Origin of the sequence: Novosphingobium rhizovicinum (genome assembly GCF_040813635.1) — a bacterium.
Lineage (GTDB): Bacteria > Pseudomonadota > Alphaproteobacteria > Sphingomonadales > Sphingomonadaceae > Novosphingobium > Novosphingobium rhizovicinum.
This window is the reverse complement of sequence record NZ_JBFNXR010000033.1, coordinates 55229-111686: the sequence shown is the minus strand read 5'-3', so window position 1 is coordinate 111686 and position 56458 is coordinate 55229. Positions and strand designations below refer to the sequence as shown.

53 protein-coding genes (2 of these 53 cut by a window edge) are annotated in these 56458 nt (G+C 62.1%); 13 read left to right on the top strand and 40 right to left on the bottom strand.

The features are described 5' to 3' along the window. The 3 genes from ABUH87_RS10280 to ABUH87_RS10270 form a co-directional block, all read right to left on the bottom strand. Window positions 1-1210: the 5' portion of a pyruvate dehydrogenase complex E1 component subunit beta gene (locus ABUH87_RS10280; RefSeq protein ID WP_367773235.1), read on the bottom strand. The gene continues 251 nt to the left of window position 1, outside the view; only the first 1210 of its 1461 coding nucleotides appear in the window; it begins with the start codon at window positions 1208-1210; its stop codon lies beyond the left edge, outside the window. Next, entirely contained in the window at window positions 1210-2277 is a 1068-nt protein-coding gene (pdhA, locus tag ABUH87_RS10275) for a pyruvate dehydrogenase (acetyl-transferring) E1 component subunit alpha (RefSeq protein WP_367773233.1), read from the bottom strand. The genes ABUH87_RS10280 and pdhA overlap by 1 nt, the downstream gene beginning before the upstream one ends. Before the next feature lie 104 nt (window positions 2278-2381). Beyond that, complete coding sequence (locus ABUH87_RS10270) at window positions 2382-2702, bottom strand: FtsB family cell division protein (protein WP_367773231.1); 321 nt, start codon at window positions 2700-2702, stop codon at window positions 2382-2384. Window positions 2703-2916: 214 nt separating this feature from the next. Here ABUH87_RS10270 and ABUH87_RS10265 point away from each other — a divergent pair, with 214 nt between their 5' ends. Together ABUH87_RS10265 and ABUH87_RS10260 are read left to right on the top strand one after the other, a co-directional pair. Further along, window positions 2917-4140 (top strand): toxic anion resistance protein, encoded by a 1224-nt coding sequence (locus ABUH87_RS10265; protein WP_367773229.1) that lies wholly within the window; start codon window positions 2917-2919, stop codon window positions 4138-4140. A gap of 6 nt (window positions 4141-4146) precedes the next feature. Beyond that, complete coding sequence (locus ABUH87_RS10260) at window positions 4147-4857, top strand: hypothetical protein (RefSeq protein WP_367773227.1); 711 nt, start codon at window positions 4147-4149, stop codon at window positions 4855-4857. A 63-nt stretch (window positions 4858-4920) separates the two neighbouring features. Here ABUH87_RS10260 and ABUH87_RS10255 read toward each other — a convergent pair whose 3' ends face one another. From ABUH87_RS10255 to ABUH87_RS10210, 10 genes are all read right to left on the bottom strand, one after another. Continuing rightward, the gene (locus ABUH87_RS10255; protein ID WP_367773225.1) at window positions 4921-5769 is read right to left on the bottom strand and encodes a TorF family putative porin; all 849 of its coding nucleotides are present in this window, start codon (window positions 5767-5769) and stop codon (window positions 4921-4923) included. Between the two features lie 230 nt (window positions 5770-5999). Then, complete coding sequence (locus ABUH87_RS10250; RefSeq protein WP_367773223.1) at window positions 6000-7541, bottom strand: SulP family inorganic anion transporter; 1542 nt, start codon at window positions 7539-7541, stop codon at window positions 6000-6002. Continuing rightward, a complete protein-coding gene (locus ABUH87_RS10245) occupies window positions 7538-8227 on the bottom strand; it encodes a carbonic anhydrase (RefSeq protein WP_367773221.1) in 690 nt (229 codons plus the stop codon). Before ABUH87_RS10245 ends, ABUH87_RS10250 begins: the two co-directional genes overlap by 4 nt. A gap of 168 nt (window positions 8228-8395) precedes the next feature. Then, a complete protein-coding gene (locus ABUH87_RS10240) occupies window positions 8396-9721 on the bottom strand; it encodes an ATP-binding protein (protein ID WP_367773218.1) in 1326 nt (441 codons plus the stop codon). Further along, window positions 9721-10449: a response regulator transcription factor gene (locus ABUH87_RS10235; protein ID WP_367773216.1), complete on the bottom strand. Its 729-nt coding sequence runs from the start codon at window positions 10447-10449 to the stop codon at window positions 9721-9723. The genes ABUH87_RS10240 and ABUH87_RS10235 overlap by 1 nt, the downstream gene beginning before the upstream one ends. 139 nt (window positions 10450-10588) lie before the next feature. Next, the gene (locus ABUH87_RS10230) at window positions 10589-11314 is read right to left on the bottom strand and encodes an extensin-like domain-containing protein (RefSeq protein WP_367773214.1); all 726 of its coding nucleotides are present in this window, start codon (window positions 11312-11314) and stop codon (window positions 10589-10591) included. 71 nt (window positions 11315-11385) lie between these two features. After that, complete coding sequence (locus tag ABUH87_RS10225) at window positions 11386-14964, bottom strand: error-prone DNA polymerase (RefSeq protein ID WP_367773212.1); 3579 nt, start codon at window positions 14962-14964, stop codon at window positions 11386-11388. Between the two features lie 86 nt (window positions 14965-15050). Further along, entirely contained in the window at window positions 15051-16280 is a 1230-nt protein-coding gene (locus tag ABUH87_RS10220; RefSeq protein ID WP_367773209.1) for a glycosyltransferase family 87 protein, read from the bottom strand. 170 nt (window positions 16281-16450) lie between these two features. Continuing rightward, entirely contained in the window at window positions 16451-18016 is a 1566-nt protein-coding gene (locus ABUH87_RS10215; protein ID WP_367773207.1) for a Y-family DNA polymerase, read from the bottom strand. A 124-nt stretch (window positions 18017-18140) separates the two neighbouring features. Continuing rightward, a complete protein-coding gene (locus tag ABUH87_RS10210) occupies window positions 18141-18803 on the bottom strand; it encodes a hypothetical protein (RefSeq protein ID WP_367773205.1) in 663 nt (220 codons plus the stop codon). Window positions 18804-19099: 296 nt separating this feature from the next. Between ABUH87_RS10210 and ABUH87_RS10205 the strand changes: the two genes are divergently transcribed. Then, complete coding sequence (locus ABUH87_RS10205; protein ID WP_367773203.1) at window positions 19100-19426, top strand: PilZ domain-containing protein; 327 nt, start codon at window positions 19100-19102, stop codon at window positions 19424-19426. Window positions 19427-19450: 24 nt separating this feature from the next. On the opposite strand, the gene lpdA is transcribed toward ABUH87_RS10205, so the two are convergent. From lpdA to ABUH87_RS10185, 4 genes are read right to left on the bottom strand one after another with little or no spacing between them, the layout of a single operon-like run. Next, window positions 19451-20866 carry a dihydrolipoyl dehydrogenase gene (gene lpdA / locus ABUH87_RS10200; protein ID WP_367773201.1) on the bottom strand — a complete coding sequence of 472 codons (1416 nt, stop codon included), beginning with the start codon at window positions 20864-20866 and terminating at the stop codon, window positions 19451-19453. Between the two features lie 7 nt (window positions 20867-20873). Next, window positions 20874-21251, bottom strand: a complete 378-nt coding sequence (locus ABUH87_RS10195) for an acyl-CoA thioesterase (RefSeq protein WP_367773198.1) — start codon at window positions 21249-21251, stop codon at window positions 20874-20876. A 1-nt stretch (window position 21252) separates the two neighbouring features. Further along, on the bottom strand, window positions 21253-21639 hold the full coding sequence (locus tag ABUH87_RS10190) for an acyl-CoA thioesterase (protein ID WP_367773196.1): 387 nt from the start codon (window positions 21637-21639) through the stop codon (window positions 21253-21255). 3 nt (window positions 21640-21642) lie between these two features. Further along, a complete protein-coding gene (locus tag ABUH87_RS10185) occupies window positions 21643-23031 on the bottom strand; it encodes a pyruvate dehydrogenase complex dihydrolipoamide acetyltransferase (protein WP_367773194.1) in 1389 nt (462 codons plus the stop codon). A gap of 154 nt (window positions 23032-23185) precedes the next feature. Here ABUH87_RS10185 and ABUH87_RS10180 point away from each other — a divergent pair, with 154 nt between their 5' ends. Beyond that, complete coding sequence (locus tag ABUH87_RS10180) at window positions 23186-23638, top strand: universal stress protein (RefSeq protein ID WP_367773192.1); 453 nt, start codon at window positions 23186-23188, stop codon at window positions 23636-23638. A gap of 27 nt (window positions 23639-23665) precedes the next feature. Here the strand turns inward: ABUH87_RS10180 and rnr are convergent, their stop codons facing one another. The 11 genes from rnr to radA form a co-directional block, all read right to left on the bottom strand. Continuing rightward, window positions 23666-25984 (bottom strand): ribonuclease R, encoded by a 2319-nt coding sequence (gene rnr / locus ABUH87_RS10175; RefSeq protein WP_367773190.1) that lies wholly within the window; start codon window positions 25982-25984, stop codon window positions 23666-23668. 48 nt (window positions 25985-26032) lie between these two features. Then, complete coding sequence (locus ABUH87_RS10170) at window positions 26033-27376, bottom strand: M20/M25/M40 family metallo-hydrolase (RefSeq protein ID WP_419956688.1); 1344 nt, start codon at window positions 27374-27376, stop codon at window positions 26033-26035. 41 nt (window positions 27377-27417) lie between these two features. Then, the gene (locus ABUH87_RS10165) at window positions 27418-28002 is read right to left on the bottom strand and encodes a DUF805 domain-containing protein (RefSeq protein WP_367773186.1); all 585 of its coding nucleotides are present in this window, start codon (window positions 28000-28002) and stop codon (window positions 27418-27420) included. 25 nt (window positions 28003-28027) lie between these two features. Further along, window positions 28028-29575: a proline--tRNA ligase gene (proS, locus tag ABUH87_RS10160; protein ID WP_367773184.1), complete on the bottom strand. Its 1548-nt coding sequence runs from the start codon at window positions 29573-29575 to the stop codon at window positions 28028-28030. Window positions 29576-29607: 32 nt separating this feature from the next. After that, a complete protein-coding gene (locus ABUH87_RS10155; RefSeq protein WP_367773182.1) occupies window positions 29608-30054 on the bottom strand; it encodes an NUDIX hydrolase in 447 nt (148 codons plus the stop codon). 10 nt (window positions 30055-30064) lie between these two features. After that, window positions 30065-30619 carry a polyhydroxyalkanoate synthesis repressor PhaR gene (gene phaR / locus ABUH87_RS10150; protein ID WP_367773180.1) on the bottom strand — a complete coding sequence of 185 codons (555 nt, stop codon included), beginning with the start codon at window positions 30617-30619 and terminating at the stop codon, window positions 30065-30067. A gap of 101 nt (window positions 30620-30720) precedes the next feature. Continuing rightward, window positions 30721-31776, bottom strand: a complete 1056-nt coding sequence (locus tag ABUH87_RS10145; protein ID WP_367773178.1) for an alanine racemase — start codon at window positions 31774-31776, stop codon at window positions 30721-30723. Then, window positions 31766-33415, bottom strand: a complete 1650-nt coding sequence (locus ABUH87_RS10140) for an MFS transporter (RefSeq protein ID WP_367773176.1) — start codon at window positions 33413-33415, stop codon at window positions 31766-31768. The genes ABUH87_RS10145 and ABUH87_RS10140 overlap by 11 nt, the downstream gene beginning before the upstream one ends. A 35-nt stretch (window positions 33416-33450) precedes the next feature. Continuing rightward, window positions 33451-33888: an iron-sulfur cluster assembly scaffold protein gene (locus ABUH87_RS10135; RefSeq protein ID WP_367773174.1), complete on the bottom strand. Its 438-nt coding sequence runs from the start codon at window positions 33886-33888 to the stop codon at window positions 33451-33453. 3 nt (window positions 33889-33891) lie between these two features. Next, a complete protein-coding gene (locus tag ABUH87_RS10130; protein WP_367773172.1) occupies window positions 33892-34428 on the bottom strand; it encodes a CvpA family protein in 537 nt (178 codons plus the stop codon). Between the two features lie 10 nt (window positions 34429-34438). Further along, window positions 34439-35809 carry a DNA repair protein RadA gene (gene radA / locus ABUH87_RS10125; protein ID WP_367773170.1) on the bottom strand — a complete coding sequence of 457 codons (1371 nt, stop codon included), beginning with the start codon at window positions 35807-35809 and terminating at the stop codon, window positions 34439-34441. Window positions 35810-35879: 70 nt separating this feature from the next. Here radA and ABUH87_RS10120 point away from each other — a divergent pair, with 70 nt between their 5' ends. Then, window positions 35880-38186, top strand: coding sequence for a patatin-like protein (locus ABUH87_RS10120; protein WP_367773168.1), 2307 nt, complete (start codon window positions 35880-35882; stop codon window positions 38184-38186). A gap of 67 nt (window positions 38187-38253) precedes the next feature. Here the strand turns inward: ABUH87_RS10120 and dnaJ are convergent, their stop codons facing one another. Both dnaJ and dnaK read right to left on the bottom strand, forming a co-directional pair. Beyond that, on the bottom strand, window positions 38254-39378 hold the full coding sequence (gene dnaJ, locus ABUH87_RS10115; RefSeq protein WP_367773166.1) for a molecular chaperone DnaJ: 1125 nt from the start codon (window positions 39376-39378) through the stop codon (window positions 38254-38256). 76 nt (window positions 39379-39454) lie between these two features. After that, window positions 39455-41374, bottom strand: coding sequence for a molecular chaperone DnaK (gene dnaK / locus ABUH87_RS10110; RefSeq protein ID WP_367773164.1), 1920 nt, complete (start codon window positions 41372-41374; stop codon window positions 39455-39457). 202 nt (window positions 41375-41576) lie between these two features. Here dnaK and ABUH87_RS10105 point away from each other — a divergent pair, with 202 nt between their 5' ends. After that, the gene (locus ABUH87_RS10105) at window positions 41577-42104 is read left to right on the top strand and encodes a copper chaperone PCu(A)C (RefSeq protein ID WP_367773162.1); all 528 of its coding nucleotides are present in this window, start codon (window positions 41577-41579) and stop codon (window positions 42102-42104) included. 155 nt (window positions 42105-42259) lie between these two features. Next, window positions 42260-42595 (top strand): hypothetical protein, encoded by a 336-nt coding sequence (locus ABUH87_RS10100; protein ID WP_367773160.1) that lies wholly within the window; start codon window positions 42260-42262, stop codon window positions 42593-42595. A gap of 66 nt (window positions 42596-42661) precedes the next feature. Here ABUH87_RS10100 and ABUH87_RS10095 read toward each other — a convergent pair whose 3' ends face one another. The 3 genes from ABUH87_RS10095 to hrcA all read right to left on the bottom strand — a co-directional run bounded on the left by ABUH87_RS10095 (window position 42662) and on the right by hrcA (window position 44703). After that, on the bottom strand, window positions 42662-42922 hold the full coding sequence (locus ABUH87_RS10095) for a YgdI/YgdR family lipoprotein (RefSeq protein ID WP_367773158.1): 261 nt from the start codon (window positions 42920-42922) through the stop codon (window positions 42662-42664). Between the two features lie 115 nt (window positions 42923-43037). Then, window positions 43038-43613: a nucleotide exchange factor GrpE gene (grpE, locus tag ABUH87_RS10090; protein ID WP_367773156.1), complete on the bottom strand. Its 576-nt coding sequence runs from the start codon at window positions 43611-43613 to the stop codon at window positions 43038-43040. Between the two features lie 16 nt (window positions 43614-43629). Continuing rightward, entirely contained in the window at window positions 43630-44703 is a 1074-nt protein-coding gene (gene hrcA, locus ABUH87_RS10085) for a heat-inducible transcriptional repressor HrcA (RefSeq protein ID WP_419956687.1), read from the bottom strand. Between the two features lie 64 nt (window positions 44704-44767). Here hrcA and rph point away from each other — a divergent pair, with 64 nt between their 5' ends. The 4 genes from rph to ABUH87_RS10065 are packed head-to-tail and all read left to right on the top strand — an operon-like array spanning window position 44768 to window position 48209. Further along, window positions 44768-45484 carry a ribonuclease PH gene (gene rph, locus ABUH87_RS10080; RefSeq protein WP_367773154.1) on the top strand — a complete coding sequence of 239 codons (717 nt, stop codon included), beginning with the start codon at window positions 44768-44770 and terminating at the stop codon, window positions 45482-45484. Next, on the top strand, window positions 45481-46110 hold the full coding sequence (gene rdgB, locus ABUH87_RS10075; RefSeq protein ID WP_367773152.1) for an RdgB/HAM1 family non-canonical purine NTP pyrophosphatase: 630 nt from the start codon (window positions 45481-45483) through the stop codon (window positions 46108-46110). The genes rph and rdgB overlap by 4 nt, the downstream gene beginning before the upstream one ends. Window positions 46111-46164: 54 nt before the next feature. After that, window positions 46165-47316: a radical SAM family heme chaperone HemW gene (gene hemW / locus ABUH87_RS10070; RefSeq protein WP_367773150.1), complete on the top strand. Its 1152-nt coding sequence runs from the start codon at window positions 46165-46167 to the stop codon at window positions 47314-47316. After that, window positions 47313-48209 carry a tyrosine recombinase XerC gene (locus ABUH87_RS10065; protein WP_367773148.1) on the top strand — a complete coding sequence of 299 codons (897 nt, stop codon included), beginning with the start codon at window positions 47313-47315 and terminating at the stop codon, window positions 48207-48209. Before hemW ends, ABUH87_RS10065 begins: the two co-directional genes overlap by 4 nt. A 12-nt stretch (window positions 48210-48221) precedes the next feature. On the opposite strand, the gene ABUH87_RS10060 is transcribed toward ABUH87_RS10065, so the two are convergent. The 4 genes from ABUH87_RS10060 to rsmI all read right to left on the bottom strand — a co-directional run bounded on the left by ABUH87_RS10060 (window position 48222) and on the right by rsmI (window position 51147). Next, window positions 48222-48824, bottom strand: coding sequence for a DedA family protein (locus ABUH87_RS10060; protein ID WP_367773146.1), 603 nt, complete (start codon window positions 48822-48824; stop codon window positions 48222-48224). A 19-nt stretch (window positions 48825-48843) separates the two neighbouring features. After that, window positions 48844-49815 (bottom strand): glutathione synthase, encoded by a 972-nt coding sequence (gene gshB, locus ABUH87_RS10055; RefSeq protein WP_367773144.1) that lies wholly within the window; start codon window positions 49813-49815, stop codon window positions 48844-48846. 142 nt (window positions 49816-49957) lie between these two features. Next, window positions 49958-50320: a YraN family protein gene (locus ABUH87_RS10050; protein WP_367773141.1), complete on the bottom strand. Its 363-nt coding sequence runs from the start codon at window positions 50318-50320 to the stop codon at window positions 49958-49960. After that, the gene (gene rsmI / locus ABUH87_RS10045; RefSeq protein ID WP_367773139.1) at window positions 50317-51147 is read right to left on the bottom strand and encodes a 16S rRNA (cytidine(1402)-2'-O)-methyltransferase; all 831 of its coding nucleotides are present in this window, start codon (window positions 51145-51147) and stop codon (window positions 50317-50319) included. The genes ABUH87_RS10050 and rsmI overlap by 4 nt, the downstream gene beginning before the upstream one ends. Before the next feature lie 39 nt (window positions 51148-51186). Between rsmI and ABUH87_RS10040 the strand changes: the two genes are divergently transcribed. Continuing rightward, complete coding sequence (locus ABUH87_RS10040; RefSeq protein ID WP_367773137.1) at window positions 51187-52350, top strand: penicillin-binding protein activator; 1164 nt, start codon at window positions 51187-51189, stop codon at window positions 52348-52350. A gap of 78 nt (window positions 52351-52428) precedes the next feature. Beyond that, window positions 52429-54438 carry a DNA topoisomerase IV subunit B gene (gene parE, locus ABUH87_RS10035; RefSeq protein WP_367773135.1) on the top strand — a complete coding sequence of 670 codons (2010 nt, stop codon included), beginning with the start codon at window positions 52429-52431 and terminating at the stop codon, window positions 54436-54438. 95 nt (window positions 54439-54533) lie between these two features. Here the strand turns inward: parE and ABUH87_RS10030 are convergent, their stop codons facing one another. From ABUH87_RS10030 to ABUH87_RS10020, 3 genes are all read right to left on the bottom strand, one after another. After that, the gene (locus ABUH87_RS10030; RefSeq protein WP_367773289.1) at window positions 54534-54977 is read right to left on the bottom strand and encodes an RrF2 family transcriptional regulator; all 444 of its coding nucleotides are present in this window, start codon (window positions 54975-54977) and stop codon (window positions 54534-54536) included. 115 nt (window positions 54978-55092) lie between these two features. Beyond that, entirely contained in the window at window positions 55093-55884 is a 792-nt protein-coding gene (locus ABUH87_RS10025; protein ID WP_367773133.1) for an outer membrane protein assembly factor BamD, read from the bottom strand. A gap of 83 nt (window positions 55885-55967) precedes the next feature. Next, on the bottom strand, window positions 55968-56458 hold the 3' portion of the coding sequence (locus ABUH87_RS10020) for a TauD/TfdA dioxygenase family protein (protein WP_367773131.1). The gene runs 358 nt beyond the window's last position; only the last 491 of its 849 coding nucleotides appear in the window; its start codon lies off the right edge, out of view — the gene reads right to left on this strand; its stop codon occupies window positions 55968-55970.

Genomic DNA, 56458 nt, shown 5'->3' with positions numbered 1-56458 from the left:
TGTCCAACGGACGCAACGTGCGAAGATCTAGCACTTCTGCCTCGATGCCTTCGGCGGCCAGTTGCTCCGCCGCTTCGAGCGAGACTCCGACGCCGATCGAGTAGGATACGATCGTCACATCGCTGCCTTCGCGCACAACGCGGGCCTTGCCGATCGGCAGGACGTGATCGTCCAGTTCCGGCAGCTCAAACGAGCGACCGTAAACCAGCTCGTTTTCAAGGAACACGACAGGGTCTTCCGAACGGATCGCCGCCTTCAACAGTCCCTTCGCATCCGACGCGTCGTAGGGCGCGATCACCACCAGGCCCGGGACGGACGCGTACCAGGGCGCGTAGTTCTGCGAGTGCTGCGCACCGACACGCGCTGCAGCACCGTTCGGCCCACGGAACACGACCGGACAGCGCATCTGGCCGCCCGACATGTAGTTGGTCTTGGCAGCCGAGTTGATGATGTGATCGATCGCCTGCATCGCGAAGTTGAAGGTCATGAATTCGACGATCGGACGCAACCCGCCCATCGCGGCACCTGTTCCGATCCCTGCGAATCCATACTCCGTGATAGGAGTATCGATCACCCGCTGAGGTCCGAATTCGTCGAGCAGCCCCTGAGTGACCTTGTAGGCGCCCTGATACTCGGCGACTTCCTCACCCATCACGAACACGCGATCGTCGCGGCGCATTTCCTCAGCCATGGCGTCTCGCAGTGCTTCGCGGACGGTAGCCGTCTTCATGTTGGTGCCCGCCGGTATCTCGGGCGCCGCGGCAGGCGCTACGTTACTGGAGAGCTGTGCGGCGCCGGTTGCCAGTTTGCTGTCTCCCTTATCCGTGCCGGACTCTTCCGCCTTCATCTGCTGCTCGGGAGCCTCACGCTTGGATGAGTTGCCGGCATCGGATTGCCTTTGTTCATCCTTGGAGCTGCTGCCTGCCCTGTCAGTGGCCTTTGCTTCGCCAGCGTCGGAGACATCTTCACCCTCGCCCGCGATCAGCGCGATGACGGTTCCGACTTTCACCCCTTCGGTACCTTCGGGTATGACAATCTTGCCGACCGTGCCTTCGTCGACGGCTTCAAACTCCATCGTCGCCTTGTCGGTCTCGATCTCGGCAAGAATGTCGCCTGACGAAACCTCGTCGCCTTCCTTCACCAGCCACCGGGCGAGCTTGCCCTCTTCCATGGTGGGCGAGAGCGCGGGCATCTTGACTTCGATTGCCATCAGTAATTCTCCACCAGAACGTCGGTATACAGTTCCGACGCAGCCGGTTCCGGCGAACTCTCGGCAAAGTCGGCCGCTTGCCCGACGCTGGCGCGAACGCGTTTGTCGATCTCCTTGAGGCTCGCCTCCGTCACACCCATCTCCAGAAGCTCACTTTTCGCATGTTCGATGGGGTCGCGCTTTTCGCGCACGCCCTGCACTTCCTCACGCGTCCGGTACTTGGCGGGATCGGACATCGAGTGCCCGCGATAACGGTATGTGTTCAGTTCCATCAGCACCGGGCCGTTGCCGCCGCGCACATGCTCAAGAGCAATCTCTGCGGCTTTGCGCACTTCAAGCACATCCATGCCGTCGACCTGCATCCCGGGAATGCGGAAGGCAGTGCCGCGCCGGTAGAAGTGAGTCTCCGCCGACGAGCGATTGACTGCCGTACCCATCGCGTACTGATTGTTTTCGATCACGAAGATGATGGGCAGCTTCCACAAGCTGGCCATGTTGAAGCTTTCGTATACCTGCCCCTGGTTGGCGGCCCCGTCGCCGAAGTAGGCGAGCGTCACCCCGCCATCGCCGCGATACTTGTGCGCGAACGCAAGTCCGGAGCCCAAAGGCACTTGCGCCCCGACAATGCCATGGCCGCCGTAGAAGCGATGCTCGACGCTGAACATGTGCATCGATCCGCCCTTGCCCTTTGAGATACCGGACTCCCGACCGGTAAGCTCGGCCATGATGACCTTCGGATCGATACCGTAGGCAAGCATGTGGCCGTGATCACGATACCCCGTGATGACGGAATCCAGCCCACCCTTGAGAGCCGATTGCAAGCCGACGGCGACCGCTTCCTGGCCGATATACAGGTGGCAGAACCCCCCGATCAGCCCCAGCCCATAGAGCTGCCCCGCCTTCTCCTCGAAGCGGCGGATCAGAAGCATCTGCTCGTAGAGGTGGAGCAACTCCTCCTTGCTTGCCTTGTACCGCCGGTCGGCGGCATGTGCTTCGGCCAGGCTGCGCAGGACGAAGTCTTCGTCCTGCCGTCCTGATTCAGATGTCGGCGTCTGGTCGTTCGGCAACGGGCATACCCCTGGCTGGCTGCGAGTCAGGCCAGCGATATAGGCCCGGGTGAGGCGCAGAAAAAGCGCAATCCCGCAACTGAGTTATCAATGTAGAAGAAGGTTCAGGGCTGCTTGGGCAACAGCATGACCATTTCATCAGGATGAGCGACGTTGAGATTGCTGCGCAGCAATTCGCCTGCAAGGTCGGGATCAGCATGGTTTGGGTCCAGCAAAGCGACCCGGTTGCGCAATCTCTCCCTCTCTGCAGAGAGCTGCTGAATGCGGCGCTCGTGCTCGGACAATCTATGTTCGTTCTCGGTCCATGCGATGAACCCGCTGGGACCGGCTACCACGAAGCCGCCCATAAGGAGCAGTGCGCCCAGAGCTGCGCCCTGAACGGCTCGATCCCGTGCGAATTTCGGCTCACGCCTGATATTCTTCATGCGTATCAGAGACCACAAAAACCACCCCGATTCAAGATAGTAGAAGGGCCCCCGGTCGGCCTTTCGAAGCACATGGCCGCTACACCACCGCAGGGACCTTCATTCCGCCGCCTTAGAGGCGCTGCGCACTCACACCCTGTAGCACTTCGCTTGAGATTTCGCCGAATCTCCCTAGATTCCCGCGTGAAGAGGCATGGTGGGAGCACGAGCAGATATGACGGCGGAGAGCAAGACGGCGACGGCGACGGCTGATGAACTTCGGCTCACCCCTCCCGATCCCGTGCAGGCCGTCACCCCGGAACGTGCAGCCGGCCTCGTCCCCGTGGGTGACGAGCAGAAGTCCAAGCTAGAAACACGGGTGACCGAGTTCGTTGAGGATCTGGTCTCTCAGGATGCGAACTCACCGGAGTTCGGCAAGCGCGTGGACCAGATCACCAATCTGGGCCGGCGCGAGATTGCGGAGGCAGCCGGGCAGTCCAACCGCTTCCTGGATCGTCCTGTAAGGGCGATGGACGAAACAAGCGGGGTCGGCGCCGATCTTGCCGAGCTTCGGCGCACCGTCGAGGATCTTGACCCCTCGCGTAAGGGCAATCTTCTGGCGCCCCGCAAGTTGTTCGGCGTTATCCCCTTCGGAAACAAGCTGAAAAACTACTTCGACAGCTACAGGAGTGCGCAAAGCCACATCAGCGCCATCCTTGCACGCCTGCAAGGCGGGAAGGACGAGTTGTTGATGGACAATGCGGCCATCGATGTGGAGCGGCAGAACCTCTGGAAGGCGCTCGGCAAGCTGGAGCAGATGATCTTCATGTCCAAGGCGCTGGACAATGAGCTGGAGGAACGAGCAGCCGATCTCGACGCGACCGATCCGGCAAAGGCGAAAGCAATCCGCGAGACCGCCCTGTTTTATGTGCGCCAGCGCACGCAGGACCTGCTGACGCAAATGGCGGTTTCCGTGCAGGGGTATCTCGCTCTCGACCTGGTCAAGAAGAACAACGTCGAGCTGATCAAGGGCGTCGACCGTGCATCGACCACCACTGTCGGAGCTCTGCGGACGGCCGTGACGGTAGCACAGGCGATGACCAGCCAGAAACTCGTGCTCGACCAGATCACGGCGCTGAATACGACAACCGCAAACATCATCGACGTTACAGGGCAGATGCTGCGCGACAACACGGCGCGGATCCACGAACAGGCTGCAGGCTCCACGATCCCGCTGGAAACGCTAAGCCGGGCTTTCCAGAATATCTACGATACGATGGACTCGATTGATACGTTCAAGCTGAAAGCTCTCGATAACATGAAGCAGACGGTCACCGCGCTCGAGAGCGAAGTTGGCAAGTCGAAGGCCTACATAGCTAGGTCACAAGGTCAGGCGGATGCCACTGCTGAGGTCAAGGCTACTGCGGGCAATCGCGGTCTGCTGGACGCACTGGACTAGAGTGACATGACCGTCGAACGTCGACCCGTTCCTCTCTCGATGCTGCGCGAGGCGCGAAAGCAGCGTGCATGGCGTCTTCGCCGAGCACGTCAGCAGCGCTGGCAATGGCGCATGAAGCGGCTGCGCCGCGCGATCTTCGTCGCGGCGGCCATCGTTCTGGCGACGGTTGCTGCCGGTATCGGCTTAGGCGGCCTGCCGGACGATGCTTACATGCTGGCGATGCTGGCATCGTTCGTCGCCTTCTGCGTGCTGGCGATCTACCCATCGACACCACGTCCGCGTGCCGAAGACCTGGTCGAGGCAGACCTGGGCGAGCTTGCAGCGACGACGGAACTGTGGCTCGAGAGCCGCCGCAGCGCTCTGCCTCCTCCCGCGCTCGATGCAGTCGACATGATCGGGGTTCGGCTCGAACAACTCTCCCCGCAGCTTGAGACGCTTGACCCGAGCGCACCGGCCTCCCGAGAGGTCCGCAAGCTTCTCACCGAGCACTTGCCGAGCCTTGTCGACAGCTACACGCGCATTCCAACGTCGCTTCGTGGCCAGGAGCACGCAGGCTCAACGCCAGCTGCACAGGTGACCGACGGGCTTCATGTGATCGCGCGGGAGATCGAAGCCATGTCTCAGGACCTATCGCGCAATGACCTCGATTCGCTCGCGGTGCGAGGACGGTTCCTTGAAAGCAAATACGTGACGACCAAGAGCGATGAAACACGCTAGAGGCTGCCACTTCACTCGCGAGTGACCGCTCACCCAGGAAGGGCGAGCGGTCGACTTGAGGGATCAGAAGCCAGCAGTCAGCGAGAACACGACAGTGGAACCGGCAATGGAAGAGCCGTTCTTCGTCGAGGAGAAGTTCGGCTGAAGATATGCCGATTCAGACTTGGAAATGTTGGTGTCGATATATGCCGCACCCAGCGTGACGGGGCCGAGAGCCAGATCGGCACCGAGCATCCAGTCCAAATACTCGCCGGTCGGTGCGATGCTGGTGCCGTTGGGGCCGAGGCCAGAGTTGCCGTTTGAATAGCCCAGGTGCGCTTTGACCGACAGCGGGGTCTCGGGAATGGCGCTGCTGACGTCGCCCCAGATGTAGACGTTATCGGACTTCGCACCCGGACGATCGGGCAGGCCGGCAGTGTACGCGTCTGCGTCGAAGTATACGCGACCCAGAGCCTGCTGCTTGGGCGCGTAGGCCACGCCTACGAGAACGGACGCGGGGCCCATGCTGCTGCTCAGCTTTACGTAAGGCTCGGCGAAGTCGGTGTCCGAGGCGCCACCCGGATACATGTACCAGGTCAGGCCTACGTCCAGTGTAGTGCCGCTGGCGATCTCGGCCGAGTAGCCGCCGAAGATGTCGAGTTCCATGTTCGACCCGCCGAACGTACCCCAGCCCGAAAGGTTGGAGGCCCAGGTTCCGACATAGAAGCCACTTTCGTGCCCGACAGTCAGGCCGCCCTGAACGGCCATTTCCTCATCGGTCTGCGAAACGCCACGGAAGCGGTAGTCGCTGACCAGCGCTACACTGCCCGAGACGGTGATTTCGGACGGGACTTCTTGGGCCATGGCGGGGCTGGCGGATGCAAAGCAGGCCGTAACCAGTCCGGCAACACCGGCGAGAAGACGCATTTTCATAGTTGGAACACCCTCATGTTGTTTGCGTGTTCCACCCTGCGCTGCGGCGCCGGACCTTCGCTTCGTGACGGATCCGTTTCGCTGCAGTGCGGCATAATTAAGCTGTAACGGCTCTGCGCGTCAAGCTGCCCTTGTGCGCCGCCCTGAAAAGAAAAAACCGGGGGACCTAAAGGTCCACCCGGTAGGATGAGCGGCACGACATGACATCGCGCCGCCAGGGGGTCGTAAAATCAGGTTGCCACAGGGAGCGGCCTCAGCAGTTGCTCAGGCCCCGTGACGCGATCGTTCTGCCCGCTATGACGGCGGCGGCTGATCCATTCTGACAGCGTTTCTGCGGTTGTGTGATCCATTGCCTTGACCCGATTGAGATCGAGGTGGATCGGTCGGTCGGCTGGTTGCTTTTCAAGCACGGCATTCAGCCTCGTCAGGCCCACGAACGTTGCCGCACCGTCGAGCTCCACGCGCGTAGCCTCACCCTCGTCATGCTCATGCACCTTGAGCTTCAGGCTCTTGAAGTGTGGCAGCAGTTCAACTGCCGAAAGGGCCAGTCCGACGAGCACACCGGTGAGAAGATCCGTGGTCACGACAAGTACGAACGTCACCGTCCAGATGGCCGCAGGCAAATAACCGTGAGCCTTGAACAAGTGCTGGACGTGCTTGAGGCTAACAAGGCGCCAGCCGGTAACCACCAACACGCCGCCGAGCGCAGCCATCGGAACCTCACGCAGGAGCCAGGGCAGCAAGGCCACAAAGCCAAGAATCCACGTTCCATGCAGAATGGTGGAAAGCCGCGTCTTAGCGCCTGCCTGCACGTTGGCAGAACTGCGGACGATAACCCCAGTCATCGGCAATGCACCGAACACGCCGCACAGGAAGTTGCCTATGCCCTGCGCACGCAGTTCCTTGTCATACTGTGTGCGAACGCCGTCATGCATGCGATCGACAGCGGCAGCCGAAAGCAAAGTCTCGGCACTGGCGATGAAGGCGATCGCAATTGCAGCCACGATCAGCGAAGGGTTGGCCAGAGGTGAGAACCACTCCGCGCTCGTGGGCAGAGCGAAAGCAGCTGCCAGGGACTGGGGGACTTCGATACGCGCGACAGAGAGGCTGAACAGCCATGCCACGGCAGTGGCCGCCACAACACCCAGCAGTGCGCCTGGAACCAGCGACATCGACTTGGGCCGAAGTTTCTCCCACCCCAGCATGACGCCAATGGTCAGCAACCCGAGAGCAAGTGCCAACTCCGTGCTTGCGACATCCGAGAAGTTCAATCCGAGGATCCGCGCAGGCATCATCGCCATGTTCGCGAGACCGCTCGAAAGCGGACGCTCGTCGAACAGAATGTGAAACTGGCCAATCACGATCAACGCGCCAATACCGGCGAGCATGCCGTGCACTACAGCCGGGCTGATCGCTCTGAACAACCCTCCCATTCTGAGCCAACCGGCAACCAGCTGGAGAATGCCCGCAAGAAGCAGCACAGGGCCAAGTGCTTCAAGGCCGTTCTCACGAACGAACTCGAACACGATAACGGCAAGCCCCGCCGCCGGGCCACTGACCTGAAGGGGCGAGCCGGCAAAAAGTCCAACGACCAGTCCACCGATGATGCCAGTGACCAGGCCTTTCTCCGGCGGGACGCCAGAAGCGATTGCGATGCCCATGCAAAGCGGCATCGCAACCAGGAATACGACTATCGACGCGGTAAAATCGCGAGAAAAGTGCGCAAACGGTCCCACCCGCGCATCTCCTGATGCAGAGGATGCAGCCGTCATTCAGCCGCCTCCTCCAGTTCCACGGCTACCCTTTTGCGAGCCGGCAACGCGGTGGGCAGTTCGCTGTCCTCACGCAGCGGCACGAATTCGCCGGTGTCACCATCCAGCCCCAGAACCTGGCCGGCGTGGATATCTACGAACCAGCCGTGAAGTGCCATGTGGCCCCGCGCAATAGCGGCAGCGACAGAAGGATGGGTCCGCAGGTGCTGGATCTGGGCGATGATATTCTGCAAGCTGATGGCGCGAGCTCGCTCAGCGTCGACGAGCTCTGGGTGGCATGTGCTCACCACGTGCTCGGCGGCTGCGCCGTGACGCAGCCAAGCCGCTACGTTGGGCATCGCTTCCAGCCCCACCGGATTGCTCAGCGCCTTCATGGCGCCGCAATCAGAGTGGCCGCAAACGATAATGTCCCGCACTCCGAGCGCCACTACGGCGTACTCGACGGTCGAAGAGACACCGCCGTTCTGTGTCGCGAAAGGCGGAACCATGTTGCCGGCGTTACGGCAAACGAACAAATCGCCCGGCTGCGCCTGCATGATCTGCTCGGGCACGACACGGGAGTCCGCGCAGGAGATCATCAGTGCCTTGGGCGCCTGACCGTGAGTGGTGAGCTTGGTGAAGAGCTCGCTACTCGCGGGAAATGTGGTCTTCTCGAAGCTGAAGACGCGTCCAATCAACTCGTTCACGCTCGTGACCCTTCTTTGTCGGTGTTGACCGCGGATGAGCCGCGGGAGTTTCCCGAAGTTAAGGAGAGCGCTTGTCCTGCCTTGGTCAGGAACGTGACGAAGTTTTGCTGCAATGCAACGCGTCAGACACAAAGAGCCGGATATGAGCCGTAATGAGAAGCCCTGTCCTCAGACCGGCGACAGGGGCAACTGTATGACGACCCGTAACCCGCCCGTCGCCCGGTTCGCTAAGTTCAAAGTGCCATGCTCCGCCCTGACCGCTTTGCGAACGATTGCCAGCCCCAGCCCCATCCCGGGTGTATCGCGGGCACGCGCAGCGTCCAGCCGAACGAAGGGTTGCAGTACATCGGCCATCCGATCTTCAGGGATCCCCGGACCATCGTCCTCCACGATGATCTCAGCCCATTCGCCCTGCTGACGGACAGTCACCCGCGCAGCACCTCCGTAATGCAGAGCATTCTCGATGAGGTTCGACAGCGCCCTGCGGATAGCGACGGGCCGCGCCCGCACAATCAGGTTGGGCACGCCATTGTACGTTGCGTCGGCGCCATGATCGGCGGCGGTGTTAACAAGAGTTTCCGCCATCACCGCGAGGTCAATGTGCTCCTGAGGCATCGACCTGCCATCACTCTCCACATAAGCCTGGATCGACTCCAGGAGCAGCCGCATCTCCTCCAGATCTTCGTTCAGGCCTTCGCGCACCTCTGGGTCAATGCTCTCGTCGTCGAGACGCAAACGCATGCGCGCCAGGGGCGTCTTCAGGTCATGCCCGATCGCCAGCATGGTCTGTGTGCGATCGAGGAGGGATTGATGAATGCGTTCCTGCATCTCGTTCAATGCGCGAATGAGCCTGCGCAACTCATCGGGCCCGCGTTCAGGAACGGGGCGCGGCGGCCCGGCGCCTAGATCGCGCGTAGCACTGATCAGTTGCCGCAGTGGCCGCAGGGTCGCTCGGAGCAGCAACCAGCCCAGCACGATCAGCAGGAGCGTAGGCAGAACAAGGCTGGCAATCCGTCCGACCGTCAACTTCCACGCTGCATTCGCATGTGTATGGAATATCAACACGCTACGGTCGGCAAGCCTTAGCGACCCGCCGATGTTGCCCTTGTCGGGTATCCCTTCCAGATGCAGTTCGAGGTCGCCCAGCCCCAATTCGGGTGCAATCGCCACGACCTGCGAGCGCAGATTGCTTAGATCGACGCCGCTACGCCCCCGCATTCCAGCAGGAGCCAGCGCCAGCTTGAACCTCTCCGTGCTGAGAGAGCGGGCAACAATCTGGCGCTCTGCAGGAGGAGTTCGTTCGAGAGTTCTGGTCGCGAGAACCAGGTTTTCCGCTATCCGCTCGGCATCGTCGCGCTTCAGTTCGAAAGAGTTGACCCGCTCGAGCAGGAAAGAGTTGGTAAGGAACTCGACCAGCAGGACCAGGATGAGGACCGTGAGAAGGCGTTCCGGCAATCCCCAGCGCCGGAAGATCGCAGCGACCCTGGACGCCATCAGCCGCGCTTCACGTCAGCCCTGAGCATGTAACCGACGCCACGCACGGTGACGATCGGCGCTTCGCAGCCATCGGACTGCAACTTGCGACGCAGACGGCTGACGAGCACATCGATGCTGCGGTCCGAACTGTCGCCGATGCGCGAGCGAGAGAGTTCCATCAGCCGCTCACGACCCAGGACGCGCTGCGGGTACCCCAGGAAGGTGATAAGAAGATCGAACTCCGCTCCGGTCAGGTCGACAATGGCGCCTGTAGCAGTCCGCAGTTCCCGGCGAGCAAGCGAGACCTGCCAGCCGTCGAAATGAATAGTGTCGGGCGCCCGCCCATCGCTCAGAAGATCACCGTTCTCGTTGGTACTGCTTCCTCTGCGCAGGACTGCACTTACGCGTGCGGCGAGCTCTCGCGTGCTGAAGGGTTTGACCAGATAATCGTCAGCGCCGAGTTCCAGGCCCAGCACGCGATCTTCCTCGCTACTGCGCGCGCTGACGAAGATGATCGGCACGTCGCCTTCGCGCCGCAACCGGCGGAACAAGTCGAGGCCACTGGTGCCGGGAAGCATGATGTCCATCACAATCAGATCGACGGTGGTTTCGCGCAGAGTGATCCACATCTCTGCTCCGGTCGCTGCCGTCAGGACATGAAACCCGCTCTGGCGCAGCGCCCGTGCCGTGAGCGTGCGCAGCGCACCGTCGTCTTCGACAAGCAGGATGGTCTGCGGAGAAGTCATCGTAAGTTAGGAGTTCCCCCGAGCGGCATGGACAATCATGATCATTGAAACGCTGCACGTCAAATAGAGCGCTACGTTTGGGAGGCAAGGCGTCCCTGAGAAGGGTGATCCAAATATCCTGTGCATGCGGTCCTGGCGATCAACGGCAGAAGGTCCAACCCATCCCTCCGCGCTGCGCCTGATCGAGGTGCAGGTGATCCGCGTGGGCAGCGTTATAGTCGGGGGATAGCACCGTGGAGAACTCATGGCAGGCTGTGTCGCGTGCGATCTGGAGGAATGCAGCCGCTGCGTCTCCTTCAGCCCAGTCACGGCGAACCACGATGCGGCGGCCGTCTTCGAGAACAAAGGCAGCGATGTCGATTGCATTGCCAGTTGCATGCTCGCTCCAGGAGCCTGTCTCGCCGCCACCGATACGCCGGCAGTTGTTTGTGCCGTAGTGCTCAATCGCTTCGACGCGGACGCCCAGCAGACTTTCAGCTGCTGGTTGAACACCGTGCTGCAACCAACGCGCGAGCCCCGCCCCGACAGCGCATGTTGCCTGAGGCCGAGATGGCCGTAGGACGAGGCCCAAGTCCTGTTCGGCTGCGAGCACCTGACGATCCTCGCGTCGGCAGGCCCCTGCGCCGGTAGGGTCGAGCGGAGTGAATTCGATGTCGCTGCGTTGCAAGAAGGCGCGGCATTCTGCAGGGTCGTCCCGAATGCCCGCAATCTTGCTTTTGGTAGCCCATCCCTCTGGATCGTCAGTCGGGGAAAGCGGCGACCATGGATCGTGCTCTGGATGGTCGCGCAGCCAGGCTCGCCCCCCAGCAAAGACGGCCAGGAGCAGCAGGGCCGCAAGCAACCAATAATCGAGGACGAATCGCATGGGAACGCAAGTCGTGCGGTTCGATTTGGCTCCCAACCTGGCAAGGTCGCGGGCTTCCGCGAATGAGCGTGTTAGTGGAAATCGCGAGACTTGGGGATCACGCGCAGATCGCGTGGATGGCCTTGATGGAAGCCGCAGTCGCGATTGCCAGGGCCAGGCGGCGTCCACTGTTCGTATTCGATGGGACGGAAGGGATCATCGCCTCCCTCTCGCATCTGGCTTGGCCCCCAGCGGCTTGGCAGCGGATGATTGCAGTGGTCGGCACGCACAGTGGTGGCAGGTAGCAGATCCTCGGAAAGGCGCTGCAGTTCATGGGTCGCATCCGTCATATGTGCTGCGATGACGTGGACCACCTCATCGTCATATTCGACACGGCCTCGCACTTCCATCAGCCGCGCGCCCATCACCACACGACGCTGTTTCTCCTTCAGATTGGGCCAGACGACGAGGTTCACCACCCCGGTTTCGTCTTCCAGAGTGATAAAGCACACTCCCTTCGCCGAACCCGGCCGCTGCCGGATCAGCACTACGCCAGCGACCTGCACCATTGAACGGAACTTGCGGTCGCGCAGATCGCATGCGCGGACAAAGCCCCGCTCGGCGAGACTGGCGCGCAGGAAAGCCATCGGATGCGCCTTCAAACTGAGGCGCTGAGTCTGGTAATCGGCGACCACCTCCTCGCTAAGCGGCATCTGCGGTAACCGCGTGAGCATGCGCTCCGCACCTTCGTCACGGGCATCGGCAGCAGCGAAGAGTGGCAAGTCCGGACCAGCGATGAGGCTTCGGGCATCCCACAAGGCCTGACGTCTTGCGAGACCCAGTGAGCCAAAGGCATCCGCCGCCGCCAGCCGCTCGATCAACGCAGGCGAAAGCCCTGCCCGCTCGCGCAGCTCGACAACATCCCGGAAAGGACCACCTTCCACACGAGCCGCTGCGATCCGGGCGGCGGCAGCCTCGGGAACGCCGTCGATCTGGCGCAGGCCAAGGCGCAAGGCGACATGCTGGTCGAGACGGCGCTTGTCCCCTTCCCGCGCAGAACCGGGAATGCTCTCAAGAGTACAATCCCATTCGCTGGCATTCACGTCCACCGGGAGCACGGTGACGCCATGTTCCCGCACATCCCGCACAATCTGTGCTGGCGCGTAGAAGCCCATCGGCTGCGAGTTCAGCAATGCGCATCCAAAAGCCGCCGGAAAATGGCATTTCAGCCAGCTTGAGACATAGACCAGATGCGCAAAACTGGCGGCATGGCTCTCTGGAAAGCCATACTCTCCAAAACCCTTGATCTGATTGAAGCAACGCTCTGAAAACTCTGGATCATAGCCGCGTTCTATCATTCGCCCGACCATGCGATCCTGCAGCACGTCGACCATGCCGCGTGATCGGAACGTGGCCATGGCCTTTCGCAGCTGGTTCGCTTCGGCGCTCGAGAACTTGGCCGCATCCAGCGCGATCTTCATCGCCTGCTCCTGAAAGATAGGAACACCCAACGTACGTTCCAGGATGGAGGAAAGCTCGTCAGGCGGGCCATGCCGGGGTGATGGTGCGGGGATCACCACCTGCTCCTCGCCGCGTCGCCGCTTCAGATAGGGATGCACCATGTCCCCTTGGATTGGCCCTGGCCGCACAATGGCAACCTGAATTACGAGGTCATAGAACTCACGCGGGCGCAGGCGCGGCAGCATGTTCATCTGCGCCCGGCTCTCCACTTGGAACACGCCGAGCGAGTCCCCCTTCCTCAGCATGGCGTAGACTTCGGGATCCTCGCGCGGGACAGTGGCAAGCGTCAGGGAGCGGCCATGGTGCTCCTCCAGCAGATCCAGACACTTGCGAATGCAGGTGAGCATGCCCAGTGCCAGCACATCGACCTTGAGAATGCCGAGTGCATCAATGTCATCCTTGTCCCACTCGATGAAACTGCGTTCCGGCATGGCCCCGTTTCCGATCGGCACTGTTGCAGTCAGCGGCCCTTGAGTCAGAATGAAGCCACCGACATGCTGACTTAGATGTCGTGGCATGCCTATCATTTGCTCGGTCAACTTCAGGACACGCTTGAGGTGAGGATCGCTGGCATCCATTCCGGTTTCGGTCACGTGCCTTTCGCCGATCTCCCTGCCCCATCCTCCCCAGACAGTCCGGGCAAGCGCTGCCGTCACATCCTCAGTCAAACCCATGGCTTTGCCAACTTCGCGGATCGCCATTCTGGGACGGTAGTGGATGACAGTGGCGCAAAGCCCAGCACGGGTGCGGCCATAGCGATTGTAAATGTACTGGATCACCTCCTCGCGCCGTTCATGCTCGAAATCGACGTCAATGTCCGGCGGCTCCTTGCGCTCTTCGGAAATGAAGCGGTCGAACAACAGTGCATGCTTGGCAGGATCTACCGCGGTGATTTCAAGGCAGTAGCAAACTGCCGAGTTGGCAGCCGACCCTCGTCCTTGGCAGAGGATTGGCGGATCCTGATTTCTAGCAAAATCAATAATATCCTTGATAGTCAGAAAGTACCTTGCGAGCTGCAGCTTTGCGATCAATGTCAGTTCGCGCTCCACCGTTTCGCGTACGGAAAGCGGTATGCCCGAAGGATAGCGCCGCTCAGCGCCTTCCCAGGTGAGGCTGGTCAGATGAGCTTGCGGATCGAGCCCGCCAGGGCATATCTCCTCCGGATATTCGTACTGCAATTCATCTAGGCTGAAGGTACACGCATCGGCCAAGTCGCGCGCTGCCGCTATGGCATGAGGCCAGCGGGCGAAGAGGCGCACCATCTCTTCAGGCGCTTTCAGATGGCGCTCGGCGTTGGCTTCCAGCAGCCAGCCGGCTTTTGCCACTGTCGTCTTGTGACGGATCGCGGTCATCACATCCTGAAGCGGTCGCCGTTCGGGATGGTGATAGAGTACGTCGTTGGTGGCAAGGATACCAAGCCCCTGCGCCTTGGCCATGGCATCCAGCGCTTCGATCCGGGCCAGATCGTCACCGGCCTGCAGATAGCACACCGCTACATGGCTGAAGGAAGATAGCAGTGCGGTCAGATCAGACAGCAAGTCGAAGATGGTGCCCGTCTTACGGCTTGTCTCGTGCGAAGGTTCGGTATCGCGGGTCCCGGACGCTTTTGAGAGTTCCCCTCTCGCCTGAAAGGTGACCACGTTGGTCGCGGTCGTGATGGAAAACTTTTGTTCCAGATCACGCGGCGGGATTAAAACCAGATGCACGCCCTCAGTCTGCCCTGCGAGCATCTCCAGTGAGATCTCGCACACCCCTTTCTCCTGCCAGCCACCGGCAAGCGTGCCCATCCGTCCCGCCGAAATGAGCCTGCACAATCGTCCGTAAGCCGTTCTATCGCCAGGATACGCCAGGAAAACAAAACCCTCGACCGTCTCTATCCGGCAGCCGATTACCGGCCGCAGTTTCAGCGCCTTCGCTTCAGTATGGATGCGAACGATGCCTGCCATTGAATTGACGTCGGCAATGCCGATCGCATCGTACCCCAATTCACGCGCCCGCTGGACCAGGTCCACCGCGTCCGAAGCACCCCGCAAAAAGGAGAAGCAACTCGCCAGCCCCAATTCCACGAATGGAGCGCGGAGAGGCGAACCTATCGTGTCAGGATCGATGGCAATCCGGCGACGGTCTGGAGTGAGGGAGCCTTCAGGCATGAGATGATAACAGCAATGGGAATACTACGTTCCCCTTATGTTCTACACAGACCTTTGTCAGGTCTGACGTATCCCTTTTTCCACCATCAGCTTTCGCCCTCTGCCCTCTGGCGCCAGAGGATACGCGTGAGTGCCCAGCAGAGCAGCGCCAGCACAGGGGCGATCAGTGAGAGGCCGCTGCTCTCTTGATCTAGGGAAACGCCTGTATTGGGCTGCGAAACGGCCATGGCCGTATTCCAGCCAATCCCGTATCCGCAGACAAACCACGTCAGCAACAACAGCACCCATAGCTCAAGTCCGCTGCAACGCTCCAGCAGATCGGGCACGATGAACGCCAACGCTACGCCAAGGATCGTCAGATCATAATCGTAGCCGTAAGGGCTGACGAACAAGGAAGCGAGGCAGGTGAGCGCGGCAAGATGATGGTATGCGATGCGGCTGCGGGACGCTTTGATGAGAAGTCCAAGCGCGAAGAGCGCACCGGCGATCTGCATCGCCATTGCGGCCGTAGCTCCCAGCCCGAACGTGTAAGCTGCGGCAAAGATCGAGTTCATGCGGAACAACGGATAATAGCCACGGGCCAGAAAGCCTCCGGCCTCTCCCACGGCATTGCGGAAATCCATCCAGATGGAGATCCCGTAGATCCATGTGGAGAGCGCCAGCAATGTCAGGCCGATCAGCCCCGCCCACCCCAGCAGAACCCAGCGCCGCTGCAGGAGTGTGATCAGGCCCACTCCGGCAGCAAGGTGTGGCTTGATGACCAAAAGGCCCAGCGGCAATCCAGCGATGACCCTCTTGTCGCGAAACGCCAACAGGAACCAGCCGATCAGGCCAGCAATCAAGAAGCCGTTCTGGCCGGTTCGCAGATTGAGGACGATTGCCGGCATGACCGCTATCACCACAGCGGGAAGCCATTTTCCCGCAATACGATGCAGCACCCAAAGGTAAAAGGCGAAGGTACTCAGGGCAAAAAAGACAAAAGCAGCACCGATCGGAAGTCCCGCCAGGTATTGCATCGCCAGAGTGAATGGGGGCGGATAGGTCCATGGCATGAAGCTCTGGGTTCCTGACATCTCCCGCTGAACCTGGAGCAGCGTACTTACATTGTATGCGTCGGCTGCCCTACCCTGCGCTGCCAAGCGGCCAGCGATGTGGAAGGCGTCGAAATCGGTAAGGACCTTGGCCTGACCGAGCAGTTCGGGTGACTGAAAGCGAATGGCCGAGATCATCACGAGAACAACGCCCGCAAGAATTACGGCTAGCAGCAGCTTTCGGCTCGTCGCGAGTTGCTGCACAGCGCCCTTGCGCTGAGCCATTCGAGAGTCGTGCTGTGGCAAGCCTGACAGCATCGCAACACTTGCAGGAACGGGTGGGACACATTCATCGTCGGCATCCATCACCCGGCCCCCAGCCACGCCATTCACGTCGTGTGGCACCTCTTATGTCGGAACACGGTTAATTTGCCGATAAGGGGAGAGCTTCGCTCTTACCCCCACAATCCCTGCAGAAACCACTCCGGTGTTCCGCCTCGGCCGTCTCCCCACACTCCGCTACGGTAGATCCAATATCTTCGACCCTGCTCATCCTCGATACGATAGTAATCCCGCAGCCGAGCCGTGGAGCGTTCACGCCACCATTCCGGAGCAATGCGCTCGGGTCCTTCGGCACGCAGCACATCGTGCGCGGCGTTGCGCCAGCGAAAGCGTTTGGGAAGGCCATCAGGCGTCTCGTAAATCACCGCGATCGGTTCGGGACGTTCCAGCAGCTTGAGGGGCCGTGCATGAAACTCGAACTCGGCTTGTGCGGTCTTCTCGGGGTCGAGCGGAGCCTGCCAGCGCTGGGCGCGCTCGGGCACATGGCTGGCGCGTGCGATGGGACGCCGCACGGCATCAGAGCCTAGCCGCACCGTCAGACGGTCAACGCAAGCTGCCAGGCTGGTTCCGTGGTTCTCGGCGGAACTCTCCAAATCGCGCTGGGCAAGCGCCAGCGGCTCCGTCCACGCGGCCCGCAGACGAACCATTTCAATGCCGAACCCGGCATCGACATCTTCCAGCTTACGACCGAACAAACCGGCAAGATGCACAGGATCACGGCTCGGGGCTGCAATCTCCAGCCGCCGCACCACGACTTCGTTATCGACCTTCCATAGCCCCAGTTCCAATCTTCGTGCGCCGAGCGCCTGTCCTTCCAGCGCGCGTGCCATATCGGCGGTGAGGTCAGCGAGAACCCGGTCAAGCAAACTACGGTGGCGGATCGGTTCCATCAGCCGGCGCTGCACCATCGGAGCTTCTGTAGCCATGACCGGCAACAGCGGCTCTGGCACCAGACCAAGGAGTTGGTCCATTCGGATCAGCGGATTGGCTGCAGCCGAGCGCCGATTGCGGAAGCGGCGCACCAGCGCATCCCGGTGAACGCCGCGCAAGTCTTCCAAGCGCTTGAGACCCAGGCGCTTCAGAAGCGTGATCGTGTCATCATCCAGCCTGAGAGCGGCAACTGGCAAGTGCCCAAGCCGGTACGCGGGATCGTCAGCCGGATGGAGAATGGCGTCCTGAGGACCATGGTGCGCCAATGCCCAGGCAGCGCCGGCGGTCGGCGCGATAGCCAGCCGAACCATCAATTGCCGACGTGCAAGAGCCGCATGCGCATCTGCAAGCAGCCCTGCCTCACCTCCGAACAAATGAGTGGCGCCGGTGACATCCACAATCACCCCATCAGGCGGGTCCAGTGCGCTCCAGGGACCCCAACGCTGCGCCCAGACTGCCAGATCCTCCAGAAATAGCAGGTCGCCCGCAGGATCCGCTGGCGCGACAGTCAGAGCGGGACACAAGGTCCGCGCATCGGCCAGCATCATCCCGCCCTTCGCGCCGGCAGCAAAACCAGCAGCGTTGACGGAGACGATACGAGGTCCATGGGCGGTCTCCGCGATCAGCGCTAGCGGTGCGGCGTCGGCACCTTCACCTTCGGCAAGGCCTTCCAGCAGACGCCAACGGTCGATCGCCAGTCTTGTGCACCAGATAGCCAGAATGCGGCGTGAGGAGGAAGCTGTGAGCATGGGCGCATCAAGGTTGCAGCCTTGTCCTCCGCTGCGCCCCCACTTCTGCAAGGGCGATGATCCATCTGTGAGTTTCTGTCATGCCAAACGGCTCATCTCGCAGAGAAGACAAAGCTGCCCTTGATCATCCTGTCACCGAAGCAAGCTGCCGTGCTTTTTCCGCCACCAGCGTGTCCTGCCCAGTATCCCGGCCAGTACCCCGCCCAATATCCCGCAATGTCCATGTCCCTGGGGGGTGGCGACGTGAACGAAAAAGTTCGGCCTGCCAGCTGGGCTCGCCCGGTGCAGCTCGATTCCAACGGGGTTCCAGCGAAGCCGCAGCGCGCACGGCCCAACGCTGGCGAGCAGAAGACAAGTCCCGGTGCGCATCGAGCCGGACCAGCCAGAGCGGCACTCCATACTTTTCGGCCGCAAGGCTCAGCCGACGTGAAGCCGTCATGTCGAGTGCCCGCGGGTTTCCGGTGATTTCCCCCATAACAAAGGCAAGCTCGCGGCAGCGCAATCCTTCCTCAAGTGCGAAGAGTGCATCCTCAGCGGTGCGTGCGGCGACGTGAATCAAACGATGGCGTAGCGCGCGCGGTAAGCCCGGACGATACGGTTGCCCGGTGCGCCGCTGCGCCTCGCGATCCTGCACCCAGAGCCAGGCACGCTCGTCAGGCGTATCGGCCAGCGGATCGGCCGCCGCAGCGCGCAGGTGATCGAGCGTGAAAGCCAGCGCGAGCGCAGTTCCCGTGGTGCTGTCGCCGGTGGCGAAGATTTCAACGTGAGTAGTGCCTTCAGGTGGCATGCCCGGCCGCCACTCAGCAGCTCTTGCCGGCAGGAGCGTGGCAGCGGCCGAGAGAGTATCAGACAGCAGTTCGGGCGTTGGTTCCGGGGGAGTACCTGGATCAGGTCGGGTTTGTAACATGGAATCAGATCCAGAAATTGCAAAATTACGTTCTTGTTATGTTCCCATTTATCATTGAGTGCAACTCTCCGTATTGGCTTGGGCAGTGGAGAACTTTCAGCCGCACTGGTTTGCAGCTCAGATGATAACCGCATCGTAAAGAATAGGCGCCAAAGCCGCCGCAGGAGGCACAGCCCATGACCCACCAGCCACTTGATCTAAGTTCGGCCGCCGAAACGGCTGATCGCTCCCCTCGCGCAGGCCTCACCCTTCTGTGTGAGGTGCGCCAAGGATCGCGCCCCTGGGCGACAGCTCGGCTGGAAGACCTCTCTCCTGGCGGCTTCCGCATCGCCCGCTTGCCCAGCGCGCGCGCCGAGTTGCCGCTGCGCATCAGGATCCCCGGCCTTCAGCTCCTCAGTGCTGAAATCCGCTGGGTACGCGACGGCGCGGTCGGCTGTGCGTTCGCAGAGCCGCTGCACGTTGCCGTGTTCGACCACATTGTGCGCAACGCCGACCCGGCCTAGCGCACAATGCGATCTGGGCTCCTCTTAGATGTGGATAGCCCGACCAAACGCAGCCAGTGTGGCCTCGTGCATCATCTCTGAAAGCGTCGGATGCGGGAAAACGGAGGCGATCAACTCAGCTTCCGTAGTCTCCAGCGTTTTGCCGACCACATATCCCTGGATCAGCTCGGTCACTTCCGCACCGATCATGTGAGCACCCAGCAGTTCGCCGGTTTTTGCATCGAACACCGTCTTGATGAAGCCTTCGGGCTCTCCCAGGGCGATGGCCTTGCCGTTGCCGATGAAGGGGAACGTCCCGACCTTCAGCTCGTAACCTGCTTCCTTGGCCTTCGCCTCGGTCAGACCGACAGAGGCGACCTGCGGATGACAGTACGTGCAACCCGGGATGTTGCGGCGGTCGAGCGGGTGCGGGTGGACTTCGGTATTGCCGAGTTCCTGCGCAATCGCCTCAGCAGCAGTAACGCCTTCGTGACTCGCCTTGTGCGCCAACCAAGGTCCTTCGACGCAGTCGCCGATGGCCCAGACACCCTTCACATTCGTCCGACCCAGTTCGTCGATCTTGATAAAGAACTTCTTGTCCGGCTCGATGCCAAGATCCTCAAGTCCGATGTTCTCCACATTGGGAACGATGCCGATCGCCACGATCACATGGCTGAACTCGACCGCCTCTTCCTTGCCGTCCTTGTCCTTAATCGTGACCTTCAAGTGGTCCGCGCTCTTCTCGATCGCGCCGATATTCGCCTTGGTCTGGATCTTGATGCCTTGCTTGGTGAGTTGCTTCTCCAGGAAGGCGGAGACGTCGGCATCCTCAACCGGGACGATGCGATCCATCATTTCGACGACGGTAACATCGGCGCCCATGTCGTTGTAAAAGCTGGCGAACTCGATCCCGATAGCCCCGGATCCGATAACCAGCAGCTTGTTCGGCATCTCCTTGGGAGTCATCGCATGGCGGTAGGTCCAGATCCGCTCGCCATCTGATTTCGCCTTGGGCAATTCACGTGCCCGCGCGCCAGTGGCGATGATGATGTGCTTGGCTTCGAGTGTCTCGGTGCCTTTTTCGCCGGTCACCTCGAGCTTGCCCGGAGCGACAAGTTTGCCCGTCCCCATATGCACGGTAATCTTGTTCTTCTTCATCAGGTGCGTGACGCCCTGATTGAGCTTGTCGGCCACTCCACGCGAACGCTTCACCACTGCATCCAGATCGGCGGTGATATTCTCCGCCGCCAGACCGTAATCCTTCGCGTTCTTCATCTGGTGCAGCACCTCGGCCGACCGCAGCAGAGCCTTCGTCGGGATGCAGCCCCAGTTGAGGCAAATGCCACCCAGCCGCTCACGCTCCACAATAGCCGTCTTCAACCCCAGTTGCGCAGCGCGGATCGCCGCCACGTAGCCGCCGGGGCCCGAGCCAAGAACGATAACGTCGTAGGTGTCTGCCACTGGTGTTTTACTCCTGATCGATAGGGCGCGGCCGCCCGAAATCGTCGACCGCGACAAACGTGAATTCGGCCTCGGTGACTTTGACTGCCACATCGTCGTGCGGCTCGCGGCGCCAGGCCTCGATAGCAACGCGCATGGAGGTGCGACCCTCCTTTATCAGTTCGCCATAGACGGACAGTTCGTCCCCGATCTTCACGGGATGATGGAAGTGCATGCCGTCCAGCCCAACGGTGACCGCCCTTCCCTTGCAACGCCGCTGTGCCACCAGAGCAGCGCCAAGGTCCATCTGCCCGATCAGCCAGCCGCCGAAGATATCTCCGTAAGCGTTGGAGTCCGCCGGAAGAGCGTACACCCGGATCACGGGAGCGCGAGTGGGTAGCGTCATCTCAGGCCGCCTGCGCTTCGCTGATCGGAACCGGTCGATCGCTCGCATCGAGCACCACGAAGGTGAAGGTGCCGTTCGCGACCTCAACCTCATCCTCGCTCGCACGTGCTCGCCCGAAGCCGCGCGTTACGACCGTCATCGAGGTACGGCCCGTCCGGGTGACTTCGGCGTAGACGTTGAGTTCATCCCCAACCTGCATGGCACCGGGAAACGAGAAATCGGTCGCGCCGACAACGACGGCCTTGAGGCCGGTCCTGCGCGTCACCAGAGACGCGGCACCCAAAGCCAGCTGGCTCATCAACCAGCCGCCGAACACACCTCCATAAGGATTGAGGTCCGTGGGCATCGCAGTCACGCGGATCACCAGATCTCCCGCAGCTGATGGCATCGCTCAGGCTACCATGCCGAGCGGGCTCTCCACATACTCGCGGAAGGCCGCCATCAGGCGTGCGCCGTCCGCTCCGTCCACAGCGCGGTGGTCGAAGCTGCCGGTGGCCGTCATCACGGTCGCGACGCCAAGCTGCCCGTCGGGCATCACCCATGGCCGCTTCTCACCGGCGCCGATGGCGAGAATGGTCGACTGCGGCGGGTTGATGACGGCGGTAAAGTGCTTGATGCCCATCATGCCCATGTTGGAGATCGATGCGGTGCCGCCCTGGTACTCTTCGGGCTTCAGCTTGCCTTCCTTCGCGCGCGCGCCGAGGTCCTTGGTGGCCTTCGCAATCTCCGAGAAAGACCTGCCGTTCGCGTCCTGCACGATGGGGGTGATCAAACCGCCCGGGATGCTAACGGCGACCGAAATGTCCGCCCTTGCATACTTGATCATCTCGTTGCCCGCGAAGGTCACGTTGCACTCCGGCACATCGACCAGCGCCTTTCCGAGCGCCTTGATGAGCATATCGTTTACGGAGACCTTCACCCCCTGCTTCTCCAGCGAAGCATTGAGTTCGGCGCGCATGGCCATGAGCTTGTCCAGACGTACATCCACCGTGAGGTAGATGTGCGGCGCCTGCTGCATCGACTGAGCAAGCCGGCGCGCAATCGTCTTACGCATGCCCGAAAGCTTCTCGACCGAATGCGGCACGCGTGCATCGAGCACAGCGCGCGTATCATCGGCCATTTCCACCGGTGACGGGGCCGCAGCAGCGGCTCCATCATTCGCGGGAGCAGGCTTGGCGGGGGCCGGCTTGGCTTCGGCCGCGCCCGCCGATTTTGGCTTGGCCGTGGCGGGCTGAGCAGCCTCCACATCAGCCTTGACGATGCGACCGCGAGGGCCCGAGCCAGTCAGGCTCTCAATCTCGACACCCTTCTCGGCAGCGAGCCGGCGGGCAAGCGGGGATGCGATGATACGTCCCTCCTCAGTTGGGGATGGAGCGGCGCTGGGCGCCGGTGCAGGTGTACCAGCAGGGGTCTGCTGCTTTGTCGCGGGGACGGGAGCAGCTTCACTCCGCGCCGACTCTTTTTCAACCTTGTCCTTCGAAGCCTCAGCAGGCTTCGGGTCTTGTGTGCCATTGCTCCGGGCTTCGGAAAGGTCTTCCCCTTCTTCTGCCAGCATCGCGATAACAGTTCCGACTTTTACGCCTTCGCTACCCTCCGCGACGAGGATCTTGCCGACAGTGCCCTCGTCCACGGCCTCGAACTCCATCGTCGCCTTGTCGGTTTCGATTTCTGCCATGATGTCGCCCGAGGTGACGGTATCTCCCTCCTTGACGAGCCACTTTGCCAGCTTTCCCTCCTCCATCGTCGGCGAAAGGGCGGGCATCTTGATCTCGATCGGCATGGCGAATGCGTTCCTCTGGCGGGGGAGGGTCTGCGCAGTCCTTGAACAAAATGGACGCGAGGGGCAAGTCGCTTGCACGCCTGCACCGCCCGAAAGCCCTGCTTGCATCGCGGTAAAATCGGCCCGATATGCCGCACACCAGGAGGAGAGTTGGATGCGCGTCTATCTCGTCATTGTCGACGAGTCCGAGGAAGCCCTCGTCGCTCTGCGCTACGCCGCCAGGCGTGCAGCGCAAACGGACGGGGTTGTTCATCTGCTCGCTCTCGTCGCCCCGCAGCCGTTCAACGCCTTTGCAGGCGTTCAGGCCACGATCGAAGAGGAAGCCCGGTCCCGCGCGGAAACGCTCGTGACAGCGGCGGCCGGCAACCTGCTTTCGCAGGGTGGCAAGATGCCGGCGATCTCCGTCCGGATGGGCGAGGATGTGAAGGTGGTGCGCGAATACCTGGACGAGCACCCCGAAGTCTCCGCGCTTGTCCTTGCAACGGCAAAGGAAGGCGGCCCCGGTCCTCTGGTCTCGCACTTCACGGGACTTGGCGCGAAGATGCCTTGCCCCGTCTTCGTCATACCCGGCCACCTCGACGAAGCAGAAATAGACCGGCTGAGCTAAAACAGCCGGTCCCTGCCACCAAGCAGCTTAACGCTTGCCTTTACCCTGATGCCGAATGTTGCCGGGGCGGCCGCGCTTCCCGGCCAGATGCTTGCCACGCTTCTTCAGCGGAAGCGGCGTTCCGCGCGGCTCGACGGGTGAAGATCCCCCCTCTGTCAGCTCAAACTTCAGCGCACCCGTCAGCGGATTGGCTTCGGCCAGGCGCAACTTCAGACGGTCTCCCTGCGCATAGCGGACGCCGCTTTCCTCGCCCACCAGCACCTGAGCGCGCTCATCGTAATGGAACCGCTCACGGCCGAGGGTCGACACGGGAACCAGACCGTCGCCGCCCAAGCCCATGATCGTGGCGAAGAAGCCGAACTTCTGCACGCCAGTAACCCGAGTGTCGAAGATCTCGCCGACGCGGCTTGATAGCCAAGCGGCGACATAACGATCAATCGTCTCGCGTTCGGCTTCCATAGCCCGCCGTTCAGCCTGGCTTATCGCATCGGCAACCCGCGACAGGTCATCGCGGTCCCGCTCGGATAGGCCAGAGGTTTTCGGAAGATCAGTCTTGGGCGCCGGCTGCTCAAGGCCATACGCATCGACGAGCGCCCGATGCACCAGAAGATCTGCATAGCGGCGGATCGGCGAGGTGAAATGCGCGTAAGACGCCAGCGAAAGCCCGAAGTGCCCCGCGTTTTGCGGGCCATAGTACGCCTGTGTCTGGCTACGCAGCACGGCCTCCATGATCAACGCCCGTTCGGTTTCGTCGGCTACATCCTTCAGAATGCGGTTGAAGAGACCGGGTGTAATTACCTGGCCCAGCGCCAACTTGCGATCGAACGTGGCGAGATAATCCTTCAGCGTCACCAGCTTCTCGCGGCTTGGTGGCTCGTGCACCCGGTACACCACGGGCGCGACTTTCGCTTCGAGTGCCTTTGCTGCCGCCACGTTCGCGGCGATCATGAAGTCCTCTACGACCCGGTGCGCGTCCAGCCGCTCACGCACCGCGACTTCCGCTATGCGGCCTTGCTCATCCAACACGACGCGGCGCTCTGGCAGTTCGAGTTCCAAGGGGTCCCGGTTTTCTCGAGCCGTGGCGAGTGCTCTCCATGCCGCCCAGAGATTACGCAGCACCTCGATGTCAACGGGCCCGGCCGATGACGACGAAAGAGCTGCGGGTGCTGTAGCATCGACCGCTTCTGCCGCGTCGATCCGCCTTTGCGCCTCCTCATAGGCGATGACTTCCGCAATACGGACCAGCGCGCGTGTGAAACGCCACTCCGTCACGCGACCAGCGGAGTCGATCCGAAAATGGCACGCCATGGCAGCACGATCTTCGCCGGCTCGCAGCGAGCAGACGTCCGCGGAAAGCACCTCGGGCAACATGGGTACAACACGATCGGGGAAATAGACCGAGTTGCCCCGCTTCCTGGCCTCACGGTCCACATGCCCACCGGGGCGCACGTAGAAAGAGACGTCGGCGATCGCGACCAAGGCATGGAAGCCCCCCTCTCCGTCCGGCTCCGCCCAGATCGCATCGTCATGGTCTCGAGCGTCAGTGGGATCGATCGCAACAATCGGCAGGTGGCGCAGATCCTCACGGTGATCGGCGCTCAGCGGCAGCTTTGCCGCGCGCTCCGCCTCGTCCAGCGTTTCCTGCACGAAGACGTTGGGAATGCCGTGCTTGTGAATTGCGATGAGACTGAAAGCACGCGGAGCAAGTGGCTCGCCGAGCACCTGGGTAACCTTGACCCCGGAGCGCGGTGACCGGCCGGCAGGCTCTGCAAGTACGAGCTCGCCCTTCTCGGCCCCTCCGGTATCGGCAATCGGCACCGCGTTGCGAACGCGCTTGTCGACAGGAGCGAGCCATGCCTTGCCGGCAGCATCGATCTCCACCACCCCAAGCACTTGCTCCTCGCGCGCGGCGATCTTCTTCATCGGATAGGCGCGCCAGTTGCCGCCGCTCTCCTCCGTGCGGGCAAGTACACGATCGCCTTTGCGAAGAGCCGGCTGCTGGCGTTTGCCAGCGCCCCGTTCGATCAAACGAATACGCGGGGGCGGCGTCGCATCATCCGGTTGCCAGGTGTCGGGCACAGCGATCGCTTCGCCATCATCGACATCGACGACCCGCAGCACCGTAACCTTCGGCACGCCGCCCATCCGGTGATAGGCCGTGCGCTTTCCGTCGATCAGCCCCTCTTCGGCCATGTCCTTGAGCAAGGACTTGAGCTGGATCTTCTCCTGCCCCTTCAGGCCAAAGGCGCGGGCAATCTCCCGCTTGCCCGCAGGTTCGGGTGAGTCCTTGATGAAATCGAGGATCTGCTGACGGGTCGGAAGGCCAGGGGCATGCTTGAAAGCCATTGCTCGGGATCTAGGGGTACACTGCCCCCTCCGCAATGGCACGGCGTCTTATTCCTCCAGTGGCACGAACGCTCCGCCCGGCACGGCTGCCGCTATCGGACTGCGAGCACCATTGTTTCCGGTGGCACTCACACCGAAAAGCCAATCGTCTCCGCGCACCCCCTTCAATCGAGCACTGGTGGCAGTCAGGTCCTGAAGCACCGGATTCTCTTCCCAATCAGACGCGTCTGTCCGCCGGCGCCAGACCGAGTAGCTGCGCGCGCCGGCAACGGGTTGCCATGTCACGTCCGTGTATGTCTGCACGGCCGCCTCGACCTTCGGAGCAGGCGGCATTGGAGCCGACGCGAGCGAGGCCAGCGATGCGACGTTGAGGCGCGTGACCTTCGCCAAGTACGGAAAGTCCATCTCCTCGATCGTATCGCCGTAGGTCACACCCTCTTCGGTACGAAGATCCTGGTGCTGATGCTCATAGTCCTCGATGGCCACAGAGAACCGGACGGCCGGATAGCCCGCCTCCTGGAACGGCAGCTGGTCGCCGCCGCGTCCCATGCGGTCGGCACGCCAGACCTGGCGCACTTCAAGCCCGCCCGGTGCTTCATCACCCTCGGCAAGCTCTGCAATATATCGAGAGAGATTCCGACTCGGGCTGTCGTTCTCACCACCGAAGCGCCGGGCGGCGGCTCGGGTGGCGTCGGTGGAGTCCGCACGCGGACCTTCGGAAAAGACTCGCACGTGCTGGTCGTCGACCACGCCATCGGAACCGCGCGTGTTGCCGACGATATCGTTGTTCAGCACCGCCTTGACCTTCCACCCCTGCTTTTGCGCGTGGTCGGCCAGCAGCTTACTGCCATAGAGCCCCTGCTCCTCACCGGACAGCAAGGCGTAGACTATCGTCGTGGGAAACTTTCGTTGGGAAAGGACGCGCGCCGCTTCGAGCACAAGAGCGCTGCCCGAACCATCGTCGTTGGCGCCGGGTGCGTCGCTGGTTGCATCCATGACGTCGGAGACCCGGCTGTCGATGTGCGCCTGGACAATGACGACTTCGTCAGGCCGCTCGGTACCGGGCTGGACCGCCACCACGTCGGCCAGACGGACCGGCTTGGGAATACGCGGGCCGCTTGCCATGGTCTCAGGCACGGACACCTGTAGGCAGCCGCCGCACGCTCTGGAAGTGCGTCCGAACTCCGCTTCGGCCCATCGAACCGCCGCGCCGATGCCGCGCCGAGGGTCAGTTTGCGTCGATAGCGTGTGACGGGTTCCAAATGAGACGAGTTTTTCCACGTCCGCACGAAGGCGGGCCTGCGAAACCTCACCATGCCTGTCCGGCGCCGCGATCGCGGCAGATGACAGGAGGACGGCGCAGGATGTGAGGGGAATCAGAAGCTTGTGCATGCAGGCAGGTTTCACCAGCCACATCACAATAGCAAGCGCCCTCAATCGATGGTCGGAGGCGCGCCATACCGGTTCTCGCCTGGCGTGGAGGGCCACACCCCAAAGACGAACACGAGTACCATCGGCACCCAGCCAAGCAGTCCCTGAAGGACAAAGCGGCCGCGCATCGCCTCGACCGCCTCGAGATCACCGGTCTGCGCCAGCACGATAACCCGGATCGCATCGTCCATCGTAGCAATGGTCATCACGGTCGCGACGACCTGAATGGCACCTGCGACAACAGCGATCCACGCTGACCTGCCGGAATCATGCAGGCGCCTCGTAAATGCGGCCAGCAGGAAGGCCACGAGCGCGAGCGACAAGGCAACTGAAACCCACAGGCTCACCCGCATGACTTCATTGACCCTCTGGAACACGCGCTCCTGGATCTCCGCCTCGCTGGCACCCCGCTGGGCCGCCACCAGAATGTCGCCCATCATGTTCCCGGTGATGGGCACCGAGACGAGCAGCGAGATCGCAGTGTGCACCAGAGCGAGGAACAGAACATAAAGCCAGAACGTCGTCCGACTATCGCGTCCCGTGAAGCTGAAGAGATGCGTCAGGTTGTGCTTGATCGCCTTCAGCATATTCGCGCCCCTTACGCAGACGGGCTCAATACGCCCTTGCGACGTATATCCTCTCCACTGCCGGACGATCTGTAAAGATGCACTGGCCGGAAACCTGCGGACCATCCATCGGCGTATTCCGAATGGTCAGCTTCAGCGCCTTCAATTTCTGGATCACCGCGTCGAGCTCGTCGCCCGTAGGTCGCGACCAGACCACTTCGGCCCATCCCGGATAGCGCTTATCTTCGGAGAAGAACGTCGAGAGCGCATCGAAGCTATCCACCCTCTCAATCCGGGCATCACGCTTCGACTTGGCCTCTGCGAACAGGGACGACTGGATGTCCTCCAGCTCCGACACGGCCCTGCCGGTGAACTCATCCTTGGCAAGACTGACGAAGTTCGCCTTCGCTGCCGCATTCCAGAGCTTGTCGCGACGCAGCATGGATACCTGCCCGCCCGTTGCATCGCGGCCACCGATCTCCAGAACGAGCGGGACGCCCTTCTTGACCCATGCCCAGCGCTTCTGGGTTGCTTTACCGGGCCGCTTGTCAAGCAGCACCCGCACCGGTTCCCCGAACGCTTTCAGCCCCGAAAGCGCCTTGGTCAATTCAGCACAATATGCCAGCAGGGCCTCGTCCTCGGGACCATCGCGCAGCATCGGCAGCACCACGATTTGATGGGGCGCCACCATCGGAGGCACGCGGAGACCGTCATCGTCGCCGTGCGTCATGATGAGGCCGCCGATCATCCGGGTCGAAGTGCCCCAGCTCGTGGTGTGGCAATACTGCTGAGCGCCCTCCTTGTCCTGATACTGAATCCCGGCAGCCTGCGCAAAGCCCGTTCCCAGGTAGTGTGAGGTGCCCGCCTGCAGAGCCTTGCCGTCCTGCATCATCGCTTCGATCGAGTACGTCGCCACCGCGCCTGGAAAGCGCTCGTTCTCAGGCTTCTCGCCTGCGATCACGGGCATCGCCAGTTCAGTCTCGGCGAAATCACGGTACATTTCGAGAGCACGAAGGGTCTCGACCATGGCATCGTCGCGGTCCGCGTGTGCAGTATGCCCTTCCTGCCACAGGAACTCGCTGGTGCGCAGGAACATGCGTGTGCGCATTTCCCAGCGCACCACGTTCGCCCATTGGTTGGTAAGCAGCGGCAAATCGCGCCAGGATTGCACCCATCGTGCCATCGCCGCGCCAATCACGGTCTCCGAGGTGGGCCGCACGATCAGCGGCTCCTCCAGCTTGGCTTCGGGATCCGGCGTGAGGCCACCCTTCCCATCGCCGACCAGACGATGATGAGTGACGACCGCCATCTCCTTGGCGAAGCCCTCAACGTGTTCGGCTTCCTTCGCAAAGTAGGAAAGCGGAATGAACAGCGGGAAATAGCAGTTCTGCACGCCCGCAGCCTTGATGCGGTCATCCATGAGACGCTGAATCCGCTCCCAGATACCGTAGCCCCATGGCTTGATCACCATGCAGCCGCGTACCCCGGACTCCTCTGCCATTTCGGCTTCGGAGATGACCTCCTGATACCACTGGGCGAAGTCATCTTCGCGCTTGGTGTTGAGGGCGTGGCGAATGGCGGGCGTCTGATTCATGCGCCCGCTGTTAGCGGCACTCGCGCTCAGGTTCAAACGAGAGCAGCAAGAAGCTCGGACAGATCTTCGGGATACCAGGGCTCGTCCAGCAAAGCGAGTTCGCAAGGATCGAACCAGCGCCAGCTACGCATGACCTGTCGTTCAAGTTCCGTGTGCCCCCCGGTGTCAATCGCCTCTGGATCGACATGCCCGGGAAGCCTGACGAGGAAGTAACGCTCATCCGCGGTTACGGGCACCCCCTCGATGGTGATGAACTCGGCAAGCTTACAGGCGATCTCGACTCCTGGATCCGCATCGATCCCGGTCTCTTCAAGAAGCTCTCGTCGAGCCGCCTGTTCGTAGCTCTCGCCCGGATCGAGCGCGCCGCCGGGCGTGCACCAGAACGGCGGTCGATCAGGCGGATCGAACCGAAAGAGGAGCACACGCCCGGCGCGATCAAGCAGGAGTATACGCGCTGCCGGGCGCGGGATGCGCTGCATGAGCCCTGGCTTACTTGGCCAATTCGTCCAGCCGCTTCTGCATTGCGGCCATCTGCTCTTTCAAGGCAGTGAGGTCGGCGGAACTCTCTTTCTCTGCAGCGGCCGGTTCCGGTTTTTCCGCGCCTGGCATGAATGCAGATGCGGCCGCCTTGAACATCGCCATGTTCTGTTCGGCCAGCTTCGCCAGAGGGTTGTTGCCAAGGCTGTTTTCAAACGCCTTGTGCAGCTTCGTCTGGTTCGCCCGGAAGTTCTCCATAGACGCTTCCAGGTAATGGGGAACGAGCGATTGCATCGAATTCCCGTACATGCTGATCAGTTCTCGCAGAAAGTTGACCGGCAGCATCTGCTCACCGTTAGATTCTTCCTCCATGATGATCTGCGTGAGGATCGTGTGCGTGATATCGGCACCGCTCTTTGCATCGAGCACTTTATAGTTAACCCCTTCACGGGTCATCTTGGCCAGGTGATCAAGCGTGATGTAGCTCGACGAGCGTGTATTGTAGAGCCGCCGGTTAGCGTATTTCTTGATAATTACCGTATCGTCGCCGCTCGCCGCATCAGCCATCGCTTTTCCCCGGTTTTCTGCTCTGCGGCAAAGGTATCATCTGAAAGCGTCTCGACGCAACCATTTTGCTGCGCAGCAAAGTCGCAAAAAAGGTATCGGTTTCAGCGGGAAAACCTGCTCCCCAGCAAGGTCAGCAGTTCGTATTGCGACAGGCCGGACGCAGCTGCAGCGTCAGGCAGGTTGTAGGATGCCTCGACCCAGTCACCTTCGCCTACATCGGGGGCATTGGTAAGGTCGATGACGGTCATGTCCATGCTGACACGCCCCAGCACGGGAAGACTTCGATCACCGCACCGCATCACCCCCTTGCCCGACCAACAGCGCAGATAACCGTCGGCATAGCCCAATGCGATGGTGCCCACCCGCATCGGCGCGGACGCAACGAACGTGGCATTGTACCCCACAGGATCACCTGCGCCGATTTCGCGCACCTGCATGATGACAGCCTGAGGGCGAACGACCTGCCGAATTGCGCCATCGAGAGCTGCACAGGGAACGCCGCCGTAAAGGGCCAGACCCGGACGCGTCAGATCGCCGTGGTAGTCCGCGCCGAGTGCAATTCCAGCACTGTTGGCCAGGCTCGCCCGCTCATGCTGCACGATGGCACGTGCCTCGCACCACCGGGTAAGCTGAATCGCATTGAGCGGCGAGTCCTCCTCCGCAGCGGTCAGGTGGGACAGCAGAACATCGACCTCGAGCAGCTTGAGAATATCTTCGCCAAGCGCGCTCATCGGTATGCCGAGGCGGTTCATGCCCGTATCGACCATCAAATCGCAGGGACCACCTCCAGCTCGACGCCAGCGCCCCGCCTGCGCGAGCGAGTTGATGACAGGAGTGATGCCGGTCGCCTTCATCCACTCAGCGTCCGCATCCGTCACGGGGCCATGCAAAACCCTGAGTGACTGTGGATCGACCAGATCGAGCAGATCCCTCGCTTCTATTGCGTGCGCTACGAAGAAAGTTCGGCAACCAGCATCGAACAAGGCCGGCACAACGATCCGCGCGCCGATACCGTATCCATTCGCCTTCACCGCAGCTCCAGCACGCGCGGCGCCGGACAGACGATCCAACGTCTGCCAATTGGCACGCAATGCGTCACGGTCAGTCAGGAGCCTCAGCGCCGCGCTGGGCGCCGCCGACAAAGTTTCAGGCATCATCTTCAAATTCGCGCGGCGGTCCGCCTCTCAGGCCCCACATGCCCACTAAAAGCGCAATAGCCACAATCACCCAAGTGTACCACAGGCCGGAGTAGGCGTTTCCGGTCTTCGCGATGATGTAGCTGGCTATCAGCGGTAGAAAGCCACCGAGATATCCGGCGCCAATGTGATAGGGAATGGACATCGAGCTGTAACGGATCTTGGCCGGGAACATCTCTGTGAGCAGTGCTGCGACCGAGCCGTAGGTCAGGCCCGAAAGAGCCCCCAAGACCAGAAGCAGCGCGCCGATCATGAGGAGACTGCCGAGCGGCGGCACCTGCTTGGCGAAGTCGTATCCGGCTTCCTCGAGCCACCCACGCAATGTCGCCGCTCGCGCCGCCCCTTCATCCCACGCAAGCGCACCCGGCGTATCGAGCGCGCGAAGATGCTGCCCGATGGCAAGTTGCAGGCCTGGCGCATCCGTCTTTTCGTTGAGGTCGTACGATACGCCCATCGCCGTCAGGTCCGAGAGCAGCTTGCCGCAGTTCGTCGTCTGTGCGGACGCGAACGGATCGTAGCTACAATCACGGCCTGAGATGACCACCGGAGCGCGGCGCGCCGCGTCTGCAAGCCCAGGGTTGGCAAAGTGCCCCAGCCCCCAAAAGACGGGGAAGAGCAGCAGCAGTGTGAGCGCATCGCCCCAGATAATCGGCTTCTTACGACCGATCCGGTCAGACAGTTTGCCGAAGATCACGAAAAACGCCATCGAGATCAGGCCTACAAGGCCGACCACCAACTCCGCCGCCGTGTCATCAACCCTCATCGGTCCTTTGAGGAATGAGAGGCTGGAGAAGAAGGCGGTGTACCAGATCGTCGTCAGCCCACCCGTCACCCCGAAAAGGGCCACGAAGATCCGCTTCTTGTTGCCCGGATAGGTGAAGCTTTCGACGAAGGGATTGCCGGCGATCTCGCCTGCTTCGCGCATCGCTTTGAAGACCGGGCTCTCATTGAGCTTGAGGCGCATGTACAGCGACACGGCAAGCAGCGCGAGGCTCAGCAAAAACGGCAGGCGCCAACCCCAGTCCGCGAAATCGTCCGCCGGGATCAGAAAGCGGCAGGCGAGCACGACTGCAACGCTCAGCACGAACCCGCCCACGACGCTCGCCTGAATGTAGCCGGTGTAGTAACCGCGCCGATTGGGCGGAGCATGCTCGGCCACATAAATCGCAGCACCGCCGTATTCACCGCCCAGTGCCAGTCCCTGGAGAATGCGCAGCAGGATCACGATGAGCGGTGCAGCGATCCCGATGGTCGCCGCTGAAGGGATCAGGCCAACGCCCGCAGTCGCCACACCCATAAGCGTTACAGTCACCAGGAAGGTGTACTTACGTCCCAGCTTGTCGCCCAGATAGCCGAACAGAATCGCGCCGAGAGGCCTGAAGCCAAAACCCACCGCGAAACCTGCCCAGACGAGCAGCAATTGCAGCGTCTGGTTGTCAGCGGGGAAAAAGGCTTGGCCGATCAGCCCGGCCAGAGTTCCATAAATGAAAAAGTCGTACCACTCGAACACCGTCCCCGCCGACGATGCGGCGATGACCAGACGGATATCGGACGCGCTGGGCTCGGCATGGCCAGGCTTTCCGGCGAGTGATTCCGCCATTCCTCAACTCCCCCCAGGTTGCTCTTGAACCGGCCTTAGCTCTGGATCGAAGGCGTGGGAAGCAGCAGCTGCAAGGCAGCCGTCCACGGCAACATCAGCGCGCCATGGCGCCCCGGATACTCTCGCGCCGCAGCGATCGAGGAGAGACCTGGCCAGTCCGGCATTTCCGCGTCGCCAGCAAGCCAGAGCGCAATCAACTGACCAGTTCGGGCAACTTCCTCGGCCGGTCGTCCATGCACCCCCTGCGCAAAGACTGCGGCGGAGGCCTGCCCGATCGCGCAGGCTTGGCTACGCAGCCCCACGCGAGACACTCTGCCCTGCTCATCAAGCTCCAAACCAAGCGTGAGCGTACTGCCGCAGCTGCGTGAACGCGCCTCCGCGCGCAATGGAAGGTCATCCCCCAGCCGGTAGTTGGCAAGGCTGGTCGCCAGTGCGAGAACCTCTGGCGTGTAAAGGACCGCTGCCGACGCCATGTGCTACTCGACTTCGCCGTCTGGTGCTGCTTCAGCTGCGGCTGCGGCCTCACGCCGTCGCTCGGCGATCAGATCCACCAGAGATTTACTGGCTGCATCGATAAAAGGATAGGTCCGCGCCTGGGTAATCCACGTAGGGCGTCCGCCTGCGCCCCAGACCGTGTCATACCCGAGCACCAGAACCGAGAAGGCCAGGACGACGATAATGACCCCTTTGACGGCTCCGAAACCGAAACCCAGCACGCGATCGATCGGCCCCAACACTGAGCTACGGCTTCGCCGCCCCGCCCAATTGGCGATCAGCTTCATCAGACCGTAGGGGACAATCAGCAACAGCGCGAAGGCAAGCACCGCCGCACCCGAGTCCGTTCCGACATAGGGCGTCAGCAGGGCATGGAGCGGAGTATGCAGCAGCCGGATCGCAAATATCGCCGCGATCCACGCCAGCAGAGCCAGAATCTCCTGCACAAAGCCGCGCAAAAAGCCGGTAACGGCGGCCATTCCCACCAGCAGGAGGACTGCGATATCGAACCCGGTCATCTGCAGTCACTTATGAAGTCGACAGCACCCGGTCAACGAGGTTCGGCAGCAGCGTAAGCGCGTCATAGCGCAGGCCCTTCTCCGGCGCGCCTCCGGAGCCAGCCGGGCCAAAGGCACGGCCGAAGCCGAGCTTCGCGGACTCACGCTGGCGGATTCCAGCGTGCGCCACCGGGCGAATCTCCCCCGCGAGGGAAACCTCGCCGAACCAGACCGTGTCACCCGCTAACGGCTTGTCTCCCAAGGCCGATACGAGCGCCGCAGCGACAGCCAGATCCGCGGCTGGGTCAGCCAGGCGATACCCACCTGCGACATTGAGATAGACTTCGGCATTGGAGAAATTGAGCCCGCACCGCGCTTCCAGCACGGCAAGCAACATGGCGAGCCGGCCAGTGTCCCATCCCACGACCGCCCGCCGCGGCGTCGCGCCGCTCTGCAGACGAACGATCAGAGCCTGAATCTCGACCAGCACCGGACGCGTTCCCTCCATCGCCGGAAATACCGCGCTGCCGGCCACCGGCTCATCGCGTCCCGACAGGAAAAGCAATGATGGATTGCCGACCTCGGCCAACCCTTGCCCCTCCATGGCGAACACACCGATCTCGTCCACCGGTCCAAAGCGATTCTTGATGCTGCGCAGAATACGATACTGATGGCTGCGCTCACCCTCGAAGCTCATGACCACGTCGACCATGTGCTCAAGCACGCGCGGCCCCGCGATCGACCCATCCTTGGTGACATGGCCCACAAGGACGAGTGTGACAGCATTTTCCTTGGCATAGCGGATCAGTTCGAAAGCACAGCCTCGCACCTGACTGACAGTGCCTGGCGCTCCTTCGATCTGATCGGAGTGCATCGTTTGAATAGAATCGATCACCAGCAATGCCGGCGGTGCCATTCCGCCCAGGGTCGTCAGGATGTCGCGCACAGAGGTGGCCGCCGCCAGCCGGATCGGTGCATCCGACAGACCGAGACGCTCAGCACGCAGACGAACCTGCCCGGCAGCCTCCTCACCACTCACGTAGACGGCGTCGCCTCCCGCTTTGGCGACGTGGGCCGAAGCCTGGAGCAGCAGCGTAGACTTGCCGATGCCTGGATCGCCACCCATGAGGATCGCTGATCCGGGAACCAGGCCTCCTCCCAATGCCCGGTCGAACTCGGCGAGCCCGCTGGTGCGTCGAACCAGGCGTTCGCCTGGTGCATCGAGGGGCTCGAACCGGATTGGCCGTCCACCGGAGGAAAGGTCGTGCTTGGACGAAAACACCGTCTGCGGCGCATCTTCGGCAAGCGTGTTCCACTCGCTGCAGTCGGCGCACTGGCCCTGCCAGCGGTTGGACGCGGCACCGCAGGCCTGACACACAAATCGACGTTTCGGCTTGACCATACGTGCTGCCTAGTCGGAACATTGCGCGAACGCAATTGCCGAGCGGCCCAATACCGCTAGATGGGGGTCTATGCGGCACAAGGAATTGCGGATCGCCCTCGTCTGCTATGGCGGCGTCAGCCTGGCAGTCTACATGCACGGCGTCACCAAGGAGCTATGGAAGCTGCTGCGCGCCAGCAGAGCATTCCACACCGGGCAGTCCCCGGGCGAGGGAAGCGAAGGCGTCTACACGGCTCTGCTCCGGCAGCTGCGGGAGGAGCATGGCCTCTCCCTTTCCGTGATGACCGATATCGTTGCGGGTGCGAGCGCCGGCGGCATTAACTCGGTCTTTCTTGCTCAGGCGATCCACTCCGGACAATCGCTCGATCCTCTCACCGAGCTGTGGCTTTCCGAAGCTGACATCGATGTCCTTCTGGACCCCGATGCGCGGCCCGGTGCGCGCACGGCGAAGTTCTGGATGACCCCCGTGGCGTCCTACCTCCTTCAGCGACCGGGAAACGGAGTGAGCAGTTCTGTCTCACCGGAAACGCGCGAAGAAGTTCGGGAAAAGCTCTCGCGCCTGATCCGCTCGCGCTGGTTCGAACCGCCGTTCAGCGGCATAGGCCTTTCCCGCCTGCTGTTAAGAGCACTGAAGGCGATGGCGGAGGGCCCAACTGCAGTGCCGCTGCTGCCGCCTGGCCATCCGCTTGACCTTTTCGTCACGACCACGGACTTCAGCGGACGGTTACAGCCATTGCGGCTCCATTCGCCCGAACTCGTCTACGAAAGCGAGCATCGGCTCTCGATCGGGTTTCGCGGGAAAGTCCCCGACACTCCTGGAAAGCCGCTGGCTCCGCTGCTCGATCTTGTCTTCGCCACTCGTGCCACCTCCAGCTTTCCAGGCGCTTTTCCGGCCTTGCAGATCAGCGAGATCGAGCAACTTGCGGACAAGGAAAACATGGGCTGGGAAAGCCGGGATCGCTTTTTAGAGCGGATCATGCCCGAACACGTGCAAGCGGGCGATGTCGAGCGAGTGTCGCTCATCGACGGCTCGGTGCTGGTAAATGCCCCCTTCGCGGACGCGATGGCGGTACTGCACGAACGGCCCGCTCACCGCGAAGTGGATCGTCGCTTCGTGTACGTCGATCCCACACCGCAACAGACGTTCCCAGGTACACCCGACGATCCCAAGGGACCGCCCGGATTTGTCGCGACCATCTTCGGAGCGGTCTCGGCCATCCCCCGCGAACAGCCAATCCGCGACAACCTTGAGGCACTGGAAACAGCCTCGCGCGAAACGGCCACGCTGCGCACGATCGCCGAGTCCCTGCGTCCCGAGATCGAGGACGCGGTCGAGAAGCTGTTCGGACGCACGCTGTTTCTTGACCGGCCGACGCCGAAGCGACTGAGTGCATGGCGCGCCAAGGCGCAGCAAGCGGCCTGGCAGCAGGCGGGCTTCGCCTACCATGGTTATTCGCAGGTCAAGTTCTCCGGCATTCTCACCCTGCTTACCCGCATAGTCATGCAGGCTGCGCCCGGAGTCGGATCGCGAAGAGCGGTAAACGACGCGCTCTCAGCCTCTCTGACTGCGCAAGGACTGGATAGGCTCTCTGCTCTGCGCGGCAGCGCTTCACCGCCAGTGATTGCCTTCTTTCGACAGCATGATCTGTCGTTTCGGATTCGCCGGCTGCGCCTTTTGGCCCAGCGAACGACGGAGGAAACGATCCTGTATGACGCGGCTGACGAGACTGCGGCGGACCGAATGCTCGGCATCACCTATGAAGCGCTATCGCTTTACCAAGCCAAGGAATCCGTCAGCGCCCTTGGCTCCGCGTTTGCGGGAGTGGCAAGCAAGGTCTTCGAAGATCCGGCCGCAGTGCTGGAATGGATCGCAACTCGGCGCAATCTCCCGCAGTTGGATAGTCAGGTCGATACGATGATCGCCGAAGGGCTCGGCGCACTGCCAAGCGCAGCACGAAGGCGGCTGCTACTCGCTTACCTTGGCTTCCCCTTTTACGACACTGTCACCCTGCCCTTGCTACGCGGTGAAGGCAGCAACGAATTCGATCCAGCAAAGGTCGACAGGATTTCGCCCGATGATTGTCATGCGTTCGCAGCCACAAGCGCCCTTCGCGGCACCGAGTTCTATAATTTCGGAGCATTCTTCAGCCGCGCCTACCGCGAGAACGACTATCTTTGGGGACGACTGCACGGCGCAGAACGGCTGATTGATCTTGTGGCCTCAACTCTGGACGAACGGCCACTGAAGATGGAGCATCTGGATCGCTTCAAGCGCGAAGCGTTCTGCGCGATCCTCGACGAAGAGGAAGGTCGTCTGACTATCGATCCGGAGCTGATTGCCGGCGTTCGCAATGCACTTGCTTCATGGCCTGCTTAGAGGTCGATTGTAGCTCTATCCGCACGTGCAGAAGGCCTCTGCACGTGCGGATAGTGACAGATCGAGCTTAGTCAGTGATGCCCGTCCAGGCATCCTTGATGCGTTCGAAAAACCCCTTCGAACCTGGGCACTCATCACCCGTTTCGGTCTCCTGCAACTCGCGCAAGATTTCCTTCTGACGCGCGGTCAGGCGGGTGGGTGTCTCAACGCTGATTTCGATGACGAGGTCGCCCCGCCCCCGGCCCTGTAACACTGGCATGCCAGCGCCGCGCTTGCGCAACTGCTTGCCTGACTGGATGCCGGCAGGAATGTCGAGAGAGAGCCGCTCGCCGTCGACTCCCGGAATCTCGATGCTGCCACCCAGAGCTGCGGTCGTGAAGGTGATCGGAACGCGCGTAAGCACGGTCGTGCCCTCGCGTTCGAACACGTCATGCCGCTTGACGTGGAGGAAGATGTAAAGATCTCCCGGTGGCGCGCCGAACGGCCCCGCTTCCCCCTTGCCGGACAGACGAATGCGGGTGCCCGAGTCCACCCCAGGGGGAATATCGATCTCAAGCTGCTGGGGCTTGTCGACCCGCCCTTCTCCGCCACAGGCGCGGCAGGGCTTCTCGATCACCTCACCACGACCGTGGCAGGTCGGGCAAGTCCGCTCGACCATGAAGAAGCCTTGCTGCGCCCGCACCTTGCCGTGGCCGCCGCACATCGCACATCGGCGCGCACCGGTTCCGGGCTCCGCGCCGGAACCGTGGCATGGCTCACAACCTTGAGAAACCTCGATTGTGATTTCGGTCTTCTTGCCATGGAACGCGTCTTCGAGCGTGATTTCCATGTCGTACCGCAAGTCGGCACCGCGACGCGCCTGCTGGCGAGCCCCTCCACCGAAGGCCTGACCGAAGATGGATTCGAAGATGTCGCCTATGTCGCCAAAGTCACCGCCTGGGCCGCCGCCGGGGCCGCCGTTCTGGAACGCAGCATGACCGTACCGGTCGTAAGCGGCACGCTTCTGCGGATCCTTCAGACAGTCGTACGCGACGCTGATCGCTTTGAAGCGAGCTTCGGAATCCTTGCAGCCCGGATTCTTGTCCGGGTGGTACTTCATGGCGAGCTTGCGGTAGGCCGACTTCAGAGTCTTGTCGTCCGCCGTCCGCTCCACCTCGAGCAGTTGGTAAAAGTCGATTTCAGTCGCTGACACGTATTCTTCCCCGCGCATAACCTAACCGCCGCTGGCACAATATGCACCAGCGGCGGTCGCGGTTTTCATCAGGTTATCAGCCCTTGTTCTCGTCTACTTCCGAGAACTCGGCATCGACCACATCCTCGTCGCCACTCGACGAAGAACCAGCGCCTGCCTCAGGCGACGCAGCCGAAGACTGCTCCCGCTCGTAGATCGCCTGGCCCATCTTCATCGCGACTTCGGTCAGCGCCTGCGACTTCGCAGTGATCTCAGCAGTATCGCCGCTTTCGATCGCCGTCTTGGCGGCAGCAATCGCGCTCTCCACGTCGGACTTGAGCGAAGCGTCGATCTTGTCGCCATTTTCGGCGAGCTGCTGCTCGGTCGCATGAACAAGGCTCTCGGCATTGTTCTTCGCCTCGGCAGCCTCGCGACGCTTCTTGTCCTCTTCGGCGAAGCGCTCGGCATCCTTGACCATCTGGTCAATGTCGGAGTCGGACAGGCCGCCCGAAGCTTGGATGCGGATCTGCTGCTCCTTGCCCGTGCCTTTGTCCTTGGCGGACACGTTCACGATGCCGTTCGCATCGATGTCGAAGGTCACTTCGATCTGCGGGACGCCACGACGTGCCGGCGGAATGCCGACAAGGTCGAACTGACCCAGCATCTTGTTGTCCTGCGCCATCTCGCGCTCGCCCTGGAACACGCGGATCGTCACCGCCTGCTGGTTGTCCTCGGCAGTCGAGTAGACCTGGCTCTTCTTCGTGGGGATCGTGGTGTTGCGGTCGATCATCTTGGTCATGATGCCGCCCAGCGTCTCGATACCCAGCGAAAGCGGGGTCACGTCGAGCAGCAGCACGTCCTTGACGTCGCCCTGAAGCACGCCGGCCTGGATCGCCGCACCCATCGCAACCACCTCATCGGGGTTCACGCCGGTGTGAGGCTCCTTGCCGAAGAACTCCTTCACGACTTCACGCACGCGCGGCATGCGGGTCATACCACCCACGAGAACGACGTCGTCGATCTCCTTCGCCGAAACGCCAGCATCAGCCAGCGCCTTGCGGCAAGGCTCGAGCGTGCGCTGGATCAGGTCCGCGACCATCTTCTCCAGGTCTGCACGGGTGACCGTCTCAACCAGGTGAAGCGGCGTGGTGCTGCCGCCTTCCATGCGCGCGGTGATGAAGGGCAGGTTGATCTCGGTCGTCGCGGTGGACGACAGTTCGATCTTGGCCTTCTCAGCCGCTTCCTTCAGGCGCTGGAGTGCAAGCTTGTCGGTGCGGAGATCCATGTTCTCCTTGGCCTTGAACTTGTCGGCCAGCCACTCGACCAGCTTGGAGTCGAAGTCCTCACCACCCAGGAAGGTGTCGCCGTTCGTCGACTTCACCTCAAACACGCCGTCGCCGATCTCAAGGATCGAAACGTCGAAGGTGCCGCCGCCAAGGTCGTAGACCGCGATGGTCTTGCCGTCCTGCTTGTCGAGACCATAGGCCAGCGCAGCCGCGGTGGGCTCGTTGATGATGCGCAGCACTTCGAGGCCCGCGATCTGGCCGGCATCCTTGGTCGCCTGACGCTGCGCGTCGTTGAAGTAGGCCGGCACCGTGATGACCGCCTGCGTGACCGTCTCACCCAGGTAGCTCTCGGCGGTTTCCTTCATCTTCTGCAGGATGAAAGCGCTGATCTGCGAGGGCGAATAGTCTTCGCCGCCGGCGCTGACCCACGCGTCGCCGTTCTTGCCACGAGTGATGGTGTACGGAACCAACTCGGTGTCCTTCTTGGTCACCGGGTCGTCGAAGCGGCGGCCGATCAGGCGCTTCACCGCAAAAATCGTGTTGTCGCCATTCGTGACCGCTTGGCGCTTCGCCGGCTGTCCGATCAGGCGTTCGCCATCCTTCGTAAAGGCGACGATCGACGGCGTGGTACGCGCGCCTTCCGAATTCTCGATCACCTTGGGCTTGCCACCGTCCATGACGGCAACGCAGCTGTTGGTGGTGCCAAGGTCGATACCGATTACTTTACCCATTATCCCCATTCCTCACGTCGTTTGGTGACACCGCGCGGATCGCCTCCCTCACAGAGGCAAGGCGGCTTGGCGGCTCGATGACGTCCCTGTGCAAGGGCATGTCGTCGCGGCGCGATATAGGTGTGGTTTTGCTTGGCACAAGAGCGGCATGCAGGCATGAACCGACCCAGTTCTGGACGCTTGGCATAAGGAAATTCGCGCCATGAAAATCCGTCGCCCCTTGATGCTGACCATTGTCGCGGCCGCGGCTGCGAGCCTTGCCGCATGCAACAGCTCCGAAACCCCGCCGACGGGGGAAAGCACGAGCACCATCGCGGCTGACGAAGCCTCCTCCGCCATGGGCCCAGAAGCCAAGCCGGGTGTAAGCGCCGCTGAGGGGCGGCTCGTTCTGCCTCTGGTACAAGGGCGCCCAGGAGTCGCTTACTTCAAGGTCAGGAACACCGGCGAGGCTCCTGTTTCCCTCGCGGGCGTGCATCTCGCCGGCGTCGGCAAGGTAGAGATGCACCGCACCGACGGCGGCAAGATGGCACCAGTCGATCAGGTTGAGATTGCGCCGGGAGCAGAAATTGCCTTCGAACCCGGCGGGTTGCACGTGATGGCCTTTGACGTGTCCGACACACTGAAAGCCGGAGGCGAGACGGAGATGACTTTGACCTTTGCGGATGGCGATAAACTCTCCATGCCGATCGCTGTCGAAGCGAGGAACCCGGACGCGGAGATGGCGCACTGACGCAAACTGACGGATGCTGCCCGCCCGGTGGTGAGCGCCCGCTTACCACCGGGGAGCAAGAACTGGTGAGGTCGGTCTTTGGAAGATCGGTTGATTGCGAACCGGTCCGAATAAAGCGCCGCCGCTGGTTTCCGTTGCAGCCAGTGGGCACCTTGATGGCGCCTACGGGACACATCCACTTCCACCCGCATTCGCCGCACTACGTGGAAGATTTTGCAGGCGCCGGGCTACATGCCCAAGCCCTGTTCCTGCACGAGATGACTCATATCTGGCAGACGCAGACAAGAGGCCGATGGTACCTGCCCCTGGCACGGCATCCGCTCTGCCGGTACGATTATGCGCTCCGCCCCGGATGGCGCCTTGAGCGGTACGGCATTGAGCAGCAGGCAGAGATCGTACGGCACATTTTCCTGTTGGAGCGCGGCATCCATGTGCCGGGCGCTCCTCCGCTATCGTCCTATCGGGGCATCCTGCCGTTCCGTAGCGATTAGCGGACTGAAATAGAGATGGCGCGGGCACCCGCCCACGCCATCAAAGATGATTAACCGCAAAGGCGATCAGCAATCCCGGTCGTAATAGCGACGCCCGTCACGGTCATAACGATAGCAGCCGCCGTTCCGGTCCTTCTCGACCTGAGAGCCCGCTACCGCGCCCGCAGCCGCACCGACTGCCGCACCTGCAGCGACATCGCCCGCGAGTGCTCCGACGCCCGCGCCGAGCGCGCCGCCCGCCAGTGCGCCCTCACCCGAGTAATTGGACGCGCATCCGCCTAAAGCGAGTGCGCCAGCCGCCATGACAGGAAGAATGAGCTTACGCATGTTTATCTCCGTGACCCAGTAAACGATCTTCGAGATCAACGGAGATGCGCCTGACTTGTTCCTTCCAGTACAACGGCCGGTCGCAGGGAGAGGCGCGGTGAGCGCCCGTTCAGGGTCAGTCTGGCTTTTTAGCCACAGCAACCATCGCCGGCCGGAGCAGCCTGTCCTTGATCATGTAGCCGGCCTGCAGTTCCTGCACGACCGTTCCCGGCTCAGCATCTGCTGAGGGCACTTCAATCATGGCCTGATGCTGGTTGGGATCGAGCGGCAGGCCCATGGCAGCAATGCGACTGATACCGTGTGCGCCAAACACCTTGTCGATCTCGCGGCTGGTGGCCTCGATGCCTGCTACAAGGTTCTTCATCTTCTCATCGTCCCGCAATTCAGCAGGAATGGCCGAAAGCGCGCGCGAGAGATTGTCGGCGACGGAGAGGATGTCGCGCGCAAACCCCGTTGCAGCGTAGGCGCGCGTATCCGCGATGTCCTTCTCAAGCCGGCGCCGTACGTTCTGCGTTTCCGCGCGTGCGTAAAGCATGTCCTGCTTGGCAACCTCGAGCTCCTCACGAAGGCGCGCCAGTTCGTCGCCGTCCTCCGCGTTTCCGTCATTCTTCTCGAGCAGCTCCTCGGGAACGCCCTTCAGTTCGTCGGCAACAGCCTTGCCATCTTGGGGCTGCGTCTTGTCGTCAGTCATGTCCGTTGAGTTCCAGCTATCCGATAAATTTGTCTAGGCTTCGGCCCAGGCTCCGAGCGGTGAAGTCCACCATGGGGACGACGCGGGCATAGTTCAACCGAGTTGGCCCGATAACCCCCACTACTCCGATCACGCGTCCTTCGCGGTCGCGATAGGGTGAAGCGATCACCGAAGACCCGGAGAGGGCGAACAGCCGGTTTTCCGAGCCGATGAATATTCGCGTTGCGCGTGCATCGCGGGCCATGTCCAGCAGATCCGCGACCGATTGCTTGTTCTCGAGGTCATCGAGAAGGGAGCGCACCCTTTCCAGATCAGAGACAGCGCTCTCGTCCAACAAGTTTGCCTGGCCCCGAACGATCAGCACGGGCCGCCGTGCGGCATCCTCGCTCCAGACCGCAATGCCGCGTTCGATCAAATCATGGCTGGCGGCGTCCAAAGCGCTCCGACCCGAAGCGATATCTTTGCGCATGGATTGCGCCGCTTCGGCCAATGTGCGCCCGGAAAGATGTGCGGTGATGTAGTTCGACGCCTCTTCAAGCGCCGATGCAGGCACCGGGGCGCCCAATTCGACAATCCTGTTCTCAACCGCGCCGTCTTCACCGACCATGATGGCGAGAACCCGCCGTTCCGCGATGGAGACAAGCGAAAGCTGTCGCAGCCGCGCCTCCCGCTGAGGCACCATCACCACGCCCGCGCAGGCCGAGAGATCCGAAAGTATAGCACTCGTGGCTTCCAGCGCAGCCTCGATCGGCCCCGGCTCGGCAAGGCGGCTCTCGATCGCCGCACGTTCTTCGCGCGTCGGTTCGGCGACCTGCATCATGCCGTCCACGAACAGCCGCAGCCCGGTTTCCGTGGGTAGCCGCCCCGCGCTGGTATGCGGCGCCGCAAGGAGGCCGAGCTTCTCCAGGTCCGCCAGGACTGAACGGATCGACGCCGGTGAGAGATTGAGCGCCCCACCTCCCGCGAGCGTACGCGAGCCGACCGGCATGCCGGTGTCGAGATACCCTTCCACCACGAGCCGAAAGATCTCTCGTGCACGGGTGGTCAGTTCAAGAAAAGGTGGAGTCGTCACGGGGTGCAATTTAGGCATCGCCCTTGCAGCCTCAAGCCCGTTCAGCCAAGGCACCCCTCACGAGTTCACAAGAGGAATCTTCATGCGACCTTCCGGCCGCGCGCCCGACGAGATGCGCGCTATCGATATTCAGACCGGCTTCACGAGGCATGCGGAGGGTTCTGCGCTGATTTCCTTCGGGGACACCCGCGTGCTGGTGACTGCCTCCGTCGAGGAGAAGGTACCGCCGTTTCTCCGCGGCAAGGGTGAAGGCTGGGTCACAGCCGAATACTCGATGCTGCCGCGTGCTACGCACACCCGGGGCAGCCGTGAGGCCGCAAAGGGCAAGCAGTCCGGCCGCACTCAGGAAATCCAGCGGCTGATCGGTCGCAGCCTGCGCGCCGTCGTCGACATGAAGAAACTGGGCGAACGGCAGATCGTTCTGGACTGTGACGTCATCCAGGCCGACGGTGGAACGCGAACTGCCTCGATCTCGGGCGCATGGGTCGCGCTGCGGATCGCGGTCGACAAGCTCCTTGCGGAAGGCAAGATCAAGGAAGATCCGATCACCGCACGCGTCGCCGCAGTGTCCTGCGGCATCCATGAGGGCACCCCAGTGCTCGATCTCGACTACATCGAAGACAGCAACGCGCACGCGGATGCCAACTTCGTGCTGATCGAAGGGGGCCTCATTGCCGAGGCGCAGGCCACAGCGGAAGGCGCGCCTTACGACGAGGAAGCGCTGCTGCGCCTCCTGCGCCTGGCTCGCATCGGCTGCGACCGGATTTTTGCGGCCCAGGCAAAGGCCACCGGACGGTGAGCCGCCGGCTCGAGGGGAAGCGCCTGCTCATTGCCACGCACAACGCTGGCAAGCTGAAGGAGATCGGCGCTCTCCTCGCGCCATACGGGATCGAGTGCCTCTCTGCAGGAGCACTGGGACTGGCCGAACCCGAAGAGACCGGCACGACGTTCGTCGAGAACGCGATCTTGAAGGCACGCGCGGCTGCGAAGGCCGCCCAGATGCCCGCTTTGGCGGACGATAGTGGTCTGTCAGTCGCGGCGTTGGGTGGCCGTCCGGGAGTCTACACAGCAGACTGGGCCGAGCGACAGTGGTTCGAGGGCCCCTCGGGGCGCGACTGGTACATGGCGATGGGAAAAGTCGAAGGGCTGCTCTGCGAGCTTGGGCCGGCGGCGGACCGCTCTTGCTGGTTCTCGTGCGTTCTTGCCCTCGCCTGGCCCGACGGGGACAGCGCGGTATATGAAGGCCGCGTGGAGGGCACGTACTCATGGCCCCCGCGTGGCACCATGGGTTTTGGCTACGACCCCGTCTTTGTCCCTCAGGGCAAAGACATCACCTTCGCGGAGCTTGCACCCGAAGAAAAGCACCGCATCAGCCATCGCGCCGACGCATTCGCAAAGCTTGTGGCCGATCAGTTCGGCGCCTGAGCGAGCACCTCGTGTTCAGTAGCCTGCGCGGGCCGAAGTTGCTAGGAAACCGGCATGGCCCGCGCCCTCTACATTCACTGGCCGTTTTGCCTCGCAAAGTGCCCCTACTGTGACTTTAACAGCCACGTGCGCAACCGCGTGGACCACGACGCCTGGGAGGCAGCGCTGCTTGCCGACATGCGCCGCGAGGCCGAATGCGCGGGCGGCGAGCCGCTCGCTTCCATTTTCTTTGGTGGCGGCACGCCTTCGCTGATGCCCCCTGCTCTGGTCTCCCGCCTGCTTGCCGAAGCGGAACGACTATGGGGCTTCGAAGACGGAATAGAAATCACGCTAGAGGGCAACCCGTCCTCCGTCGAAGCAGCCAACTACGCTGTACTGGCAGAGGTGGGCATCAACCGTGCTTCGCTTGGCCTTCAAGCACTCGATGACGACACATTGCGCTTCCTCGGCCGATTGCACGGGGCGTCCGAAGGATTGGCAGCACTCGAAATCGCACAGCGCCATTTCGCCCGCGTCTCCTTCGATCTGATTTACGCCCGCCCCGGGCAGACGGCGGAAGACTGGGATGCCGAACTGGCGCGCGCCATGGCGCTGGGCACTGGCCACCTCTCCCTTTACCAACTCACGATCGAGCCGGGCACTCGCTTCGAAACGATGGTCCGGAAAGGCGAATTCATCCCCCTCGATAACGATGTGGCGGCAGATCTCTTCGACCTCACCCGCGCCCACACGGCCGCTGCCGGGTTACCTGCCTACGAGATCAGCAACCACGCGCGGCTGGGCGAGGAGAGTCGCCATAATCTCGCCTACTGGCGCTACGATGACTACTGCGGCATTGGCCCCGGCGCTCACGGGCGCAGAGCCGGAGCAGCAACAGTGCGCCACCGCAAGCCGGAGAACTGGCTTACCGCTGTGTCGCAGCAGGGAGACGGTCTTGCCGAGGCTCGCAATCTTGGGCGGCACGAACAGGCGGCAGAGGCTATGCTCATGGGTTTGCGACTGGCCGAGGGGGTCGATCTGGCCCGGCTCTCACGCAAAGTGGGGGTGCCCACCACAGACTTATACGTGGCCGAGAAACTCTCCTTCTACGCTACCCAAGGTCTCGCATGGCAGCGCGATACGCGGATCGGGGTAACGGAGCGAGGAATGCCGCTGCTGGACGCCTTGCTGGCTGAGCTCGTGCCGGCAGCTCTCGTCGAGGCATGACGAGCCGTGCCGACGTTCTGGAGGCTTGGGGTGCGCACCTGGCCCACGGCAGACGCCGCTCTCCCCACACGGTTCGTGCCTACATCGCGACAGCCGCCCGCCTAATAGGGCAGGACACGTGCGACTGGGCATCGCTGACCCGGATCGATGCCGCCGACTTGCGGCGCCATCTGGCGGCACGGCGAGCCGAGGGGATCGGTAACAGCTCCGCCGCACGCGAGCTTTCTGCGTTGAAGGCGTTTCTTGCGTTCGCGCGGCAGCAGGCGGAATCCGACAGGGCGCTGCCGCGTTTGCGAGGGCCTCGTGTCAAGAAGGGTCTTCCCCGTCCCGTAACTCCCGATGAGGCCGTGAATCTTGCCGTCACGGTTGAGGAGGACGCATCTGAACCCTGGATCGGCGCACGGGACCGAGCGGTCCTGCTTCTCCTCTACGGTGCGGGTTTGCGTATAGCCGAGGCCCTTTCGCTTACTGGCGCAGCATTGCCTCTGGGCGAAACGCTGACAGTCACCGGCAAAGGGGGCAAGCAGCGCGTGGCACCTCTGCTGCCAGTCGTGCGCGAAGCGATTGCGGACTACCTGGCAAAGACGCCGTGGCCTACCGGCCCCGCCGACCCTCTGTTCCGCGGGGCCATGGGAGGGCGGCTCTCTCAAGGAGTGGTGCAAAAGGCCACGGCGCGAGCGCGCGTCGTGCTTGGCCTTCCGCCCAGCGCAACACCGCACGCGTTGCGCCACAGCTTCGCGACCCACCTGCTCGGTGCAGGCGCGGACCTGCGATCGCTGCAGGAACTGCTCGGACACGCAAGCCTGAGCTCGACCCAGATCTACACCAAGGTTGACGCTGCCACCTTGCTCGACGTCTACCGAAATGCCCACCCGCGTGAGAACGCGGATTGAACAGAGGCGCGATCAGTTCTCCGTCGGCTTCCAGGTGAATACACGCCAGAAGTAATAGACAAGGGTTGCGGCCACCACGGCGATGGTCGCCCAGCCCAGATATTTTTCGGCCTCCGAGAAAGCCATCCCTGCCCAGCGGCCCGACTGGACCAACACCAGGTTCCAAATCGCCGCACCTGCCGCCGTGTAAAGGAGGAAGCGCATGTGACTCATGTGCGAAAGACCTGCCGGTATGGATACCACGGTGCGAAACATCGGCACAAATCGCATAAAGAAGACCACGGCGCCGCCATGCTTCCGAAAGAAGTGGCTGGCACGCTCAACTTCGTTCCAGTCCATGGTGAGCCAGCGCCCCCAGCGATCCACGAAGGGTTTTAGCCTCTCATACCCCAAGCGGTCGGCCAGCAGGAACAGCGCATAGTTGCCCAGCGTCGCCCCGACCGTGCCGGCGATCAACAGGGGGACGAGTGTCATCGTTCCGCGCGCCACCGCGATCCCGCCGATCCCCATGATGAGTTCCGAAGGAATTGGGGGAAATATGTTCTCTAACGCCATCAGGAACGCCACGCCCCAATAGCCGCCGCCCTCAATGAGGCGGATAACCCACTCGCTCATGGCAGCTCCCGTGCTGGCTTCACATGGCAGCGTGGCGCCGTTCGATCGCCTCCCATATCTTTGCGCCCGTGTCCGTGCCGTTGAAGCGGTCTATGGCGACAATGCCGGTAGGCGACGTCACGTTGATCTCCGTCAGCCATTGTCCGCCTATTACGTCAATGCCAACGAAAACGAGCCCACGTGCCTTCAGTTCCGGGCCAAGTGCCGCGCAGATCTCCTCCTCGCGCACGGTGAGACGAGCTGCCTCCGCTGAGCCGCCAACCGCCAGGTTCGACCGGAATTCACCTTCGCCTGGCTTACGATTGATGGCGCCGGCAAACTCGCCATCCACGAGCACGATGCGCTTGTCTCCCTCACTGACGGAGGGGAGAAACGGCTGCACCATGAACGGCTCCGGCCAGACTTGCCCGAACAGTTCTGTCAGCGCGCCAAGATTGGATCCGTCTTCCGGAATGCGGAAAACCGCCTTCCCGCCGTTGCCGTGAAGCGGTTTCACCACCAGTTCCCCGGGGTGGGCCGCATGGAACCGCCGCACATCTTCAAGCCGGCGCGCGATGAAGGTGGGCGGCATGAAGCGCGCGTAATCGAGGACGAAGACCTTCTCCGGCGCATTCCTCACCGACACCGGGTCGTTCACCACCAGCGTCGTGCCAGCGAGCCTTTCCAGCAAATGTGTGCCGGTGATGTAGCCCAGATCGAACGGCGGATCCTGCCGCATGAGCACGACGTCCACGTCGACCGCGAGGTCGATCAGCCGGTATTCATCGCGAGCGAAGTGATCGCCGGGAACTGATTTCACCGTAACTGGGGCAGCCCACGCGGTCAGACGCCCTCCCGCACCCTCGCTGGTATCGTATGAGAGCGAGTGGACGTCGTAGTGGAACATCGAGTGTCCGCGCGCCTGGGCCGCCAGCATGAGCGCAAAAGAGGAATCGCCTGCGATGTTGATCGTCTCGAGCGGGTCCATCTGGACCGCAATACGTAACGGCATCTCACTCCTCTCTAAGGGCATTTACCACCGGCTGCATTACCGGAAATCAACGGCGGGGCGAGTACATTCGCGCGGCTGGCCGCACGGCGGTCTCCCCCCATGGGCCTGTTCGTGTCGGTAGGTGGCAACCACCACTGTCACCTCAGACGCCGGGCTGCCAGGCATTGGCGATCCGGCGCGGCCAGCACCAGGGCGCCAGCAGGATAACGTCGATCCGCACTGTCTCCCCCTCACGAGCATAGCGCGCGACCAAGCCTTGCGCGGCTGCGGCGACACGCTGCAGCCGTCGCGCGTCTATCGAGGCATCCAGATCAGTCTTCCTTGAACGCCACTTCACTTCGACGAAGCAAACGGTACGCGCTCTTCGCACGACCAGATCAACTTCGCCGCGCGCGGTTCTGACACGCCGGCCCAGGATGCGCCAGCCCGTCAGCCGCAGATACCAGGCGGCCCACGCCTCGCCCCGTCTGCCCTGCATCTCCGCACGCGCGCGACGTTCACTCACTTTAATTCCAGTGCACGTGCGTAGAGCGCCTTGCGATCCAGGCCGGTCACCTTCGCAACCCGCGCTGCCGCTTGCGACGGTTTGTCGGTCTTGAGAGCCTCACGCAGAAGCGCATCGACGTCCGCTGCATCAGGAGGTGGCGCATCCGGCGGCGGCGCCACCAGCAGGACGATCTCGCCTTTGGGTGGATGAGTTCGAAAGTGAGCTGCGATCTCCGCAGGCGCTCCGCTCCGGCACTCTTCAAAGCGTTTGGTCAGTTCCCGCGCCACCGCCACCTCACGTCCCGGTAACACGATCTCGATCGCATCCAGGGAGTCCAGCAGACGCGGACCGGTTTCATAAAAAATCAAAGTAGCAGGCACGGCTTCGAGCTCTCGCAGAACGTCCTCGCGAGCCTTGCTTTTGGCCGGGAGAAACCCCCCGAAGAGGAAACGATCGTTCGGCAATCCTGACAGCGTCATACCCAGGACAGCGGCATTCGGCCCGGGGAGGCTGGTCACCGCGATGCCCTCGTCCCGAGCTGCCCTGACGAGACGGTAGCCCGGGTCGGAGATCAACGGGGTGCCGGCATCGCTCACCAGTGCAACCGGCCCGTCCCTCATGGTCGCAAGAAGGCGCTCCCGACTCCCCTCGTCCGAGTGGTCGTCGTACCGCAGCATCCGCTTCTTCAACCCGAGGTGGTTGAGCAGCTTTCCCGTGACGCGGGTATCCTCGCAAGCTACGACGTCAACCGCACCAAGCACCTCGATTGCCCGAAGCGTGATGTCGCCAAGGTTGCCAATCGGGGTGGCGACTATGTAGAGGCCCGGCAAAAGCGCGTGTTCCATGGTGATGTCCATGGCCAACCCGGAGGGGGACAGCAAGTGATGTTCGAACGGCGAATCGCCCGGCGCAATCTGCTCGCGGCAGCTGCAATGGCAGCTCTGGGGGCCTGTACCGTCGTTCCCAAGGCTCCCTCACCCACGCCAGCCCCGGTGCCCGCGCCGACCCCGGCACCAAGCCAGCTCCCGAGCGATACGCAACGTCACCGCGTAGCGCTGCTGGTTCCGATGAGCGGCCCCAATGGCGCGGTGGGCCAGTCCATCGCCAATGCTGCGGCTATGGCTTTGATGGACACAAACGCCCAGAATCTGCGCATCACCAATTATGACACCGCGGTGAATGCGGGAGCAGCAGCCAGGCGCGCGCTGGAGGACGGCAACCAGTTGATCCTCGGCCCGCTCCTCGCCAGCGACATTCCGGCGATCGCGGCCGTCGCAAAAGGGGCGAACGTTCCTCTGATCTCGTTCTCGAACGATGAGACCGCCGCTGCACGCGACGTCTTCGTGATGGGCAGCTTGCCCGGCGAATCGGTACGCCGTACAATCCGCTATGCTCGCGGCCAGGGGATTACCAACTTCGGCGCTCTTGTTCCCAAGGGAGAATATGGAGAGCGGGCTTCGCAGGCATTGCTGGCGGAAGCACGCGCTGCCGGGGGGGCGATCACCGCCATGGAGACCTACGACCGCAGCAACGCCTCCATCACCGCCGCCGCACGCAAGCTTCGCGAGCGGGGGCCATTTGACGCCGTTCTCATCGCGGATAGCGGATCCCTCTCTGCGCGGGCAGCCAGCCAGCTGAAGCCGCAGGCGAGCGCTTCGTCCCCTCGCCTCCTCGGCACGGAGTTGTGGAGCGGAGAGAAGGAAGTGACCGCGACGCCTGCCCTGAAAGGCGCTTGGTACTCCGCCGTCTCGGACAGCCGCTTTCCCCAGTTCTCGCAGAGCTACCGCACCCGCTTCGGAGCAAGGCCATACCGGATTGCGACACTGGGCTATGATGCGGTCTTGCTCACGCTGCGTATCGCGCGCGACTGGAAGCCGGGAAAAGCCTTCCCAACGAAGGCTCTGAGCTCTGAAGACGGCTTCCTCGGCCTCGACGGTGCGTTCCGCTTCGATCGGAACGGTGTTGTCGACCGCGCACTGGAAGTGCGGGAGGTCGGTCCTGGAGCTGTGAAGGTCATCAGTCCGGCTCCAACGAAGTTCGGCAACTGATCCGCTTCGCTGTTACCGTTGGAGATAAACCCGCGGGCAGCTTGCGCGGGGATTCCGCACAGGCCTATAACTGCCGCCATGGCCGATGACTTGTTCGACAAATTACCGTCCTCGGGCGGCGAATCTTACGATGGTTCTGCAATCGAGGTGCTGGAGGGGCTGGAGCCTGTCCGCCGGCGCCCCGGCATGTACATCGGCGGCACGGATGAGCGGGCGCTGCATCACCTGGCTGCCGAAGTGCTCGACAATGCCATGGACGAGGCGGTCGCAGGACATGCCAATCGCATCGAAGTCACGCTCGAAGCGGAACCGGGATCTGCTGGTCGGCTGACAATCACCGACAACGGGCGCGGGATCCCCGTCGACGAGCACCCGAAATTTCCCGGCAAGTCGGCGCTCGAAGTGATCCTCTCGACACTGCACTCGGGCGGTAAGTTCTCCGGCAAGGCATATGCCACCTCGGGCGGCCTTCACGGCGTCGGCATCTCGGTGGTGAATGCGCTTTCGAGCCATACGCGTGTGGAAGTGGCCCGCAACAAAGAGCTTTTTGCGCAGGAATTCTCGCGAGGGCAGACCTTGGGCAAGCTGCAGAAGATCGGAGCAGCGCCGAACAGGCGCGGCACGTCGGTCGCGTTCACGCCAGATACCGAAATCTTCGGCGATCAGAAGTTCAAGCCTGCGCGGCTGTTCAAGCTGGTGCGGTCGAAGGCCTACCTCTTCGCCGGGGTAGAAATTCGGTGGAAGTGTTCACCCGAACTGGCAGCGGAAGATGTTCCAGCAGAGGCCGTGTTTCAGTTCCCCGGCGGTCTGGCTGATCACTTGGCGGAGCAGATTGGCGGGCGCGAGTGCGTTACCAGCCAAGCCTTCTCAGGCAGCCAGGAATTCCCGCGCGGCGATGACGGTTCCGAGGGAGGGCGCGTGGAGTGGGCAATTGCGTGGCCGCTCTACTCCGACGGCTCCTATTCGTGGTATTGCAACACCATCCCCACGCCCGACGGCGGCACCCACGAACAGGGACTTCGCGGGGCTCTGACCAAGGGCATCCGCGCCTTTGCCGACCTTGTCGGCCAAGGCAAGAAAGCCAAGGATATCACGCCTGATGATGTGGTGACCGGCAGCGAGGTCATGCTCTCGGTCTTCGTCCGTGACCCGCAGTTTCAGAGCCAGACAAAAGATCGCCTCACCTCGCCAGAGGCCGCCCGCCTCGTAGAGAATGCGGTGCGCGATCATTTCGACCATTTCCTCAGCGACAACATGGATCGCGGCAAGGCACTGCTCGGTTCGATCCTCGAGCGCATGGACGAGCGCCTTCGCCGCAAGGCCGAGCGCGAGGTCAAGCGCAAGACGGCCACGAACGCCCGGAAGCTGCGCCTGCCGGGTAAACTGACTGATTGCTCGGGCGAAGGCGATGGCGAGACGGAGCTGTTCATCGTTGAGGGTGACAGTGCCGGCGGCTCGGCCAAGCAGGCGCGCGACCGCAAGACGCAGGCGATCCTTCCGATCCGCGGCAAGATCCTGAACGTCGCGAGCGCAAGTGCCGACAAGATCCGAGGCAATCAGGAAATCGCCGACCTGCAACTCGCGCTGGGCTGCGGTATCCGCAAGGACTGCAACCCGGACAACCTGCGCTACGATCGCATTGTCATCATGACGGACGCAGACGTCGACGGTGCGCACATTGCCACGCTGCTGATGACCTTCTTCTTCCAGGAGATGCCTGAAGTCGTGCGCCGGGGCCACCTCTACCTCGCACAGCCCCCGCTCTACCGGATAACAAGCGGCGCCACGTCCGCCTATGCTCGCGATGACCTTCACCGTGCAGAGTTGGAGAAAACCAGGTTCAAGGGCAAGAAAGTCGAGGTATCTCGCTTCAAGGGTTTGGGTGAAATGAACCCACAGCAGCTGCGTGAGACGACGATGAGTCCCGCCAGCCGATCCATGATCCGGATCACGCTGCCTCCCGAATATGAGGATCGGGCCGCCGTGAAAGACCTCGTCGATCGCTTGATGGGCCGCAATCCGGAGCACCGTTTCCAGTTCATTCAGAACCGCGCAAGCGAGATCGACCCCGAACTGATCGACGCCTAGAGCATGATCATCTTAGATTGAAGCCTATCCGCTGTTTTTAAGGTGAATCCCCTGTCGATTCACGCAGACAAGATCCTACACTAGTCTGAGGTAATTCACGCCTCTGGTTCACCGTCAAAAGGCGGTTCTGGCACGATCGGATCAGCGAGACTCATGCGGTCGAGCATGGTCGCCATTTCGTCCCGCAACAGCAGCATCAGCCCGCGCAGCCTGCAATCGGCCTCAGGAAGACAGTTCGCGCAGGTCTCGTGCGCGTTCCGGCTGGCACAAGGCACCAGGGCGAGACTGCCTCGCGTGATGCGTATGATGTCACCGTAGCGAATGTCGACGGGCGGGAGGGCGAGTTCGTATCCGCCGGACCGCCCCCGGTGGGAGACGACGATACCCTCACGGGCAAGTTCCGAGAGAATCACGGTTAGGAATTTGCGCGGGATGTTCTGTGCGGTCGCAATTTCATCCAGGCGCACCGGCCCCTGCATGTACTTGTCGGCCAAGTGCTGGAGAGCGCGGATCGAGTAGCGAGTCTTCTGCGAAAGCATGGTCGCAGGAGTCAACGCTTCCTGCGTTCTAAAGTCAACTTAGACGCTTGAAAGCTCTTCCGTATCCGACCTTCTTCCGTATCCGACCTTCTGCCGTGTCAGACCTTCTGCCGTGTCAGACCTTCTGCGGCGCGTGCCTCTCCATCAGCTTGTAAGCGCGCGAGTACCAGATGCTTCCGGGATAATTGCGCGCGAGCACTGCCGCAGCCTTCTGCGCTTCATCCGGTACACCCAGCGAAAGATACGATTCAACCAGCCGGAAGAGCGCCTCGGGCGCGTGGCTCGTCGTCTCGTAATTATCGATCACGTTGCGGAACCGCAGCGTCGCCGCCAGCCAGCGGCCGCTCCGCTCGTAATAGCGGCCGATCGTCATTTCCTTGCCCGCAAGGTGATCATTGACAAGGTCGAGCTTCACCTTCGCGTCAGCGGCGTAAGGTGTTGTCGGATAGCGCCGCACCACGTCGGTCAGGGCCTGCTTGGCTTGCTGCGTAATCCTCTGGTCGCGCGTGACGTCGCTGATCTGCTCGTAATACGACACTGCGATCAGATAGAAGGCGTAAGGCGCATCCTTGTTGCCAGGATGGATAGACAAGAAGCGCTCCGCCGACTGGACCGCCTTGTTGTAGTCACGCGCGGCGTAGTAGCTGAAAGCGCTCATCAACTGCGCCCTGCGTGCCCAGGGCGAATAGGGATGCTGCCGCTCGACTTCGTCGAACAAAGCCGCCGCCTGCCTGGTCTGCCCCCGCTCGAGGCGGGTTTGTGCGGCACTGTATAGCGTATCGACGTCCCGCGCGACGTAGGCGGTGTCAGTCTTTCCACCTCCCCTACCGGCACATCCCGCGGTCAGGATCATCGCTCCTGTGGCAGCAGCAAACAGGAGGGGCTTCAAACGCGATCTATCCAGCATGGCGGGGTCTATAGCCAGCCTCGGGCTGAACGCCAAGTGAAACGCAGGACGTACATGCGATCCTGAAGCCCCTCCTCAGCGCATCAAGCGAACGCCTCTTCACCTTCAAGCTTCGTGCGCATCATCAAGCGACCAGACTTATGATCATAGGGCAGCGCCCGATGCATGGTGCCGGTGTTGTCCCAGATCACCATGTCGCCGAGAGACCATGTGTGCCGGTAGCAGAACTGCGGCTGCGTAGCCCAGTCACGCAGGCGGACGAGCGTCTTTTCACTCTCGACGATGTCCATGCCCTCCACCTGCAGAGCGGTCGCGCCAAGCACGAGTGACTTGCGGCCCGAGCGGTGCTTCCACACCAGCGGAAGCGTGTTGCTGCCGCGGGCCATCCAGCTTTCAAGCTCGCCTATGCTCGGCTCCGGCTTCCAGTAGAGCTGCGAACGCCACATGGCATGAACCACCTTCAGAGGTTCGATCGCGCGCTTCTCCTCTTCGGGAAGGTCGTCGTAAGCGGCGTAGGTGTTGCAGAAGTCCGTTTCGCCACCCTCTTTGGCGAGAGCACGTGCACTCATGATCG

Excerpts from the sequence above, each read along its gene's own strand:
- ABUH87_RS10130 (WP_367773172.1), bottom strand. The coding sequence starts at position 34,428 with ATGACCGGGTTCGATATCGCAGTCCTCCTGCTGGTGGGAATGGCCGCC.
- ABUH87_RS10215 (WP_367773207.1), bottom strand. The coding sequence starts at position 18,016 with ATGCTCACAGCTTCCTCCTCACGCCGCATTCTGGCTATCTGGTGCACA.
- proS (WP_367773184.1), bottom strand. The coding sequence starts at position 29,575 with ATGAATCAGACGCCCGCCATTCGCCACGCCCTCAACACCAAGCGCGAA.
- grpE (WP_367773156.1), bottom strand. The coding sequence starts at position 43,613 with ATGACTGACGACAAGACGCAGCCCCAAGATGGCAAGGCTGTTGCCGAC.
- ABUH87_RS10135 (WP_367773174.1), bottom strand. The coding sequence starts at position 33,888 with ATGGCGTCGGCAGCGGTCCTTTACACGCCAGAGGTTCTCGCACTGGCG.
- hemW (WP_367773150.1), top strand. The coding sequence starts at position 46,165 with ATGGCCCGCGCCCTCTACATTCACTGGCCGTTTTGCCTCGCAAAGTGC.
- ABUH87_RS10270 (WP_367773231.1), bottom strand. The coding sequence starts at position 2,702 with ATGAAGAATATCAGGCGTGAGCCGAAATTCGCACGGGATCGAGCCGTT.
- ABUH87_RS10210 (WP_367773205.1), bottom strand. The coding sequence starts at position 18,803 with ATGCCACCTGAAGGCACTACTCACGTTGAAATCTTCGCCACCGGCGAC.
- ABUH87_RS10225 (WP_367773212.1), bottom strand. The coding sequence starts at position 14,964 with ATGCCTGAAGGCTCCCTCACTCCAGACCGTCGCCGGATTGCCATCGAT.
- ABUH87_RS10190 (WP_367773196.1), bottom strand. The coding sequence starts at position 21,639 with ATGCCATCAGCTGCGGGAGATCTGGTGATCCGCGTGACTGCGATGCCC.
- ABUH87_RS10060 (WP_367773146.1), bottom strand. The coding sequence starts at position 48,824 with ATGAGCGAGTGGGTTATCCGCCTCATTGAGGGCGGCGGCTATTGGGGC.
- ABUH87_RS10165 (WP_367773186.1), bottom strand. The coding sequence starts at position 28,002 with ATGCTGAAGGCGATCAAGCACAACCTGACGCATCTCTTCAGCTTCACG.
- radA (WP_367773170.1), bottom strand. The coding sequence starts at position 35,809 with ATGGTCAAGCCGAAACGTCGATTTGTGTGTCAGGCCTGCGGTGCCGCG.
- ABUH87_RS10230 (WP_367773214.1), bottom strand. The coding sequence starts at position 11,314 with ATGCGATTCGTCCTCGATTATTGGTTGCTTGCGGCCCTGCTGCTCCTG.
- ABUH87_RS10065 (WP_367773148.1), top strand. The coding sequence starts at position 47,313 with ATGACGAGCCGTGCCGACGTTCTGGAGGCTTGGGGTGCGCACCTGGCC.
- gshB (WP_367773144.1), bottom strand. The coding sequence starts at position 49,815 with ATGCCGTTACGTATTGCGGTCCAGATGGACCCGCTCGAGACGATCAAC.
- rnr (WP_367773190.1), bottom strand. The coding sequence starts at position 25,984 with ATGGCTTTCAAGCATGCCCCTGGCCTTCCGACCCGTCAGCAGATCCTC.
- hrcA (WP_419956687.1), bottom strand. The coding sequence starts at position 44,703 with ATGCCTAAATTGCACCCCGTGACGACTCCACCTTTTCTTGAACTGACC.
- ABUH87_RS10195 (WP_367773198.1), bottom strand. The coding sequence starts at position 21,251 with ATGACGCTACCCACTCGCGCTCCCGTGATCCGGGTGTACGCTCTTCCG.
- ABUH87_RS10240 (WP_367773218.1), bottom strand. The coding sequence starts at position 9,721 with ATGGCGTCCAGGGTCGCTGCGATCTTCCGGCGCTGGGGATTGCCGGAA.
- ABUH87_RS10260 (WP_367773227.1), top strand. The coding sequence starts at position 4,147 with ATGACCGTCGAACGTCGACCCGTTCCTCTCTCGATGCTGCGCGAGGCG.
- dnaK (WP_367773164.1), bottom strand. The coding sequence starts at position 41,374 with ATGGGTAAAGTAATCGGTATCGACCTTGGCACCACCAACAGCTGCGTT.
- ABUH87_RS10100 (WP_367773160.1), top strand. The coding sequence starts at position 42,260 with ATGGCGCCTACGGGACACATCCACTTCCACCCGCATTCGCCGCACTAC.
- ABUH87_RS10265 (WP_367773229.1), top strand. The coding sequence starts at position 2,917 with ATGACGGCGGAGAGCAAGACGGCGACGGCGACGGCTGATGAACTTCGG.
- rsmI (WP_367773139.1), bottom strand. The coding sequence starts at position 51,147 with ATGGAACACGCGCTTTTGCCGGGCCTCTACATAGTCGCCACCCCGATT.
- ABUH87_RS10185 (WP_367773194.1), bottom strand. The coding sequence starts at position 23,031 with ATGCCGATCGAGATCAAGATGCCCGCCCTTTCGCCGACGATGGAGGAG.
- ABUH87_RS10235 (WP_367773216.1), bottom strand. The coding sequence starts at position 10,449 with ATGACTTCTCCGCAGACCATCCTGCTTGTCGAAGACGACGGTGCGCTG.
- ABUH87_RS10095 (WP_367773158.1), bottom strand. The coding sequence starts at position 42,922 with ATGCGTAAGCTCATTCTTCCTGTCATGGCGGCTGGCGCACTCGCTTTA.
- ABUH87_RS10145 (WP_367773178.1), bottom strand. The coding sequence starts at position 31,776 with ATGATGCCTGAAACTTTGTCGGCGGCGCCCAGCGCGGCGCTGAGGCTC.
- rph (WP_367773154.1), top strand. The coding sequence starts at position 44,768 with ATGCGACCTTCCGGCCGCGCGCCCGACGAGATGCGCGCTATCGATATT.
- ABUH87_RS10220 (WP_367773209.1), bottom strand. The coding sequence starts at position 16,280 with ATGGCTCAGCGCAAGGGCGCTGTGCAGCAACTCGCGACGAGCCGAAAG.
- ABUH87_RS10155 (WP_367773182.1), bottom strand. The coding sequence starts at position 30,054 with ATGCAGCGCATCCCGCGCCCGGCAGCGCGTATACTCCTGCTTGATCGC.
- ABUH87_RS10250 (WP_367773223.1), bottom strand. The coding sequence starts at position 7,541 with ATGACGGCTGCATCCTCTGCATCAGGAGATGCGCGGGTGGGACCGTTT.
- ABUH87_RS10030 (WP_367773289.1), bottom strand. The coding sequence starts at position 54,977 with ATGCTTTCGCAGAAGACTCGCTACTCGATCCGCGCTCTCCAGCACTTG.
- ABUH87_RS10040 (WP_367773137.1), top strand. The coding sequence starts at position 51,187 with ATGTTCGAACGGCGAATCGCCCGGCGCAATCTGCTCGCGGCAGCTGCA.
- ABUH87_RS10140 (WP_367773176.1), bottom strand. The coding sequence starts at position 33,415 with ATGGCGGAATCACTCGCCGGAAAGCCTGGCCATGCCGAGCCCAGCGCG.
- ABUH87_RS10170 (WP_419956688.1), bottom strand. The coding sequence starts at position 27,376 with ATGCACAAGCTTCTGATTCCCCTCACATCCTGCGCCGTCCTCCTGTCA.
- ABUH87_RS10025 (WP_367773133.1), bottom strand. The coding sequence starts at position 55,884 with ATGCTGGATAGATCGCGTTTGAAGCCCCTCCTGTTTGCTGCTGCCACA.
- phaR (WP_367773180.1), bottom strand. The coding sequence starts at position 30,619 with ATGGCTGATGCGGCGAGCGGCGACGATACGGTAATTATCAAGAAATAC.
- ABUH87_RS10120 (WP_367773168.1), top strand. The coding sequence starts at position 35,880 with ATGCGGCACAAGGAATTGCGGATCGCCCTCGTCTGCTATGGCGGCGTC.
- parE (WP_367773135.1), top strand. The coding sequence starts at position 52,429 with ATGGCCGATGACTTGTTCGACAAATTACCGTCCTCGGGCGGCGAATCT.
- ABUH87_RS10255 (WP_367773225.1), bottom strand. The coding sequence starts at position 5,769 with ATGAAAATGCGTCTTCTCGCCGGTGTTGCCGGACTGGTTACGGCCTGC.
- ABUH87_RS10105 (WP_367773162.1), top strand. The coding sequence starts at position 41,577 with ATGAAAATCCGTCGCCCCTTGATGCTGACCATTGTCGCGGCCGCGGCT.
- ABUH87_RS10205 (WP_367773203.1), top strand. The coding sequence starts at position 19,100 with ATGACCCACCAGCCACTTGATCTAAGTTCGGCCGCCGAAACGGCTGAT.
- ABUH87_RS10180 (WP_367773192.1), top strand. The coding sequence starts at position 23,186 with ATGCGCGTCTATCTCGTCATTGTCGACGAGTCCGAGGAAGCCCTCGTC.